Annotated in this window: 46 protein-coding genes and 2 riboswitches; of the genes, 28 read left to right on the top strand and 18 right to left on the bottom strand. The window is 71.0% G+C overall.

Annotation, left to right across the window (positions count from 1 at the left end):
• Nucleotide 1: 1 nt before the first annotated feature.
• Genes gcvP through glyA form a run of 5 tightly spaced genes read right to left on the bottom strand, consistent with a single transcriptional unit; the run spans nt 2 to nt 7,229 of the window.
• Complete coding sequence (gene gcvP / locus GVL03_RS11455; RefSeq protein WP_235038131.1) at nt 2-2,833, bottom strand: aminomethyl-transferring glycine dehydrogenase; 2,832 nt, start codon at nt 2,831-2,833, stop codon at nt 2-4.
• 53 nt (nt 2,834-2,886) lie between these two features.
• On the bottom strand, nt 2,887-3,270 hold the full coding sequence (gene gcvH, locus GVL03_RS11450; protein WP_159501128.1) for a glycine cleavage system protein GcvH: 384 nt from the start codon (nt 3,268-3,270) through the stop codon (nt 2,887-2,889).
• On the bottom strand, nt 3,267-4,502 hold the full coding sequence (gene gcvT, locus GVL03_RS11445) for a glycine cleavage system aminomethyltransferase GcvT (protein ID WP_159501127.1): 1,236 nt from the start codon (nt 4,500-4,502) through the stop codon (nt 3,267-3,269). The genes gcvH and gcvT overlap by 4 nt, the downstream gene beginning before the upstream one ends.
• Nucleotides 4,503-4,542: 40 nt before the next feature.
• Nucleotides 4,543-5,913: an L-serine ammonia-lyase gene (locus GVL03_RS11440; protein WP_159501126.1), complete on the bottom strand. Its 1,371-nt coding sequence runs from the start codon at nt 5,911-5,913 to the stop codon at nt 4,543-4,545.
• Nucleotides 5,910-7,229, bottom strand: coding sequence for a serine hydroxymethyltransferase (glyA, locus tag GVL03_RS11435; RefSeq protein ID WP_159501125.1), 1,320 nt, complete (start codon nt 7,227-7,229; stop codon nt 5,910-5,912). Before glyA ends, GVL03_RS11440 begins: the two co-directional genes overlap by 4 nt.
• Nucleotides 7,230-7,364: 135 nt before the next feature.
• Nucleotides 7,365-7,454: riboswitch (glycine riboswitch) on the bottom strand.
• A gap of 296 nt (nt 7,455-7,750) precedes the next feature.
• A riboswitch (glycine riboswitch) is annotated at nt 7,751-7,844 on the top strand.
• Between the two features lie 54 nt (nt 7,845-7,898).
• On the opposite strand from glyA, the gene GVL03_RS11430 reads away from it, so the two are divergent.
• The 4 genes from GVL03_RS11430 (at nt 7,899) to GVL03_RS11415 (ending at nt 11,649) form a co-directional block, all read left to right on the top strand.
• Nucleotides 7,899-8,660: a DUF5058 family protein gene (locus tag GVL03_RS11430; protein WP_159501124.1), complete on the top strand. Its 762-nt coding sequence runs from the start codon at nt 7,899-7,901 to the stop codon at nt 8,658-8,660.
• Between the two features lie 33 nt (nt 8,661-8,693).
• Nucleotides 8,694-9,440, top strand: coding sequence for a hypothetical protein (locus GVL03_RS11425; protein WP_159501123.1), 747 nt, complete (start codon nt 8,694-8,696; stop codon nt 9,438-9,440).
• A gap of 31 nt (nt 9,441-9,471) precedes the next feature.
• Nucleotides 9,472-10,935, top strand: a complete 1,464-nt coding sequence (locus GVL03_RS11420) for an amidohydrolase (RefSeq protein WP_159501122.1) — start codon at nt 9,472-9,474, stop codon at nt 10,933-10,935.
• Between the two features lie 78 nt (nt 10,936-11,013).
• Nucleotides 11,014-11,649, top strand: a complete 636-nt coding sequence (locus GVL03_RS11415; RefSeq protein WP_159501121.1) for a TetR/AcrR family transcriptional regulator — start codon at nt 11,014-11,016, stop codon at nt 11,647-11,649.
• Nucleotides 11,650-11,656: 7 nt separating this feature from the next.
• On the opposite strand, the gene GVL03_RS11410 is transcribed toward GVL03_RS11415, so the two are convergent.
• Nucleotides 11,657-12,838: a MarP family serine protease gene (locus GVL03_RS11410; protein ID WP_159501120.1), complete on the bottom strand. Its 1,182-nt coding sequence runs from the start codon at nt 12,836-12,838 to the stop codon at nt 11,657-11,659.
• 153 nt (nt 12,839-12,991) lie between these two features.
• Here GVL03_RS11410 and GVL03_RS11405 point away from each other — a divergent pair, with 153 nt between their 5' ends.
• From GVL03_RS11405 to GVL03_RS11380, 6 genes are read left to right on the top strand one after another with little or no spacing between them, the layout of a single operon-like run.
• Nucleotides 12,992-13,747 carry an NUDIX domain-containing protein gene (locus tag GVL03_RS11405; RefSeq protein ID WP_159501119.1) on the top strand — a complete coding sequence of 252 codons (756 nt, stop codon included), beginning with the start codon at nt 12,992-12,994 and terminating at the stop codon, nt 13,745-13,747.
• Entirely contained in the window at nt 13,744-15,072 is a 1,329-nt protein-coding gene (nadA, locus tag GVL03_RS11400; protein WP_159501118.1) for a quinolinate synthase NadA, read from the top strand. The genes GVL03_RS11405 and nadA overlap by 4 nt, the downstream gene beginning before the upstream one ends.
• The gene (gene nadB / locus GVL03_RS11395) at nt 15,069-16,694 is read left to right on the top strand and encodes an L-aspartate oxidase (RefSeq protein WP_159501117.1); all 1,626 of its coding nucleotides are present in this window, start codon (nt 15,069-15,071) and stop codon (nt 16,692-16,694) included. The genes nadA and nadB overlap by 4 nt, the downstream gene beginning before the upstream one ends.
• A complete protein-coding gene (gene nadC, locus GVL03_RS11390; protein ID WP_159501116.1) occupies nt 16,688-17,554 on the top strand; it encodes a carboxylating nicotinate-nucleotide diphosphorylase in 867 nt (288 codons plus the stop codon). The genes nadB and nadC overlap by 7 nt, the downstream gene beginning before the upstream one ends.
• A gap of 16 nt (nt 17,555-17,570) precedes the next feature.
• Nucleotides 17,571-18,710, top strand: coding sequence for a cysteine desulfurase family protein (locus tag GVL03_RS11385; protein ID WP_159501115.1), 1,140 nt, complete (start codon nt 17,571-17,573; stop codon nt 18,708-18,710).
• Nucleotides 18,707-19,687 carry a glycosyltransferase family 2 protein gene (locus GVL03_RS11380; protein WP_159501114.1) on the top strand — a complete coding sequence of 327 codons (981 nt, stop codon included), beginning with the start codon at nt 18,707-18,709 and terminating at the stop codon, nt 19,685-19,687. The genes GVL03_RS11385 and GVL03_RS11380 overlap by 4 nt, the downstream gene beginning before the upstream one ends.
• A 40-nt stretch (nt 19,688-19,727) precedes the next feature.
• Here GVL03_RS11380 and GVL03_RS11375 read toward each other — a convergent pair whose 3' ends face one another.
• A complete protein-coding gene (locus tag GVL03_RS11375; RefSeq protein WP_235038130.1) occupies nt 19,728-21,620 on the bottom strand; it encodes an ABC transporter ATP-binding protein in 1,893 nt (630 codons plus the stop codon).
• 57 nt (nt 21,621-21,677) lie between these two features.
• On the bottom strand, nt 21,678-23,678 hold the full coding sequence (locus GVL03_RS11370; protein WP_159501113.1) for a S16 family serine protease: 2,001 nt from the start codon (nt 23,676-23,678) through the stop codon (nt 21,678-21,680).
• Between the two features lie 297 nt (nt 23,679-23,975).
• On the opposite strand from GVL03_RS11370, the gene GVL03_RS11365 reads away from it, so the two are divergent.
• From GVL03_RS11365 to GVL03_RS11355, 3 genes are all read left to right on the top strand, one after another.
• Entirely contained in the window at nt 23,976-26,453 is a 2,478-nt protein-coding gene (locus GVL03_RS11365; RefSeq protein WP_159501112.1) for an AAA family ATPase, read from the top strand.
• A gap of 185 nt (nt 26,454-26,638) precedes the next feature.
• Nucleotides 26,639-28,141, top strand: coding sequence for an MDR family MFS transporter (locus GVL03_RS11360; RefSeq protein ID WP_159501111.1), 1,503 nt, complete (start codon nt 26,639-26,641; stop codon nt 28,139-28,141).
• Nucleotides 28,142-28,201: 60 nt separating this feature from the next.
• A complete protein-coding gene (locus GVL03_RS11355; protein WP_159501110.1) occupies nt 28,202-28,750 on the top strand; it encodes a type 1 glutamine amidotransferase domain-containing protein in 549 nt (182 codons plus the stop codon).
• A gap of 205 nt (nt 28,751-28,955) precedes the next feature.
• Here GVL03_RS11355 and GVL03_RS11350 read toward each other — a convergent pair whose 3' ends face one another.
• Nucleotides 28,956-29,381: an arsenate reductase ArsC gene (locus tag GVL03_RS11350; RefSeq protein ID WP_159501109.1), complete on the bottom strand. Its 426-nt coding sequence runs from the start codon at nt 29,379-29,381 to the stop codon at nt 28,956-28,958.
• A 76-nt stretch (nt 29,382-29,457) separates the two neighbouring features.
• Here GVL03_RS11350 and GVL03_RS11345 point away from each other — a divergent pair, with 76 nt between their 5' ends.
• Both GVL03_RS11345 and GVL03_RS11340 read left to right on the top strand, forming a co-directional pair.
• Nucleotides 29,458-29,961 carry a GNAT family N-acetyltransferase gene (locus GVL03_RS11345; protein ID WP_235038129.1) on the top strand — a complete coding sequence of 168 codons (504 nt, stop codon included), beginning with the start codon at nt 29,458-29,460 and terminating at the stop codon, nt 29,959-29,961.
• A gap of 238 nt (nt 29,962-30,199) precedes the next feature.
• The gene (locus GVL03_RS11340; protein ID WP_159501107.1) at nt 30,200-30,544 is read left to right on the top strand and encodes a LysR family transcriptional regulator; all 345 of its coding nucleotides are present in this window, start codon (nt 30,200-30,202) and stop codon (nt 30,542-30,544) included.
• Between the two features lie 392 nt (nt 30,545-30,936).
• Here the strand turns inward: GVL03_RS11340 and GVL03_RS11335 are convergent, their stop codons facing one another.
• The 4 genes from GVL03_RS11335 to GVL03_RS11320 all read right to left on the bottom strand — a co-directional run bounded on the left by GVL03_RS11335 (nt 30,937) and on the right by GVL03_RS11320 (nt 35,292).
• Nucleotides 30,937-31,974: a beta-propeller fold lactonase family protein gene (locus GVL03_RS11335; RefSeq protein ID WP_159501106.1), complete on the bottom strand. Its 1,038-nt coding sequence runs from the start codon at nt 31,972-31,974 to the stop codon at nt 30,937-30,939.
• Nucleotides 31,975-32,059: 85 nt separating this feature from the next.
• Entirely contained in the window at nt 32,060-32,698 is a 639-nt protein-coding gene (locus GVL03_RS11330; protein WP_159501105.1) for a GntR family transcriptional regulator, read from the bottom strand.
• Nucleotides 32,699-32,738: 40 nt separating this feature from the next.
• A complete protein-coding gene (locus GVL03_RS11325; RefSeq protein WP_200847151.1) occupies nt 32,739-34,109 on the bottom strand; it encodes an LLM class flavin-dependent oxidoreductase in 1,371 nt (456 codons plus the stop codon).
• A gap of 55 nt (nt 34,110-34,164) precedes the next feature.
• A complete protein-coding gene (locus tag GVL03_RS11320) occupies nt 34,165-35,292 on the bottom strand; it encodes an aminotransferase class V-fold PLP-dependent enzyme (RefSeq protein WP_200847150.1) in 1,128 nt (375 codons plus the stop codon).
• Between the two features lie 131 nt (nt 35,293-35,423).
• Here GVL03_RS11320 and GVL03_RS11315 point away from each other — a divergent pair, with 131 nt between their 5' ends.
• The 8 genes from GVL03_RS11315 to GVL03_RS11280 all read left to right on the top strand — a co-directional run bounded on the left by GVL03_RS11315 (nt 35,424) and on the right by GVL03_RS11280 (nt 43,561).
• Nucleotides 35,424-37,013, top strand: a complete 1,590-nt coding sequence (locus tag GVL03_RS11315) for an ABC transporter substrate-binding protein (RefSeq protein WP_159501104.1) — start codon at nt 35,424-35,426, stop codon at nt 37,011-37,013.
• A 63-nt stretch (nt 37,014-37,076) separates the two neighbouring features.
• Nucleotides 37,077-38,009 carry an ABC transporter permease gene (locus tag GVL03_RS11310; protein ID WP_159501103.1) on the top strand — a complete coding sequence of 311 codons (933 nt, stop codon included), beginning with the start codon at nt 37,077-37,079 and terminating at the stop codon, nt 38,007-38,009.
• Nucleotides 38,006-38,857, top strand: a complete 852-nt coding sequence (locus GVL03_RS11305) for an ABC transporter permease (RefSeq protein ID WP_159501102.1) — start codon at nt 38,006-38,008, stop codon at nt 38,855-38,857. Before GVL03_RS11310 ends, GVL03_RS11305 begins: the two co-directional genes overlap by 4 nt.
• Nucleotides 38,854-39,663 carry an ABC transporter ATP-binding protein gene (locus GVL03_RS11300; RefSeq protein WP_159501101.1) on the top strand — a complete coding sequence of 270 codons (810 nt, stop codon included), beginning with the start codon at nt 38,854-38,856 and terminating at the stop codon, nt 39,661-39,663. Before GVL03_RS11305 ends, GVL03_RS11300 begins: the two co-directional genes overlap by 4 nt.
• Entirely contained in the window at nt 39,656-40,432 is a 777-nt protein-coding gene (locus GVL03_RS11295; RefSeq protein ID WP_159501100.1) for an ABC transporter ATP-binding protein, read from the top strand. Before GVL03_RS11300 ends, GVL03_RS11295 begins: the two co-directional genes overlap by 8 nt.
• Nucleotides 40,429-41,781 carry an NtaA/DmoA family FMN-dependent monooxygenase gene (locus GVL03_RS11290; RefSeq protein ID WP_159501099.1) on the top strand — a complete coding sequence of 451 codons (1,353 nt, stop codon included), beginning with the start codon at nt 40,429-40,431 and terminating at the stop codon, nt 41,779-41,781. Before GVL03_RS11295 ends, GVL03_RS11290 begins: the two co-directional genes overlap by 4 nt.
• A complete protein-coding gene (locus tag GVL03_RS11285) occupies nt 41,778-42,842 on the top strand; it encodes a M20/M25/M40 family metallo-hydrolase (protein WP_159501098.1) in 1,065 nt (354 codons plus the stop codon). Before GVL03_RS11290 ends, GVL03_RS11285 begins: the two co-directional genes overlap by 4 nt.
• Complete coding sequence (locus tag GVL03_RS11280) at nt 42,839-43,561, top strand: aspartate/glutamate racemase family protein (protein WP_159501097.1); 723 nt, start codon at nt 42,839-42,841, stop codon at nt 43,559-43,561. Before GVL03_RS11285 ends, GVL03_RS11280 begins: the two co-directional genes overlap by 4 nt.
• Nucleotides 43,562-43,873: 312 nt before the next feature.
• Here the strand turns inward: GVL03_RS11280 and GVL03_RS11275 are convergent, their stop codons facing one another.
• A complete protein-coding gene (locus GVL03_RS11275) occupies nt 43,874-44,782 on the bottom strand; it encodes a GlxA family transcriptional regulator (RefSeq protein ID WP_159501096.1) in 909 nt (302 codons plus the stop codon).
• Nucleotides 44,779-45,357 carry an isochorismatase family protein gene (locus GVL03_RS11270; RefSeq protein WP_159501095.1) on the bottom strand — a complete coding sequence of 193 codons (579 nt, stop codon included), beginning with the start codon at nt 45,355-45,357 and terminating at the stop codon, nt 44,779-44,781. Before GVL03_RS11270 ends, GVL03_RS11275 begins: the two co-directional genes overlap by 4 nt.
• A gap of 150 nt (nt 45,358-45,507) precedes the next feature.
• Here GVL03_RS11270 and GVL03_RS11265 point away from each other — a divergent pair, with 150 nt between their 5' ends.
• Nucleotides 45,508-46,386 (top strand): alpha/beta fold hydrolase, encoded by an 879-nt coding sequence (locus GVL03_RS11265; protein WP_159501094.1) that lies wholly within the window; start codon nt 45,508-45,510, stop codon nt 46,384-46,386.
• Entirely contained in the window at nt 46,386-46,988 is a 603-nt protein-coding gene (locus GVL03_RS11260) for a TetR/AcrR family transcriptional regulator (protein WP_159501093.1), read from the top strand. Before GVL03_RS11265 ends, GVL03_RS11260 begins: the two co-directional genes overlap by 1 nt.
• A 151-nt stretch (nt 46,989-47,139) precedes the next feature.
• Here the strand turns inward: GVL03_RS11260 and GVL03_RS11255 are convergent, their stop codons facing one another.
• Complete coding sequence (locus tag GVL03_RS11255; protein WP_159501092.1) at nt 47,140-48,570, bottom strand: MFS transporter; 1,431 nt, start codon at nt 48,568-48,570, stop codon at nt 47,140-47,142.
• Between the two features lie 67 nt (nt 48,571-48,637).
• Between GVL03_RS11255 and GVL03_RS11250 the strand changes: the two genes are divergently transcribed.
• A complete protein-coding gene (locus GVL03_RS11250) occupies nt 48,638-49,105 on the top strand; it encodes a MarR family winged helix-turn-helix transcriptional regulator (RefSeq protein WP_159501091.1) in 468 nt (155 codons plus the stop codon).
• 67 nt (nt 49,106-49,172) lie between these two features.
• Here GVL03_RS11250 and ychF read toward each other — a convergent pair whose 3' ends face one another.
• Complete coding sequence (gene ychF / locus GVL03_RS11245) at nt 49,173-50,246, bottom strand: redox-regulated ATPase YchF (RefSeq protein WP_159501090.1); 1,074 nt, start codon at nt 50,244-50,246, stop codon at nt 49,173-49,175.
• Nucleotides 50,247-50,390: 144 nt separating this feature from the next.
• Here ychF and GVL03_RS11240 point away from each other — a divergent pair, with 144 nt between their 5' ends.
• Nucleotides 50,391-50,978, top strand: a complete 588-nt coding sequence (locus GVL03_RS11240; protein ID WP_159501089.1) for an exonuclease domain-containing protein — start codon at nt 50,391-50,393, stop codon at nt 50,976-50,978.
• Between the two features lie 33 nt (nt 50,979-51,011).
• Nucleotides 51,012-52,310 (top strand): DNA recombination protein RmuC, encoded by a 1,299-nt coding sequence (locus GVL03_RS11235; protein ID WP_159501088.1) that lies wholly within the window; start codon nt 51,012-51,014, stop codon nt 52,308-52,310.
• Between the two features lie 49 nt (nt 52,311-52,359).
• Here the strand turns inward: GVL03_RS11235 and GVL03_RS11230 are convergent, their stop codons facing one another.
• On the bottom strand, nt 52,360-52,578 hold the full coding sequence (locus GVL03_RS11230; RefSeq protein ID WP_159501087.1) for a UDP-N-acetylmuramyl pentapeptide phosphotransferase: 219 nt from the start codon (nt 52,576-52,578) through the stop codon (nt 52,360-52,362).
• Nucleotides 52,579-53,108 lie beyond the last annotated feature (530 nt).

Raw genomic sequence — 53,108 nt, 5'->3', positions numbered from 1 at the left:
GTCAGACGAAGGCCTCGGGCGGGGGGCAGGCGCACACGAGGTTGCGGTCGCCGTAGGCGTTGTCGATCCGGCGCACCGGGGGCCAGTACTTGTTCCGCACGAGCGCGGGCACCGGATACACGGCCTCCTCGCGGGTGTACGGATGCGGCCATTCTCCCTGCACGACCGCCTGCGCGGTGTGCGGCGCGTGCACGAGCGGGTTGTCGTCGGCGGGCCAGCGCCCCGCGGCCACGGCGAGCGCCTCGGCCTTTATCTGGATCATCGCCTCGATGAACCGCTCGATCTCGGCGAGGTCCTCCGACTCGGTGGGCTCGACCATGAGCGTGCCCGCCACCGGGAACGACATCGTCGGCGCGTGGAAGCCGTAGTCGATGAGGCGCTTGGCCACGTCGTCGACCGTGACCCCGGTCTGCTCGCGGAGGGGGCGCAGGTCCAGGATGCACTCGTGCGCGACGAGCCCGGCCTCGCCCGCGTAGAGCACCGGGAAGTGCTCGCGCAGCCGCACCGCGATGTAGTTCGCCGCGAGCACCGCCGCACCGGTGGCGGACCGCAGGCCGGAGGCGCCCATCATCCGCACGTACGCCCACGAGATCGGCAGGATCGACGCGGAGCCGTAGGGCGCGGCCGAGATCGGCCCGCCCTCGAACACCAACCCGCCTGCGTGGTCCGCGCGCTGGGCGAGCGGATGCGACGGCAGGAACGGGGCGAGGTGCGCCTTCGCCGCGACGGGCCCCACCCCCGGGCCCCCGCCGCCGTGCGGGATCGCGAACGTCTTGTGCAGGTTCAGGTGCGACACATCGCCGCCGAGATCGCCGAACCGGGCGAAGCCGAGCAGCGCGTTGAGGTTGGCTCCGTCGACGTACACCTGCCCGCCGGCGTCGTGCACGGCCTGCGTGATCTCGAGCACGTCGTGCTCGTACACGCCATGGGTCGACGGGTAGGTGATCATGAGCGCCGCGAGCGTCGCCGCGTGCGTCTGGATCTTGGCGCGGAGGTCGTCGAGGTCGACGTTCCCGGCCTCGTCGCAGGCGACGACGACCACCGACATGCCGGCGAGCACCGCCGAGGCGGCGTTCGTGCCGTGCGCGGACGACGGGATGAGGCACACGGTGCGCTCGAGGTCTCCGTTCGCATGGTGGTACCCGCGGATGGCGAGGAGCCCGGCGAGCTCGCCCTGCGAGCCGGCGTTCGGCTGCAGCGAGACCGCGTCGTAGCCCGTGACCTCGGCCAACCACGACTCGAGCTGCTCGATCATGGCGAGGTACCCGCGGACGTCGGCCTCGGGCGCGAAGGGGTGCACCCGCGAGAACTCCGGCCACGACACGGCCGCCATCTCGGTCGCCGCGTTGAGCTTCATGGTGCACGACCCGAGCGGGATCATCCCCCGGTCGAGCGCGTAGTCCCGGTCGGCGAGCGTCTTCAGATAGCGCATCATCGCCGTCTCCGAGCGGTGTGCGGAGAACACCGGATGCGTCAGGTACTCGTCCTCCCGCCGCAGCCCCGGCGTCACCCCGGCGAGCGGCCGCGCCTCCCCGAGCGACGCTCCATCGAAGGACGACGCGGATGCAGAGGCCTCTGGCACGCCGAAGGCCCAGGCGACGGCGGCGAGGTCCGCGGCGGTCGTCGTCTCGTCGACCGAGAGCCCGACGGTAGCCTCGTCGGCCCGGAACAGCTGGTGGCCGCGCGACCGGGCGCAGGCGATCACGCGCTCCGCGGTGCCGGGCACGACGACGCGCAGCGTGTCGAAGAAGGCGTCGTGCCGCACGGTGATCCCGTGCTCGCGCAGCCGCGCCGCGAGCGCCTCGGTCTTGCGGGCGACGTCCTCGGCGATCGCGCGGAGCCCCTCGGCCCCGTGGTAGACGGCATACATCGACGCCATGACCGCGAGCAGCACCTGGGCGGTGCAGATGTTCGAGGTCGCCTTCTCCCGGCGGATGTGCTGCTCGCGGGTCTGCAGCGCCAGCCGGTAGGCGGGGTGCCCGGCGGCGTCCTGCGAGACGCCGACGAGCCGCCCGGGAAGCTGCCGCTCGAGACCGGCGCGCACCGCCATGTATCCCGCGTGCGGGCCGCCGAAGCCGATCGGCACGCCGAACCGCTGGGTCGTTCCCACCGCGATGTCGGCTCCGAGCGAGCCCGGCGAGCGCAGCAGGGTGAGCGCGAGCAGGTCCGCGGCGACGACCGTCAGCCCTCCCCGCGCCTGCACCTCGCCGATCACGGCGGAGGGGTCCCAGACCCGGCCGGATGCCGCGGGGTACTGCACGAAGACGCCGAACACGTCGGTGTCCGCCGGAACGCCGGCGTCGGCGAGCGCGACCTCGCGCAGGTCGATCCCGACCGCGGCGGCGCGATGGCGCAGCAGCGCCTTGGTCTGCGGCAGGGCGTCGCTGTCGACCAGGAACACCGCGGAGCGGGACTTCGAGGCGCGGCGGGCGAGCAGCATCCCCTCGACCACCGCCGTGGACTCGTCGAGCATCGACGCGTTCGCCGTGGCGAGGCCGGTGAGGTCGGTGACCATCGTCTGGAAGTTGATGAGCGCCTCGAGCCGGCCCTGTGAGATCTCCGGCTGGTACGGCGTGTAGGCCGTGTACCAGGAGGGGTTCTCGAACACGTTGCGGGCGATCACCGACGGCGTGTGGGTGCCGTAGTAGCCGAGGCCGATCATCGGGGTCGCGGCGCCGTTCTGCGCCGCGAGGTCCCGCAGCTCCTGCAGGGCCTCGGCCTCGGTGGCCGCATCCGGGATGTCGCTCGTCGTCCGCGGCACGACGTGGATGGATGCGGGCACAGCCGCCTCGACGAGCGCGTCGACCGAGGCGTACCCGAGGGCATCGAGCATCGTGGCCCGGGCGGCCGCGTCGGTGCCGACGTGCCGTTCGGCGAAGGCCGCCGTCACGCCTCTCCCCCGGTCAGCTCGAGATACGCGGCGCGGTCGAGGAGTCCGTCGAGGACGACGTCGCCGAGCTCCACCCGGACGAGCCAGCCGGCCCCGAACGGGTCGGCGTTCACGAGCGAGGGGTCGGCGTCCACCCCACCGTTGGCCTCGATCACGCGGCCGGAGACCGGCGCGTAGAGCTCGCCCACCGACTTCGTGGACTCGATCTCGCCGCACACCTGGCCGGCGGTGAGGTCGGCGTCGACCGCGGGCAGGTCGACGAAGACGACGTCGCCGAGCTTGTCGGCGGCGTAGTCGGTGATGCCGAAGGTCGCGATGCCGTCTGCGACGAGCACCCACTCGTGCTCGGCGGTGTAGGAGAGGGCGTTCAGATCGGTCATTTCTTCCTCCGGTAGAAAGGCAGGTCGGTCACGGTGGCGGGGATGAGGGCGCCGCGGACGTCGATGAGCAGTTCCGTGCCGACGGCGCTCGCGGCGGGTGCCACGAAGGCCATGGCGATGGGATGGCCGAGCGTCGGGCTCAGCGCGCCGCTGGTGATCTCGCCGACGGCTGTGCCGTCCACGTCGAGCACCGGGTAGCCGGCGCGGCCCGCACGCTTGCCGGCGCTGACGAGGCCCACGAGCACGGGGGCCTCCGCGGACGCGCGCACGAGAAGGCCCTCCTTGCCGACGAAGTCGTCCTTGTCGGATGCCACCGCGCGGCCGAGACCCGCCTGCGCGGGCGCGACGTCCCGCGAGAGCTCGTGGCCGTAGAGGGGCATCCCCGCCTCGAGACGCAGGGTGTCGCGGGCGGCGAGCCCTGCGGGCACGAGGCCCTCCGGCTCCCCGGCCGCCAGCAGAGCGTCCCAGAGCGCTCCCGCGGCCGCGGCCGCGACGAGCAGCTCGAAGCCGTCCTCCCCGGTGTAGCCGGTACGGGCGACGAGGACGGGGAGGCCCTCGAACCGGGCGGTCCGTGCGCTGTAGTATCCGAGCTCGTCGAGGGACCACCGCTGCGGGTCGTCGTCGCGCCTCACGGACGGGGCGACCGTCTCGAACCCGGGCGTGGCGGCGAGGATCCGCTCGGCGAGCGGCCCCTGCAGGGCGATCAGCGCGCTCCCGTCGGAGGCGTCCTCGACACGCACGTGGGGGCCGGCGACGAATGCGAACGAGCCGTCTGCTGGGGGCTCCCGATGCGGGACGAAGCTCGCGACGCGATCCGTGAGCGCCGCGGCCACCGCGTCGTGGTTGCCGGCGTTGGCGATCACGAGGAGCCGGGAGTCGCCGAGCCGGTAGACGATCACGTCGTCGACGATGCCGCCCGTCTCGTCGAGCAGCAGCGAGTACTTCGCCCGGCCGTCGCGCATCGTGGAGAGACGGCCGGCGAGCGCGTGGTCGAGGAACGCCGCCGCATCCGACCCCTCGACGACGAACTCGGCCATGTGCGAGATGTCGAACAGGCCCGCCGCCTCGCGCACGGCGCGATGCTCGGCGAGGTCGGACGAGTACCGCACGGGCATCATCCATCCACCGAAGTCGGTGAACGAGGCGCCGAGCGCCTCGTGGTGCTCGCGCAGCACGGTGTAGCGGGGCGGGGCGCCACTGGGCGGCGGGTCCGTCTGCTGGGCGTCGATCATGTCCTCGTCCTCTCGTTCGGGTCTGCGTGCGGCATGCGCATCAGCATTCGACGACGTTGACCGCGAGGCCGCCGAGCGCGGTCTCCTTGTATTTGCTGCTCATGTCCCGGCCGGTCTCGCGCATCGTCGCGATCACCTGGTCGAGCGAGACGTGGTGGCTCCCGTCGCCCCAGAGCGCCATGCGGGCGGCGTTGACCGCCTGCGTCGCCGCGAGGGCGTTCCGTTCGATGCACGGGATCTGCACCAGCCCGCCGATCGGATCGCACGTGAGCCCGAGGTTGTGCTCCATCGCGATCTCCGCGGCGTTCTCGACTTGCCGCGGCGAACCGCCGAGCACCTCGGCGAGCCCCGCGGCCGCCATCGAGGAGGCCGAGCCCACCTCGCCCTGGCATCCGACCTCGGCGCCCGAGATCGACGCGCGCGCTTTGAACAACGCGCCCACGGCGGCGGCGGTCAACAGGAAGCGCACGGTGACGTCATCGCGAGTCGCGCCGATGACGGGAACGGCGTGGTGCGTCGCGTAGTGCAGCACAGCCGGGATGATTCCCGCTGCTCCGTTGGTCGGCGCGGTCACGACTCGTCCTCCCGTGGCGTTCTCCTCGTTCACCGCGAGCGCGACGAGGTTGACCCACTCCTGCCAGAGCCCGGGGTCGGTGCCGTCCGGATCCTGCTCGACCAGACGCGCGTGCCACGCCGGAGCGCGGCGGCGTACCTCGAGCCCACCGGGCAGGACACCCTCGCGCGCAATGCTCGTCCGCACACATGCGTCCATCACGTCGCGCAGATGCAGGATCGCCGCTCGGACATCGGGCCACGGGCGGCGGGCCTGCTCGTTGCGCGACATGACCTCGGAGATGCCCACGCCCGCCCGCTCGCAGTGGGCGAGCAGCTCGTCCGCGGTCTCGAACGGGAACGGCACCGCGGCCTCGTGGTCGGGCGTCGTCTCGGGCGCCTCGCCCTCCCGCGTGATGAAGCCGCCGCCCGTGGAGTAGTACACGGCCTCGTCCACGAGCGAGCCGTCGTCGCTCCACGCTTTGAGACGCATGCCGTTGCTGTGCCGAGGCAGCTCGGTGAACGGGGAGAGACGGATGTCCGACTCGGCGAACGCGATCCGACGTGCTCCGCCCAGGCTCAACGCGTCCCCACGCGCGATGGCCCCGCGACGGTGGTCGACCTGCTCGGGCAGTGCCGTCTCGGGCCGCAGCCCCTCCAGACCGAGCAGTACGGCGGTGAGGGTGCCGTGACCGTGGCCCGTGGCCGCCAGCGAACCATAGAGGTCGACCTCGATCCGCGCGACCGCGATCGGGTCGATCCGGCTCACGAAGTCCGCCGCGGCGCGCATCGGGCCAACCGTGTGCGAGCTCGACGGCCCGATGCCGACGGTGAACAGGTCGAACACACCGACGCTCATGCTGCCTCCTGCGGCGCGAGCGCCGTCAGCGCCGGGTAGAGCGGATGCGCGCTCGCGAGGCGGGCGACGCGATCGCGCAGACGATCCAGGCCGCCGTCACCGTCGGCGATGAGAGCCGCGGCGATGACGTCGGCGACCTCGCGGAAGCCCTCGTCGCCGAACCCGCGGGTGGCCAGCGCCGGTGTGCCGATCCTGAGGCCGCTGGTCACCATCGGCGGACGCGGGTCATCGGGCACGGCATTGCGGTTGACCGTGATGCCGATGCTCTCGAGCCGGTCCTCGGCCTGCCTCCCGTCGAGCGCACAGTCCCGGAGGTCCACGAGAACGAGGTGCACGTCGGTGCCGCCGCTGACGATCGAGATCCCCGCAGATGCGCAGTCCGGGGCCATGAGCCGCTCCGCGATGGTCCGGGCACCGGCGACGGTGCGGCGCTGCCGTTCACGGAACTCATCGCCGGCGGCGGCCCCGAGAGCCACCGCCTTTGCGGCGATGACGTGCTCGAGCGGTCCGCCCTGTTGCCCAGGGAAGACGGCCGAGTCGATCTTCTTGGCGAGGGCCGGGTCATCGGTGAGGATGAGGCCGCCGCGGGGGCCGCCGAGAGTCTTGTGGGTCGTCGTGGTCACGACGTGCGCCGACGGAACCGGTGAGGGGTGCAGGCCCGCGGCGACCAGGCCGGCAAAGTGAGACATGTCGACCAGCAGGAACGCACCGACATCGTCGGCGATGGCACGGAAGGCCGCCGCGTCGATGATGCGGGAGTGCGCGGACCAGCCCGCCACGATCAGGCGTGGACGGTGCTCCTGCGCCAGGGCACGCACCTCGTCGAGGTCTATGCGCCCGTCATCCGCACACAGATGATAGGGCACCGCACGGTAGAGCCGGCCGCTGAAGTTGAGCCGCATCCCGTGGGTGAGATGCCCTCCGTGCGCGAGGTCGAGGCCGAGGATCGTGTCGCCTGGCTGGAGCAGGGCATGCATGACGGCAGCGTTCGCCTGCGCGCCCGAGTGCGGCTGCACATTGGCGAACGCTGCGCCGAACAGCGACCGGGCGCGCTCGATCGCCAGCGTCTCGACCTCGTCGACGAACTGGCAGCCACCGTAGTACCGGCGGCCCGGGTATCCCTCGGCGTATTTGTTCGTCAGCACGGAGCCCTGGGCCTGCATGACCGCGATCGACGCATGGTTCTCCGAGGCGATCATCTCGAGGCTGCCGCGCTGACGGCTGAGCTCTCGGTCGATGGCGGCCGCGACGGCGGGGTCGACGACGGCGAGGGACTCGGTGAGCTGATCGGCCGGGATTCGGGTTGACTCGGACAAGGGCGGAACTCCTCTTCAGCAGCGGCTGCGAATAATGCGAGTTCCTCCCCCTCTGTCATGAGCCTGAGAGTTTTCACACGGTCGCCCGTGCTTGCCCCGTCGGCGGGCGCTCGAGGCGCCACTTTCCAGAGTGACCTGATCGTCTCGGTACATGGGCCTGAGAGATTCCGGGGAGGAGTTGCTCCGACGGCAGCCGCACGAGCGGCGTTCTCCCGAGACAGATACGCGGTCTGGTGTTCAGTTTCGCGGCGAGCCTATTCAGGTTCGCCGGAGGGTGTCAAGCGAGCGCGCGGAGTCGAGTCGCGCCTCCCGAGAGACGTAACGCAGCCGAAACGATCCCGGCATGCGACAGAAATCGGACACTGTCCATAATCGTTTCCAGCACAATCGAACACTCTCGCACCACACATCGGCCGCTTCCGGAGGGTCCGATGCCCTCGACAGTCGCAGGGGAGAGCTCCGCCCGAGCGGACGCCGAAGGGGCAAGCACCCGCAATCTCTCAGGCACAAAGGACCCGCGACTGGGGAACTCTGGAGAGCGGTCTGAGTACAGGCCCGCCGAAGGGGAAGCGCCTCGACGGCGAAACTCTCAGGCTCAAGGACAGAGCGGGTCCGCAGTCCCGTGGCATGCCCCTGCGCGCCACGTCCACCCTCTTCTAGGAGTCGAGAATGCGCACCGTCACCCTGTCCGTCGATCCCGGCTCGACGAACATCCTCCCGGCCGCCAATCAGCCGTACCTCTGGATCGCGGCGGTCGGCGTCTTCGCCGTCATCGCCGTCCAGAGCATCATCTACTTGCGCGCCGTCGGCAGGGTCGCACCCGCGGTCGACATGCCGAAGAAGGAGGTCAGCGCGGCGCTCCGCGCGGGAGCGGTCGCCTCGATCGCCCCCTCCCTCGCCGTCGCGCTGATCGCGATCACGCTGATCAGCGTGCTCGGCACGCCCGGCGCCCTCGTGCGCATCGGACTGATCGGATCCGCACCCTACGAGCTCGCGGCGGCGGACATGGTCGCACGCACCCTCGGCGCCACATTGGGCGGCGACGGATACACGCAGGCCGTGTTCGCGACCGCGTTCCTCGCGATGGGCATCGCCGGCTGCGGGTGGATGGTCGTGACCCTCGTGCTCACCCCGCTCATGAAGCGCGGCACCCGCGCGCTGGAGGGCAGCCAGAAGGCGAAGACGGCTGGCGCGATGGCTCTCATCCCCGCCGCTGCGCTGCTCGGCGCCTTCACGACCTTCGGCATGCAGCAGATCGTCCGCGGCCTCGCCGCGGCCCTCGTGCTCGCCAGCAGCGCGCTCGTGATGCTGCTGTGCCTGTGGATCGCCAAGAAGGCCGGTCAGAACTGGTTGCGCGAGTGGGGCCTGGGCATCTCTCTCGTCGTCGGTCTCGTGGTCGGCGGCATCGTCTCCGGCGCAGGCATCGCCTGAACCCCGACCCACGTCGAGAAAGGACCCACGCAGATGTCAGAGGACAACACGACCGTCACCACGGAATCGATCCAGGCCTGGGAGACGTTCGACAGGACGACGTCCCGCTGGGGACGCATCACCATGCTCGCCAGCATGGTGTTCGTGATCGGCGGGCCGGCCATCCTCGCCGTGCAGCTGGACGTCGAGCCGTCGGCCGTCCTGGGCGGAGTGCTCGCGATCGCACTCGCTTTCGGGGTCGTCTGGGTGATCGAGCCAGTGTCGTACTTCCCCATCCTGGGGCCGGCCAGCATGTACCAGGCGTTCATGATCGGCAACATCTCCAACAAGCTTCTTCCCGCGGCGATCGTCGCCCAGTCCGCTATCGGCGCGAAATCCGGAACGAAGCGGGGCCAGCTCGCCGCTGTGCTCGCCATCTGCGGTGCCGCGTTCACGCACCTCGTCTCGCTGCTCCTGTTCGTAGGAGTCCTGGGCACCATGATCGTCTCGCTCATCCCGGCGGAGGTCACCGCCATCGTCCAGACCTTCGTCCTGCCGGCCATCATGGGCGCCGTGATCGTGCAGATGCTCGCCGGCAACCCCCAGCCGCGCATCATCGCCATCGCCGCGGCGATCGGGATCGTCGTCGTGTTCGTGCTCACGCCGCTCTTCCCCGCGGTGTCGTCCTTCGCCATCGCGATAGCGGTGGCCGGGACGGTGATTCTGGCCCTCTTCCTGCCGCCGGGCAGGAAGAAGACCGCCGCCGCCGACCACGACGAGGCGCTACGTGATGTCTCCTGATGCGCACATCGAGAGAGAAAAGGACAGGACGATGAACACTGCACCGACCGCACCGGCAGACTCGGTCGCACGGATCGCACCTCTGGTGGCCGAGCTCGGTCCGCGATTCACCCGGCTCAGCGACGACATCTGGGACCACCCCGAGCTGAGGTGGGAGGAACACCGCTCGGTGGAGAAGCAGATCGAGATCGCCGAGGAGCTCGGCGCGCGCATCAGCCGGTCCATCGGCGGCATCCCCACGGCGTTCAGCGCGGAGTGGGGCGAAGGCGGGCCGGTGATCGCCATCCTCGGCGAATACGACGCGCTCGCATCGCTCAGCCAGGCCTCCGGCTCCACGACGCGCGAGCCCGACCCCGGCAATGCGGGCGACGCGGGCCACGGCTGCGGTCACAATCTGCTCGGCGCCGGCTCGCTGCTGGCAGCAGCCGCCGTCGCGCGGCGGCTGGACGCCGGCGGCCTGACCGGCACGGTGCGCTATTACGGCTGCCCGGCCGAGGAGGCCGCGGCGGGCAAGACCTTCATGGTCGCCGCGGGCGCGTTCGACGACGTCGACGCGGCCGTCACCTGGCACCCGGCCGACGCCATGTCGACCAGTCAGATCCACAGCCTCGCGTACACGCAGGCGTACTTCCGGTTCCGAGGAACCGCGTCGCACGCCGGAGCCGCGCCGCAGCACGGGCGCAGTGCGCTCGACGCCGCTGAGCTTATGAACATCGGTGTCAACTTCCTACGTGAGCACATGGACGACCACGAGCGCATCCACTATGCGTTCACGGATGCCGGCGGGACATCGGCGAACGTCGTGCAGTCGACAGCAGAGCTCTACTACGTCGTCCGCTCCCCCACGGTCGCCCGGATGCGCGCGCTCTACGAGCGGGTCAAGAGGATCGCCGAAGGCGCCGCGTTGATGACCGACACGGTGTTCGAGGTCGAGTTCGACGGCGCCTGCGCCGAGCTGCTGCCGAACCGCGCGCTCGAGAAGAGGCTGCACGCCAACGTCATCGAGCTCGGCGGCGTTCCCTATGACGACGACGATCAGGAGTACGGCCGCGCCCTGAGGGCTGGGCTGCCCGTCGGAGCGGCCGAGGCCCGCTTCGCACAGCTCGACCTCGCTCCCGGCGCCGACCCGCTCTTCACCGGTGTTGCGCCGCTGACCGATCCGGCGCAGCGCCACCGGATGACGGGATCGACGGATGTCGGCGATGTGAGCTGGGTGGTGCCGACCGTGCAGATCATGGGCGGGACGCACATCCTGGGAACCCCGCCGCACTCATGGCAGTTCGTGGCGCAGGGCAAGAGCCCGGCTGCGCACAAGGGCATGGTCCACGCCGCCGCGGCGATGGCAGCGACCGCCCTCGACCTCGTGACCGACCCCGCCCTCCTCGATGCGGCGAAGGCGGAGTTCGCCGACACGACAGCGGTGACGCCGTACGACTGCCCGATCCCGGACGGGACAGTGCCCCCGCCCTTGCGAGAGGGCTACCACCCGGCGTGACCCGGCTGTGACGCCGCTCCGGGCCGCGTTCGCGCACCACGCGGCCCGGAGGTGAACGGCGCTTTGTAGAGTGGTCGGGTGAGTGCACTCGGACGCGCGGGCGGGGAGCTCAAACAAGATGAGCTGCGGTCGCGGATGGTGGACAACGGCGACCCTCGCGTGATGCGCACCCGACGCAGGCTGGTGGACGCCTACCGTGCTCTGCTCGATGAGAACGACGGCAGGCGCATCACGGTCACCAGCGTGGCCGCGCGCGCGGGCGTCACGCGCTCTTCTTTCTACGCGCACTTCACGGGCACCGGCGATCTCGCGGTCACCGCGCTGGGCGAGTTCATCGAGACGGTCATCGCGTTCGCCCGCGATGCGGTGCGCGAAGGCGGCTCCAAACGTGAGGTCAACGAGCACGCGACCCTCGAGATGGTGCGCTTCATCGATCGCCGGCGCGACGAGTACGGTGAACTCCTCGCCCACGATGCGGACTTCCTGCGCGCCTTCGAGGAGGCCTTCGCCCGGTCGGCGCTGCGGTCGCTGCTCGCCCGCGCCCCGGTCCTCGGCGATCCGGAGGTGACCGCCCGGTATGCGGCCGCCGGCACCGTCAGCGTGATCTCCTGGTGGCTGCGCGAGAACATCGAGCTCACGCCCGAAGCGCTGGCGCACGAGCTCATCCTCGCCTTCCCCATCGATTTCTCCGGGCCGCTGGACGGCGTCGGCTGACGAGGTCTCAGCCGACGCACGCCCCGGTCGAGACGGCGTCCGACAGGCTCGGCGCGGCGTCCACGACCGGTCTCAGCGGCGTCGTGGTCATCGCGTAGCCGAGGTCGGATCCGTCGTCGGCGCGCGCGAACACGACCCCCACGACCTGGCCGGCCGAGTCGAGGACCGGGCCGCCGGAGTTCCCCGGCCGCACCGCGGCGTCGAGCGCATAGGTCTCGCGCGGGTGGGAGCTCGCGCCGTAGATGTCGGGGACCGAGACGACGCCCACCGACCGGACCGTGGCGGAGCCCATGGTGAACGGCCCGCCGTACGGGTAGCCCTGCACGACCCCGGCCGCGCCCAGGGCGAGGTTCTCGGCGATCCCGAGCGCCGAGCCCCCCAGATCGTCGACGGCGATCACGGCGAGATCGGCGGCCGCGTCGAAGTAGACGACCCGGCCTTCGCGCGCGGTGCGTCCCGGCAGCTCCACGACCGGAGCCTGGACGCCGGCGACCACGTGCGCGTTCGTCACGACGCGGTCCGGCGCCACGACGAACCCGGTGCCGGTCAGGCTCCTGCCGCAGGAGTAGGCGGTCCCCGCGATGCGCGCGACGGACTGGGCGGCCGCGCTCAGCGCCGGGTCGTCGAGGTCGACCGGGGCCGCCTGGGGCCCCGCCGGCAGCGTGTCGAAGAGTGCGCCCAGCCGTGGCAGCCCGTCATCGATCACGACGGAGCGCACCTGCGCGAGCGCCTCGTCGACCGGGCGCGGGGTCAGCCCGTCGATCGTGCGCAGCACCGTCGACGACCCGACGGCCGACGACACGGCGGGGATGCCGGTCGCCGCGACCGACTGCCCGACCAGCGACAGCGCCAGGGCCACGACCACGAGGTTGACCGCCCCGCCGAGCGTGCGGTCGAGCCACTTCAGCCGGATGCGGTCGGCCCCGCGCCGGAGGGCCCGTCCGACCGCGCCGCCGACGATCGCACCGCCGAACAGGAGCACGGCGACCGTGCCCAGAATGACCCATCCGCGCCACTGGGCGGCCGGCACGAGTCCGCCGACGACGGGCACGAGCCACCACGCAGCGACACCGCCGAGCGCGAGCCCGGCGAGAGCGCCGAGGCTGGCGAGGAGCCCGCGGCGGATGCCCTGGACCAGGGCGAACACGAGCGCCAGCACGAGCACCACGTCGAGCGCGATCGAGACCATCTCATCCTCCTGGTGCTCAGGCTAGAGGTCGTACCTGGGGGATCGGCGGGGAGCGCGGTTGCACTTCGAGTCAGGATGACACTATGATCGAGCCGAAGTTAAAGTCACAGTGACACGAACTACGATGCCACCCGACGGACGACACGAACGGCCATGACACCCGCCACCGCACCCTCGCCCCGCGACGCCGATGCGCTCGACGCCACGCGGGTCGCGGTGTCCACCGTCATCTTCACCATGCGTCGCGACGAGGGCGACTGCCCGCAGCTGGTGCTCCCCCTCGTCCGGCGCACCCGCGACCCGCACGCGGGTCTCTGGGCGCTGCCCGGCGGCTGGCTCGACATCGTCGAGAACCTCGAGGACGCGGCATCCCGCACCCTCGCCGAGACGACCGGCCTCACCCCCAGCTACCTCGAGCAGCTCTACGCCTTCGGCGACGTCGGCCGGTCGACCACCCGCGTGGTGTCGATCGTCTACTGGGCCCTGCTGCGCGCTGACGAGGTCGATGCGCAGGTCGCCGCCCACGCGGCATCCGGCGACGCCCCGGAGAACGTCGTGTGGTTCCCCGCCGCCGATCTGCCGACCCTCGCCTTCGACCACAACCACATCGTCGACTACGCCCTCTGGCGCCTGCGCAACAAGGTCGGCTACAGCCGCATCGCGCACGGCCTGATGGCGGACGCCTTCACGCTCGCCGACCTCCGCGAGGTGTACGAGGCCATTCTCGGCAAGCGGCTCGACCCGGCGAACTTCCGCCGCCAGGTGGAGAACTCCGGCACCCTCGTCCGCACCGAGTCCTTCCGCACGGGCAGCCACCGCCCGGCGCGGCTGTATCGCCCCCACCACGACGTCGAGCTGGCCGATCGCGGCCCGCTCGCTCCCGCCGCGCACGAATCGAGCACGATATGAGCCAGGCCACGCTGAGCATCCAGCCCCGCCCCCTCGACCCGTCGGTCGACCACGAGATCCAGGCGATCGTCGCCGGGGCCGCGAGCGGCTTCACCTGCAACACCGACCTCGCCGCGGGGCCGTGGGACTTCGACGTGCGTCCCGGCTACGGCCCGGGCGCATCGATGGGCGACGTGATCCCGACCGGCTCGCCCCGTCAGGGACAGCTCCCCCAGGCCTACCGGGACGCATCCGACGAGGACCTCGATCGCCGCATCCGTGCCGCGAAGGCGACGCTCGGCGACCGCGTCGTCGTGCTCGGGCACTTCTACCAGCGCGAGGAGGTCGTGCGCCACGCCGACTACGTGGGCGACTCGTTCCAGCTCGCGAACGCCGCGAAGGCCCGCCCCGAGGCCGAGGCGATGATCTTCTGCGGCGTGCACTTCATGGCCGAGACCGCCGATCTCCTCTCCGGCCCCGAGCAGGCGGTCGTCCTGCCGAACCTCGCCGCCGGCTGCTCGATGGCCGACATGGCGAACATCGACCAGGTGGAGGAGTGCTGGGAGCAGCTCGAAGACGTGTTCGGCGACATGGACACCCCGGACGCGGACGGCCTCCTGCCGGTCGTGCCGGTGACCTACATGAACTCCTCCGCCGACATCAAGGGGTTCGTCGGTCGGCACGGCGGCATCGTGTGCACCTCGTCGAACGCCCGCACGGTGCTCGAGTGGGCGTTCGCGCGTGGTCGGCGCGTGCTGTTCTTCCCCGATCAGCACCTCGGCCGCAACACCGCGAAGGCGATGGGCGTGCCGCTCGAGCAGATGCCGATGTGGAACCCCACGAAGCCGTACGGCGGCTCGGACGAGGCCACGCTCCAGGACTCCCGGGTGATCCTCTGGCACGGCTTCTGCTCCGTGCATCGACGGTTCACGGTCGACCAGATCGAGAAGGCGCGCGTCGAGCACCCGGGCGTCCGGGTCATCGTGCACCCGGAGTGCCCCATGCCGGTCGTCGACGCCGCCGACGAGGCGGGGTCGACGGACTTCATCCGCAAGGCCATCGCCGCGGCGACCGAGCCGACCACCTTCGCGATCGGCACCGAGATCAACCTCGTGCAGCGCTTGGCCGCGGAATACCCGCAGCACGAGATCTTCTGCCTCGACCCGGTGGTGTGCCCCTGCTCGACGATGTACCGCATCCACCCCGGCTACCTCGCCTGGGTGCTCGAGGCGCTCGTCGCCGGCGAGGTGCTCAACCGCATCACGGTGCCCGCCTCCGTCGCCGATCCCGCCCGCCTCGCCCTCGAGCGGATGCTGGCCGCCAAGCCCGTGGGCTCCCCGGCATGAGCGCACACGCGGTCGTGGCGGGCAGCGGCATCGCGGGTCTCACTGCGGCGCTGCGCGCGGCCGCGGGCGGCATCGCGGTCACCCTCGTCACGAAGGACGCGCTCGACCACGCCGCGACCCGGTTCGCCCAGGGCGGCATCGCCGGGGTCATGACCACCGACGACACGACCGAGGAGCACCTCCGCGACACCCTGACCGCGGGTGCCGGACTGTCCGACCCGCGCGCGGTGCGCATCCTGGTGGAGGAGGGGCCCGCCCGCATCCGCGATCTGATCGACGCGGGCGTGCCCTTCGACCGCGACGACGCCGGCGCGCTCCGCGTCGGCCTCGAGGGCGCGCACTCGCACGCCCGCGTGCTGCACGCGGGCGGAGACGCCACGGGGGCCGCGATCGAGCGCACTCTGCTCGACCGGCTCGCCGCGAGCGAGGTCACCGTGCTCGAGCACGCCTTCCTCGTCGACCTCGTCGTGCGCGGCGGCCGCGTCACCGGCGTCGACCTGCTCCTCGACGGGACCCGCCACACCGTGACCGCCGACGCCGTCGTGCTCGCGACCGGGGGCGCCGGCCGGCTGTACGCGCACACGACCAACCCCGCGGTGGCCACCGGCGACGGCATCGCGGCGGCCCTCCGCGCCGGCGCCGAGGTCGGCGATCTCGAGTTCGTCCAGTTCCACCCGACCGTGCTGGCCACGGGCGCGCCCTTCCTCGTCTCCGAGGCGGTCCGCGGCGAGGGAGCCGTGCTCGTCGACGCCTCCGGACGCCGGTTCGCCTTCGACGCGCATCCGGATGGCGAGCTCGCCCCCCGCGACGTCGTCGCGCGGGCGATCGCCCGGCAGCCCGGGCCCGTGTTCCTCGATGCGACCCGACTCGGCGGTCCGCGCACGGCGGAGTTCCTCGCTGAGCGCTTCCCGACGATCGACGCGGCAGTCCGCGCGCGCGGTCTCGACTGGGCGCGCGAACCGATCCCGGTGACCCCGGCCGCGCACTACGTGATGGGCGGCATCGCGACCGACGTCGCCGGCCGCACGACGCTCCCGGGTCTCTACGCCGTCGGCGAGACGGCCCGCACCGGCGCGCACGGCGCCAACCGGCTCGCGTCCAACTCGCTGCTGGAGGGCGCCGTGTTCGGCGCACGCGTGGCCGACGCGATCGGCCCTGACGCCAAGGCATCCGGCTGGCCCGGCCCGCACGCCGCCGCCGCGCCGAGCCCGGTCCCTCCGTCCTGGATCGACGCGGCGGACGACGTGCCGCGCGGATCCCGAGCGGGCGGGCGCGGCGTCCCGTTCTCCCGGGCGGCACTCCAGCGGCTCATGTGGGAGCATGCGGGACTCGTGCGGGACGCGGACGGCCTGGCGCACGCCGCATCGGTCCTCGCCGGCTGGGCGATCGAGACCCTGCCCGCCGGCGCGGGTTCGGAAGCCCTGCCCGGCGACGCCGTCCAGGCGCTCGAGGACGCGAACCTCCTGCTCGTCGCGACCACGCTCGTCGCCGCGGCACGGGTGCGCACCGCATCCGTCGGAGCGCACTTCCGGCGCGACGACACCCCATCCGCGACCGGGTCGCCGGATGTCGCGCCGGCATCCCTTCCCCTCCCCGATCTCGAGGACGCCACCGCATGCTGACACGCGCCACCTGCGACCGCGTCGTCTCGGCCGCCCTCGAGGAGGACGCCCCCTGGGGCGACCTGACGAGCGCCTCGCTCATCCCCGCCGAGGCCGTCGCGACCGCCGAGCTCGTCGCCCGCGAGCCGGGGATCTTCTCCGGCGGCGAGGTGTTCGCCGCCGCATTCCGGCTGACCGACCCGGGAGTCCGCGTCGAGCTGCGGGCCGCCGACGGCGACCGCTTCGCGGCGGGGGCCGTGCTCGCGACGGTCCGGGGCCCCGCGCGCTCGGTGCTCACGGCCGAGCGGGTGGGGCTGAACTTCGTGCAGCGGATGTCGGGGATCGCGACGCTCACCGCCGCGTACGTCGCCGAGGTCGCCCACACCGGCGCCCGCATCGCGGACACCCGCAAGACGACACCGGGCCTGCGCGCCTTCGAACGCCACGCGGTGGTCTCCGGCGGCGGCCACAACCACCGCTTCTCGCTGTCGGACGCGGTCATGGCCAAGGACAACCACCTCGCGGTGCTGACCGCGTCGGGGGTGTCGGTGACGCAGGCGCTGGAGAGCGCCATCGCGCGACTGCCGCACACGACGCACGTCGAGGTCGAGGTGGACCGCCTCGACCAGATCGAGGCGGTGCTCGCCGCCGGCGTCGACACCATCATGCTCGACAACTTCTCCCTCGAGGACCTCCGTCGCGGGATCGAGCAGGTCGCCGGTCGCGCGGTCATCGACGCGTCGGGCGGAGTGAGCCTCGAGACCGTGCGCGCCATCGCCGAGACGGGCGTCGACGTCATCTCGGTCGGCGCCCTGACCCACGCCGCGCGCGGACTCGACCTGGGGCTCGACGTGCACGTCGGGCTTCCGGACGCGATCTGACCAGGCCTGAGGGGCAATGCGCTACTTCGACAACGCCGCCACCACGGCGGTGCGACCCGAGGTGCTCGAGGCGATGCTCCCTTTCTGGACGCACGCGTTCGGCAACCCCTCGAGCCATCACGAGGTCGGCGAGCAGGCGGCCCGCGCGCTGGCGGACGCCCGTGCCCGGATCGCCGCGGTGCTCGGCATGCGTGCGGGAGACGTGATCTTCACCTCGGGCGGCACCGAGGGCAACAACCTCGCAGTCAAGGGCATCGCCGTCGCCGCCCGTCTCGGCCGCGGCGCGGGGCACGTCGTGACGACGCCCATCGAGCACGAGTCGATCCTCGAGTCCGTCACGGCGCTCGAACGCGTGCACGGCTTCTCCTCGACCCTCGTGCCGGTCGACGGCGACGCCCGCGTGGATCCGGATGCGGTGGCCGCCGCGCTCCGCGACGACACCGCGCTCGTCAGCGTCGGCTACGCCAACAACGAGGTCGGCACCGTGCAGGACGTCGCCGCGATCGCCGCGGCCGCGCGCGCCCGCCGCATCCCGGTGCACCTGGACGCCGTGCAGGCGGCCGGCTGGCTGCCGCTGTCGGGGCTCGGCGTCGATGCGATCACGATCGCCGGCCACAAGCTCGGCGCCCCGAAGGGCACGGGGGCGGCGGCGGTGCGCGGCCGCATCCCGCTCGAGCCGCTGCTGCACGGCGGCGGGCAGGAGCGCGGGCGCCGCAGCGGCACCGAGAACGTCGCCGGCGCCGTCGGTCTCGCGACGGCGCTCGAGCTCGCCGAGGCGGAGCGCGCCGAGTCGTCGGCACGGGTGGAGGCGCTCCGCGACGCGTTCGTCGCGCACGTCCTCGCGCACGTCCCGACCGCGCGCCTGACCGGTCACCCCCGCGAACGCCTCCCCGGAACGGCGAGCTTCACGTTCGCGGGCACGAGCGGCGAGGCGGTGCTCCTCGGGCTCGAGCGCCGCGGAGTCGTCTCGTCGAGCGGCTCGGCGTGCGCCGCCGGGAGCGACGAGCCCTCGCATGTGCTGATCGCGATGGGCATCGACCCCGCCGTCGCGCAGACCTCGGTGCGCTTCACCTTCCCGCACGACCTGGCCGCACCGCTCGACGACGTGGCCGCGGCGGTCGCCGCATCCGTCGCCGCCGTACAATCGGGCCCGTGAGCAGCCGCGCCCTCGTCACGGTCATCGTGCCGGGTTTCGACGTCGCCCCGTGGGCGGGCGACGCCCTCGCCTCGCTTCGCCGGCAGACGCTCGCCGAGTGGACGGCCGTCCTCGTCGACGACGCGTCGGCCGACGGGACCGGCGCCCTGTTCGAGGCGGCCGCCGCGGACGACGACCGCTTCCGCGTGCTGCGCCACGCGCGCCGGGGCGGGCTGGGAGCGGCCCGCAACGCGGCGCTGGCGACCGTCGAGACGCCATTCGTCGCGTTCCTCGACGCCGACGACGTGCTGCAGCCCGGCGCCCTCGCCCGCATGGTCGGCGTGCTCGACGAGACCGGCAGCGACTTCGTCGCGGGAGCGTACGTGCGGCTGCGTCCCGACGGCGCGGGCGGATACGCGCCCGGCGCCGTGCAGCCGTGGGTGGCGGCGGCCACCTCCCCGGAGCGCCGCGGCGTCACGATCGAGGAGCACCCGGAGGCGGCGGCGAACATCGTGGCCTGGTCGAAGGTCAGCCGCACCGCGTTCTGGGAGCACTCCGGACTGCGCTTCCCGGAGGGCAGGCTCTACGAGGACCAGGTGGTCGCGCAGCTGATGTTCGCGCGGGCCCGGCGGTTCGATGTCGTGCCGGATGTCGTCGCGCACTGGCGCGAGCGCTCCGACGGCTCGTCGATCACCCAGCACGAGGAACGCCTCGACGTGCTCCGCGACTGCCTCGATGCGATGGCGGAGGGCCTGCGCGTGCTCGAGGGCACCGACCACCCGCTCGCCGCGCGGGCGCGGGTCGGCCAGCTGCTGCGCATGGACGTGCCCCGACTCGCGCGGATCGCCGCGTCACACCCCGAGGACGCCTACCGGCGCGCAGTCGGCGCCTTCGCCCGCGACCTCTGGGACCGCGCGGACGTCGCCCGTCTCCCGCTCAGCGCGGACGCCCTCCCCGCCGACGCTCTCCCGCTCCTGGCCGCCGCCCGCCTCTGGTAGCCGGTCGGATCTGGCAGCCGGTCAGCTCTGGTACCCGGGGTCAGAGGGGCGTCTCGTCTGCCGCGACCCGCGCCGACGCGAGCTGCTCGGCGGCGAGATCGGCGTACAGACCACCGGCGGCGATCAGCTGCTGGTGCGTGCCGGACTCGACGATCCGCCCGGCATCGAGCACATGGATGGCGTCCGCCCCGATCACCGTCGACAGCCGGTGCGCTACCGTGATCGTCGTCCGTCCGCGCGCCGCGGCGTCGAGCGCCGCCTGCACCACGCGTTCGGACACCGTGTCGAGCGCCGAGGTCGCCTCGTCCAGCAGCAGCACCGGCGGATCCTTGAGCAGTACCCGCGCGATCGCGATCCGCTGCTTCTCGCCGCCCGAGAGGCGGTAGCCGCGCTCCCCCACGATCGTGTCGTACCCGTGCTCGAACCCCTCGATCACGTGGTGGATGTCGGCCGCCCGGCAGGCCGCGATCACCTCCGCGTCGCTCGCGTCGGGTTTCGCATACCGCAGGTTCTCGCGCACCGTGGCGTGGAAGAGGTAGGTCTCCTGCGACACGATCCCGATCCGGTCGACGATCGACGCCACGGTGAGCCCGCGCACGTCGGTGCCCGCGAACAACACCTGTCCCGCATCGGCCTCGTACATCCGCGGCACGAGGTACAGCACGCTCGTCTTCCCCGCGCCGCTCGGACCCACCAGTGCCACGTGCTGCCCGGGCTCGACGCGGAACGACACGGAGTCCAGCGTCGGGCGGGCGTCGGGCGCCGCGCCCGGATAGCGGAACGAGACGCCGCGCAGCTCCACCCGGCCGACGGGACCCGGTGCGTCCGCCACATCGATGGCGTCCGCGCGGTCGCGGATCGCGGGCTCGAGATCGAGGTACTCGAAGATGCGCGCGAACACCGCCGACGAGGTCTGGAGGTCCAGCGCCACCCGCATGAGCCCCATGAGCGGTTGCAGCAACCGCGCCTGCACCGTCGTGAACGCGACGATCGTGCCTGCCGTGATCTGCTCGACGCCGCCGGAGAGGAAGAGCCCCGCCACCAGGTAGATGACCGCCGGCACACTCGCGACGATGACGCCGACGAGCGCGAAGAACCGCTGCCCGCTCATCGCCTGCCGCACCTGCAGCCGCACCTGCGTGCGGTTCTCGCCGCGGTAGCGCAGCGACTCGTCGCCCTGCCGGTTGAACGACTTCGAGAGCAGGATGCCGGAGACGCTCAGGCTCTCCTGCGTGATCGCCGACAGCTCCGACAGCGACTCCTGCGTCTGGCCCGCGATCCGCGCGCGCACCTGGCCGACCCGGCGCTGCACGAGCGCGAGTGCCGGCATCATGAACACCGCGATGAGGGTGAGCCGCCAGTCGATGAGGATCATCGCGACCAGCGACGCGGCGACGGTCACGGTGTTGCCGAGGATGCTGGTCATGGTGTTCGTGAGCACGTCCGACACCGCGCCCACGTCGTTCTGCAGACGGGACTGGATCACGCCCGTCTTGGTACGGGTGAAGAACCCGAGCTCCATCGCCTGCAGATGCTCGAACAGCCGCACCCGCAGATCCCCCGTGACGCTGTTGCCGACCGTCGAGGTGAGCCAGGTCTGCATGACCTGGAGAGCTGCCGACAGGAAGAAGAGCGCCACCATGACGCTGACGAGCCGCACGAGCAGCGGCACGTCGACGGGGCCGCCGCGCGTCGGGAACAGCGCGTCGTCGAAGACGTGCTGCACGAGAAGCGGGGGGATCACCGCGACCGCGGCGCCCACGACGACGAGCGCTGCGGTGAGGATCAGCCGCGTGCGGTAGGGGCGGAACAGCGCCGCCACGCGCCGCCCGAGGTGGTCGATGTGCGGAGCCTGCGCGTTCTCGGCGCGCTGGGCGGATGCATCCGTCCCTCGGAAGGAGGGCGGACGGTGGGGGCCCGCCGACATGCTCATCGCATCAGCTTAGGAGCCCGTTCCGACGTCGGTTCCGGCGAGTGAACGGGTTCCCGATCAGTCGGCCTCGATCAGGCCACCGAGGTACCGCAGCACTCTCGCGGTGAGGAACGCCTGGTTGTACACGCCGATCGCCGAGAACTGCTCGTTCACGTCCCCGCGGCGAAGGATCGCGGCGGTCTCATAGCTCGCCACCCCCAGGACCGGCTCCGTCTCCGCCGCACGCAGCAACTCGATCTCGGCGCCGAGCTGGTCGCGTCCGAGATCCAGCGCGCGCCCCAGGACGGCGTCGAAGCGCACACCGGTGATGTTCAGCAGGTTGTCGAGTTCGGCGTTGTTGTAGTACTTGTCGACGAGCATCTGGTTGCGGACATAGTTGCTGAGACCGTAGCCCAGAGTCGCATACTGCGCGTTGGCCTTGTCCGACCCGATGTAGTCCGAGATCGCGGCCTGCACGTTCGCCTCGACCAAGGCTGCGGCGACGCTCGAGTCCACGGACGCCAGCAGGTTCAGGGCGGCCTCCCGGCTGAACCCGCGGGCGTCGGCGAGATCTGCCACGACGACCTCCTCGAACGTGGCGAAGTTCGCCTCCGCGCCACGGCGGAAGAAGCTGCCGACCTGGGCGAGGTCGACGTCCTCCGACAGCTCCGCGCCGGGGTTGTCCCGTCCGACCTCGAGCGTGACACCGGCCGCCGCGATCTGCGCCTCGGCCAGCTCCGCCCAGTAGACGGGCGTCACCAGGCGCGCGAACAGCTCGTCCGCGGACCCGATCGTTCCGTTCGCCCAGTCAACGCTGAGGCTCTGGAGGTCTTGACTGGCGAAGACGAGAAGCGCATAGGCGTCGAAAACGTTCGCGTAGGCGCGCACCAGCCCCTCTGCGTCGGAGATCGTGTGCGGCTCGAAGGTGGACATCTGGTCCAGGAACGCGAAGAAGGTGCGCTCCGCGGACGAGATGTCCAGCGCCTGTTCGAAGAAGACCGGGATACCCCCGACGCCCTGGGAGAAGATGGGCTGCAGGAGCTCGCCCGTCGCGACGATCCCCTCGAGCGCGGCCGCGGCCTGGTTGACGAGGTTGTACGCACCGGCTTGAAGGCCCTGCTGCTGCAGACCGACTGCTTCCTCGTGATATCCCCGGATGAGGTCGAGGACGCCCGACTGCACGAACACCGCCTGCACCTCGGCGGGCAGCCGCTGCAACCTCGCCTCGGCGTCGTCGTAGCGGTTGAAGGTGATGTCGACCTGTGGCTTGAGCTTGTCGTACGAGCGATTGTCGAGCCTCGGGTCGCGCGCACCGGACTCGAAATCGATGCTCTCGCCGGTCAGATGGGTGTAGGCCTCGTAGATGTCGCCCACCTCGACCACCTCGACGCCGAGGCGCTCCCCCTCTCTCACGACGTCCACGGTCGCGCCGTCGGCGTCCGCGGAGTTCCGCTGCCCGAGAGGAATGAGGATCTTCTCGAAGCCGGCATCGGCGGCTCCGGCGATCTTCTCCGGGATGCCCCCCACCGGTCCGACCGTGCCGGTGGCGTTGATCGTGCCCGTCATCGTGACGTTCTCCAGGAACTCGTCGCCGCGATCCAGCGCGATGAGCCCGGCGGTCGTGAGAGCGCCCGCGCTCGGACCGTCGATCCATCCGCTCGTCTCGAACCGGAACTCTCCCTCGAGCGGCGCGCTCGTCAGGATCGTCGAGACGATCGCGGCGTTCCACGCGCCTGCCTGGGACTGGGTCCCGATGCCGCCGACCTCGTTCGCGGAGAACTCGACACGGAAGTCGCCGGCCTCCTCCGGAGCCCTCCGGCTGATGACCGTCTCACCCGTCGTCCCCTCGCCGGCGGCGGTGAACGCCAGCCAGGTGATCGTGATCTCGTCGGTCTCGGGCCCGTCGGCCGCGCACCCTCCTGCTGTCGCGACCACCGCGGCGGCGAGCATCGCGGCGACCGGTCGCCGCACCCGCGCGTGCCGGATCCTGCTCGTCGTGTCCTGGCTCGAGTCGACGACCGGGGCGGCGGAGGTGATGATCGCGAACACGCGCGACAAGCGTCGTTGCTTGGTGATCATGCGGGATCCTGTCGAGTGTCGGAGCGGTCGGGCCCCACCTTATGACCCCACGACCTCGCCGATATATCCGTAGAACTACGGGAATCGTCGGGTGCGTCCCGGAGCCGCCAGGTCCTCCGTCGACGCCGGGCGAAGGGCGACCCGAACGCTAGTGTGCTGAGTACTCATGCATCACAGGGAGTCGAGAATGATCGGAGAGCGTTCGAGCGTCAGTGCAATGTGCTGGGCGCACCCCTCGTTCTCCCGCACCCGACGAGCCCCCCTCGAGAGCCCGGAACGAGAGGGCGGTCGGAAAGGGTGATCGGCAGGCAGGAGGATCTGACTCGTCTGCGAGCCGCGATCGCCACCGATCGGGGCGGCGCGGCCGTGGTCTTCCTGGACGGTGCCATCGGGGTGGGCAAGACCGCGCTGCTCGCGGAGCTGCTCGCCTCGCACGACCTGCCGCGCGTCCTCTTCGCACGCGGCGGCGAAAGACTCGCGCACATCCCCCTCGACGGCATCCGCGGCATCGTGGAGACGCTGCTCGACGCCGACCTGCCGCTCCTGCTCGCGGAAGGCGCCTCGATGCGCACGCTCCGGCAGCGCATCCGGCATGCGCTCGGCGAGGCGCCCGCCCTTCTCGTGATCGACGATGCGCATTGGTTGGACCAGGACTCCCTCGACATGCTCGCGGCGCTCCTGTCCGATCCGCTTCCCGGGGGAACCTCGTTCGTCTTCGCCCACAGGTCCTCGCTCGCGCCGAAACTCCTTCCGTACGCGGCGACGCGCGGAGGTCTCCGCGTCTCCCGCCTCACGCTCGCTCCTCTGGACGAGGATGCGTCGCGTCGGCTGCTGGCGCAGTACGGCTCGAGCGATCCCGAGATCCTGCGCCTGGCCGGGGGGAACCCGCTGTTCCTCCGGCTTCTCGCCGAGGGTCGCGGGACCTCACCGGACTGGAGCACCGCAGACGACGAGGCACTCGCCGATCTCGGCCCCAGCAGCATCGACGACACCCTGAGGACCGAGATAGCCCTCCTCCCCGTCGGTGCGCGGACGCTCCTGCACGCGCTGTCCCTCGCACCTGCGCCGCCGCCCTCGGCCCTCGCCGCGCTCACGGGGATGGCCGACGCGTCGCTGCTCGAGGCGTCCGATGAGCTCGCGGCACGAGGTCTCACCGATCCCCGGCAGCTCGAGATCCTTCATCCCCTGATCCGCGCCGCGGCGTATCGCGACATGGACGCCGCCACACGGCGGCGGATGCACCGCGCCGCCGCCGCGCAGATGAGCGGGTCACTCGACGGCGCCGTTCATCTGCGCCACCTCGGTGCGTATCTCACCGAAGCGGAGCTCGACGCTCTGATGCATGCTGCATCGACGGTCATGCCAACGGCCCCCCACAGCGCACTCAAGCTGCTCGAGAGGACCCGCCGCATCCCGCACCGAGACCGGGATCTGCTCCTCGCGCGCGCACTGCTGATCGACGGGCGGCCGGGCCAGGGCGAGGAACTGCTCCGCACGCTCCTCGCCGACGGCGACGTGTCGAAGGAGGCATCGGCGCTGCTCATCCAGTCGCTGCGGATCCAGGGCCGGCCCGATGAGGCCGTCGAGCTCGTCCGCGAGGTCACCGACGGGGAGGGACACCCGGAGATCGCCGTCGAGGCCGCAACCCTGATGGTGATGCACGAAGGGGCGCAGGACCCCTCCCTCATCGTCAGAGCCGCGGGAGTCCCCGCCCCGCCCGGCGTCGCCGCCGCGCTCTCGGCGCTCACGGCGCTGGCGCATCTGCGGCATGGCGACGTCGTCCGTGCGCGCGAGCCGTACGAGACCGCTCGTGACGGCTTCCTCTCGCTCGCAGCTTCCGACATGCTCCCCGTCATCGAGGCGGTCACCGCGGCCGGATGGAGCGCGCACATGGTCGGCGACTTCAGGGGAGGCGTCACGTTCGTCGAGCGGGCGATCCGTCTCGCGGAGCGCAACGGCCGCTTTCACGCGCTTCCCCACCTCTACTGCATCCTGGCGTTCCTCTACATCCCGCTCGATCGCGGCGCAGAGGCGGAGGAGCTCGCGGAGCAGGCGATCGACGCAGCCGAGCGATACGACTGGCCCGAGGTCGTCCCGCTCGCAACCACCGCCGCTCTCGTCGCCGCGCCCGATCGCGAGGCCACCGAGAAGTGGTACCGCCGTCTCGCAGCCCTCAGACCCCCCACGACGTGGTGGTGGCGACGCGTGGTGGAGCTGTTCCGCGCCCGGGTCGAGATCCGCTTCGGCATCCCGATCGACAGATCCGTCCTGGTCGCAGAGGACGGCGATGTGTTCGTCATCCAGAATCACATCGGCCTGGGCGAGCTCGCCCTGCGCCACGGCGACATCGCCGCCGCGCAACGTCACTCGGATCACGCCATCGCGCTCGGCGAGCGGTTCGGCGTCCCCTACCTCACCGGACAGGGCGCACTTTTCCGAGCCGAGGTCCTGCGCGCGACGGGCCGAACGGCCGACGCAGAGGCCGCGGCCCTCGCGGCCGTCGCACATTTCACGGACGCTGGTGCGCCACTGTATGTCAGGAACGCGCGCGCATGGCTCAGGAAGTTCGTCGAAGCGGCGGATCCGCCCGCCCAAGCGCACCTCACATCGCGCGAGCGCGAGGTCGCAGATCTGGTGGCGAACGGCTTGACCAACCGGGAGATCGCGGAGCGCCTGTATCTGAGCCCCCGGACGGTCGAGGACCACGTCGCCCGGATCCTGCGCAAGCGAGGCCTGCGCTCACGCGCCGGCCTCGCCCGCAAGCTGGACGGCTGACGCCGGGCTGCTTCGAGATCACCGCGCCGACATCGACGACGACCACCGGCGCGCCCCGAGCGACCGGCGACGTGCACGAGTCGGCCGGCGGATCGGGAATGCCGTGTCGGATAAGGCGGTTAGGGTGGACATCGGCCGGTTCCGGCAGCCATCCCCACCATCCCCGCCTCTCGAAGGAGACGACGATGCACGTCGACGCCGCCCACACCGGATCCCTTCCTGTGAGCACCGCCGGCAACCCGGTTCCGCGCAACGACAACCGCGTCATCTGGCTGCTGCTCGCCGCCGCGTTCGTCGCCATCCTCAACGAGACGACGATGGGCGTCGCGATCCCGCATCTGATCACCGATCTCGGCATCGACGCCGTGCTCGCCCAGTGGCTCACCACCGCCTTCATGCTCACGATGGCCGTCGTGATCCCGATCACGGGTTTCCTGCTGCAGCGGCTGGGCACGCGCACCGTCTTCATCACGGCCATGTCGCTGTTCAGCGCCGGCACGCTCATCGCGTTCCTCGCCCCCGGGTTCGAGGTGCTGCTGGTGGCGCGTGTCGTGCAGGCGTCGGGCACCGCGATCATGATGCCCTTGCTCATGACGACCGTGATGACGATCGTCCCCGCTCACGCCCGCGGCCGGATGATGGGTCGCATCAGCATCGTCATGGCCCTCGCCCCGGCAATCGGCCCGACGCTGTCCGGCTTCATCCTCGACACGTTCAGCTGGCGCTGGATCTTCGGCGTCGTGCTGCCGATCTCGATCATCGCCCTCGCGGTGGGCGCCCGCTGGATCCACAACATCGGCGAGCGCAGCCACGCGCGGGTAGACGTCGCGTCGATCATCCTGTCGGCGTTCGGCTTCGGCGGCCTCGTCTACGGTCTCAGCCAGATCGGCGGCGGGTCCGCGCACGGAGGGAGCACGGAGGCGGCGGCGGAGGCCTCCGCCGTCTCGTCGCTGACGCTGTGGATCTCGCTGTCCGTCGGCGTCGTGTCGCTCGCCCTCTTCGTATGGCGCCAGCTGCTGCTGCAGCGGCGCGACGATGCCCTCCTCGACCTCCGCGTCTTCCGATCGGTGAACTTCACGATCTCGGTCGCGCACTTCGCGGTCATCTCGCTCGCGTTCTTCGGCACGATCACCGTGCTGCCGCTCTTCGCGCAGAACGCGATGGCCCTGAGCCCCCTCGAGACCGGCCTGATCGTGCTGCCCGGCTCGCTCGCGATGGGTCTCGCCGGCCCGCTTATCGGCCGCATCTACGACCGCTGGGGCCCGCGGGTGCTGCTGGTTCCCGGCTCGATCCTGGTCGTCGCGCTGCTGTGGCTGTTCACGACCCTGAGCGAGAGCACCCCGGTCTGGGAGCTCCTGATCACGCAGACGCTGCTGTCCATCGGGCTGGCCATGTCGTTCACCCCGCTGTTCACCGCCTCGCTCGGCTCGCTGGAGCCCCGGTTCTACTCGCACGGCAGCGCCATCGTGAGCACCGTGCAGCAGGTGGCGGGCGCAGCCGGGATCGCCGTGATGATCACGATCATGAACGCCGGCTACGTCGCCGGCGCGGCCACCGAGGGGGCGGCATGGGCGGCCGGCGCGCGCGGAGCGTTCCTGTTCGCGGCGATCGTCGCCATCCCCACGATCGTGACGGCGTTCTTCATCCGCAAGCCCGCCGACAGCGTCGGCGTGCCGATGGCCCACTGACCCCGCCGGTCGCTGTCAACCCCGGCCGATCCCTCGTGCCCGTCGCCTAGCGTGGCGGGCATGACGGATCTCACGGGAAAGAAGGTCGCGTTCCTCGCGACGGACGGATACGAAGACAGCGAGCTCACCTCGCCGTGGAGCGCCGTGCGGGTCGCCGGCGCGACGGCGGTGCTGGTCTCGCCGAAGGCGGGAGCGGTCGAGGGCAAGAACGGGCACCTGCAGAACGTCGACCTCGACGTCTCCGACGCGGTCGCCGCGGACTTCGACGCGCTCGTGCTGCCGGGCGGTGTCGTCAATGCCGACCACCTGCGGATGGACGAGCCCTCGGTGGCGTTCGCGAAGGACTTCTTCGCCCAGCACAAGCCGGTGGGCGCCATCTGCCACGCGGCGTGGACGCTCGTCGAGGCGGATGTGCTCGAGGGTCGCACGCTGACGAGCTATCCGAGCCTCAAGACCGACCTGCGCAACGCCGGCGCGACGTGGGTCGACGAGGAGGTCGTGGTCGACGCGGGTCTCGTCTCGAGCCGCACGCCCGACGATCTGCCCGCGTTCAACGCGAAGGTGATCGAGGAGATCGGCGAGGGGAAGCACTCGGGTCAGACGACCTGAGTGCGCGCGCTCAGGAGGTGCTGCAGGCACCGCCGCCGCAGCATCCGGCGGGTGCGTCGACGACCGGGAGCAGGGCCTCCCCCTCGACCGGGGCGGGCTGGAGCTGGATGGGCTGAGACGTGGACATTGCTCCACCCTATGCCTGCGGGGGCCCGAGGGGTATGCCCTCGGGCCCCCGGCCGTCCGGAAGCGGAGACTTTTCGCATCAGAGCAGTTCACCGAGGAGCGCCCGCACGCGATCGCGGATGTCGTCGCGGATGGTGCGGACGGACTCGATCCCGCGACCCGCCGGGTCGTCGAGCGCCCAGTCCTCGTATCGCCTGCCCGGGAAGACGGGGCACGTGTCGCCGCATCCCATCGTGATGACGACGTCGGAGGCCCGGACATCGTGGGCGGAGAGAATTCGCGGGGTGAGCCCGGCGATGTCGATCCCCTCCTCCGCCATCGCGGCGACGGCCACGGGATTGAGGTGCTCTGCGGGCGCCGATCCCGCCGAGAGCACCTCGACCCGCTCCCCCGCTAGTGCGCGCAGGAATCCGGCGGCCATCTGCGATCTCCCCGCGTTGTGGACGCACACGAAGAGCACGGTGGGGACGCTCCTCGCGTCGGTGGGATCGGTCCTCGGCGCCATGACGTCCTTCCGTCGGTGCGGTCGGATGCTAGCCGATCGCGGTGAACTCCGTCGCGCCGTCGATAGGCTGGCGGGCGTGATCGCACGTGCTCTGACCGACGGCGCGCTCCTGCGCGCCGCCCGCCCCGGCGACGAGACCGGCATCCTCGCCTGCATCACCGCGCTGGCGGTGTACGAGAAGGAGCCGGATGCGGTCGAGAACACGGCCGAGGCGATCGGCGAGACCCTTTTCGGCCCCGAGCCGCGGGCGTTCGCCCACGTCGTCGAGCGCGACGGCGCGATCGCGGGGATCGCGGTCTGGTTCCTCACCTACTCGACGTGGACCGGCCGCCACGGCATCTGGCTCGAGGACCTGTTCGTCGACGAGACGCAGCGCGGGCGCGGATACGGCAAGGCGTTGATCGGGTCGTTGGCGGCCGTCTGCGTCGAGCGCGGCTACTCGCGTCTGGAGTGGACCGTGCTCGACTGGAACGCACCGTCGATCGCCTTCTACCGATCGCTCGGTGCCGCCCCCATGGACGACTGGACCACGCAGCGGCTGGCCGGCGACGACCTGGCCGCCCTCGCCGCCGCCCGCTGACCGCCGCCGGATGCGGATCCGGCGGCGGTCTCCTGTGATGGCTGCCGAAGCTTCGGGCGCCGGCGCAGGACGAAGGCGCCACCGCAGGATGCACGCACCAGCGCCGGATGCACCCCCCCAGCGCGGGATGCGGGCGGAGACGGATCGGCGCACTGCGACAATGGAGCGGAACTCCCCGCCGTGCCCGGCACCCTCGCCGCGGCGGGGCGATCCGCGCCGACGCACGAAAGGCCTCCCTGTGAACATCACGCTGCTCGTCCGGTTCGTCGCCGTCGCCGAAGAGCTGCACTTCCCGCGTGCCGCGGAGGCCCTCGGCATCCCGCTCGCGTCCCTCTACTCGTCGATCGAGAAGCTCGAGAGCGAGGTCGGGCACGCACTGCTCACGCGCGACGCCCCGACGAGGCTCACCCCCGCAGGAGTCCTCCTCCTCGCCGACGCGAAGGAGGAGATCGCCGAGACCCCCGCCCCGTCCGCGAAGTCCGTCGCGCCGGCCGGCGGCAAGGCCAAGGCCTCGAAGGGCAAGGGCCGCGCCCCCATCGTCAAGGGCCAGCCGAAGCCGTACAAGAAGCGCCAGGGCCGCTAGGGCGCCGCATCCGATCGCCCTTCCCGGGGCCGCGCCGACGGGCCGCGCCGGTGGCCGACGAGGTCGCGCTCTCCCGGCTCCGGCCGCGAACCCGGCGCGGACGGTGACCGCGACGACGGGCGGGGCGCCCACTTGTCGATAGTCGGTCCGCTCGATGCTCGTGCCGTTGCCGGCATCGCCGACGGCGGAGCGCACCGGCGACGCCGTGATCCCGTTGCGTCGCGCGAAGTACGCGGCGGTGTCGTCGAAGGAGCGCATGGTGCCGCCCACGCGGAAGGCGAGACGTGCCCATGCCGCGAACAGCACATCGTCCACGTCTTCCTTACGAGCGTGAGCGGAGCTCTCCCGTCGGGCGTCGTTCCACTGACCGCGGTAGCCATCTCTCCGCGGCGTCAGACGAAGCGCACCCAGTTCGCTCCCCGACCGGTCTCAGCCTGCTGGATCGGTTCCAGGCGGTCGCCGTCGACCGCGTAGAGCGACACCGTCTCCGAGCGCTCGCCGGCGGCGACGAGGTAGGCGCCGTCGGGGCTGAGGGCGAAGCCGCGGGGCTGTGGCTCGGTGACCGTGAAGCGCTCGGGCGCCGACACCGCGCCGTCGGGCCCGATCGCCACGGCGCCGAGCGTGCTGCCGGTGCGCTCCGAGCACCACAGGTGCCGGCCACCGTCGGCGAGGTGGAGGTCCGCGCCCCAGACGAGGTTCTCGGCGCGAGGATCCGCGCCGAGGCGACTGTGGGTCGCGCCGACGGCCGGATCGAAGGCGTCGGCGGCGTCGCGAAGCTCGAGCGTTCCCGTCTCGGTGTCGCGCGCGTAGTGCAGCGCCCGTCCCGAGAACTCGGTGAGCACGTAGGCCCGGTCTCCGGCGGCGTTCAGCACCAGATGCCGCGGCCCGCTTCCGGCCGGCGCGGCCGCCGTCGCCGGCTCGAGAGGCTCCAGGCGTGCCTCTCCCGACAACGCGTACTGCGCCACCAGGTCGGCGCCCAACGAGACGAAGTAGGCGAACCGGCCGTCTGCGCTCGGGAGGACGGCGTGCAGGTTCGGATGGTCGAGGTGCGAGACGGGCTCGCTCAGCACGCCGTCCGCGATCCGCCAGGTCTCGCCGTATCCGCCGCCGTACGACGCGCCGAGAAGCACCGTGCCGTCGTGAGACAGCGCGACGTAGGTCATGGCACCGCCCGGCAGGTCGCGCCGGGACAGCGGCGTCAGTGCGCCGCTGTCCCGGTCCAACCGCAGGGTGACGATCCCGGGGAGTCCGGCGTCGCCGCTCGCCTTCACCCCGGCGTACACCAGGTCGCGTGCCGGATCGACGACGAACGTCGAGGAGCCGGTGAGCCCGCCCGTGACGGCGAGGCGATGCAGCTTCCCGTCGGCGAGGCGGAACGTGCTTATGCTGCTTTCTCCCGCATTGGCGACGAGAACGAGAACGTGGGTCATGGATCGATCGTATGCGTGACTCGGCATGCACCGCGTCCCGGGTTGTGGAGACGAACGCACCATCCGCGCGCGTCCAGTGCGCGCATCACTGCGTGAGCAGCCGGAGCTGGAAGTCGCGACCGCGCGCCATGTGCATGGCCATCTCGCGCCGCGCGAGCTCGGGATCCCGAGCCAGGATGGCGTCGAGCACGGCCTCGTGCTCCTCCTGCGACTGCATCGACCCCGAGATGGAGCTCGCCCACGGCCGCCGATGGAGGCTCACGAGCGTCTCCGCCCGGGTGATGAACTCCACGAGGGCCTCGTTGTGCGATGCCCGGTGCAGCGTGCGGTGCCACTGCTGGTGGAGCTCCGAGCGCTCGGCCTCGTCCGACGCGGCCGCGGCCGACTTCAGGAACGCGACCATCTGAGCGCGCTCCAGCGGGGTCGCTCGATCGGCTGCGGCCTCCGCCGCCGCCGCTTCGAGGGCACCGCGCACATCGAAGTAGTCGAGCACCTCCTGCATGGTGCGCTCCCGCACGCGGTATCCGCGTCGTTCACGTGCCAGGATGCCGTCCTTCTCGAGCATCGCGAGCGCCTCGCGGATGGGCGTGCGCGACGTGCCCAGCTCGTCGGTGAGCGCACTTTCGTAGAGACGACGCTCCGGTCCGATCTCGCCGGCGATGATCCGCTCACGGAGCGTGCGGTAGTGCGCCGCGGCGGCCGTCTCGTTCATTGCGGTCTGCATCTGCTCGGGGTCTCCTTCGGCCGAGGCGGAGCGGGATCGGTCACAGCGAGATGCTCCAGTGCGGGTGATCGGGTGCCAGTCGAGTCGAGTCTGCCCCGAACAGCGCCTCTCGGAAAGTTCCGGGCGCCCGTCCGGTGCGCAGCATCCCCCGCGCGCGCAGCTCCGGGACGACGTGACGGATGATGTCGTCGAACGTGCCGGGCCGCACGGCGTAGGCCAGGTTGAATCCGTCCAGATCGGCGACCTCCGCCCACCTCTCCAGCTCGTCGGCGACGGTCGCGCCCGACCCCACGATCGTGGGGCCCATCCCTCCGACGCCCATGTAGTGCGCGACCTCCCGGAGCGTCCATACCCGGTCGGGATCCGCGCTGGCGAAGAACCGTGCGCTGAACTGGGCTCCGTTGGAATCGATGTCGGCGAGCGGGATGTCGGGGTCGAGGGCAGACACGTCGAAGCCGGCCGGGCCGGCGAACTGCACCATCGCACCGCCGTAGTCGATGTAGCGCAACAGGTCCTCATACTTCGCCCGGGCGATCTCGTCGGTCTCGCCCGTGACGATCGTCGCGACCGCGAGCACCTTCAGCGAGTCGCGGGATCGCCCGAGACGTGCCGCCGCTTCGCGGGTCTGCGCCACGATCGGCGCGATGACCTCAGGGCGGGTGCCGTGCACGAACACGCCCTCCGCGTGCTGCGCCGCGAACCGCTGCCCCCGCGCGGACGAGCCTGCCTGGAAGAGCAACGGGGTGCGCTGCGGCGAAGGCTCGGCGATGAAGGGGTCGGGGACCTGGAAGTACCGGCCGTCGTGGGCGAGCGGCCGCACCCGGGCGGGGTCGACGTACACGCCGCGCTCCCGGTCGACGCGGACCGCGTCGTCGTCCCAGGACAGCTCCCACAGCTTGTGCGCGACCTCCAGGTACTCGTCGGCGCGGTCGTAGCGGTCGTCGTGCTGCAGCTGCTCGCCCGCACCGAGGTTGCGGGCGGCGCTGTCGAGGAACGAGGTCACGATGTTCCAGCCGACCCGTCCCTCGGTGAGGTGATCCAGGCTCGTCAGCGTGCGGGCGAGGAGGAAGGGATGAGTGTAGGACGTCGAGAGGGTGACCGCGAAACCGAGCGACTCGGTGACGGCCGCCATCGCCGAGATGAGCGTGATCGGGTCGTTGATCGGCACCTGGCTGGCCGTGCGGAGCGCCTCGTCGGGCCCGCCCCGGTAGACGTCGAGGATTCCGAGGATGTCGGCGAGGAAGACCCCGTCGAACCCGGCGTCCTCGAGGTCGCGGGCCAGACGGGTCCAGTACCGGAGCGTCTTGTACTCCGACGAGCGATCCTGCGGATGCCGCCACAGTCCCGAGGAGATGTTCCCCGGGGAGAAGTTCTCGAACGCGTTCAGATGCAGGACACGGGAACCCACCACGGGCCTCCTTCTGTGACGGGGACAGGATTCGAGTGGACGGGAGCGACCACGACGGTCATCGGTATGCCTCTGCGACGGCCTGGGCGCCCGCCCCGATGTCGGCGACGCCTCCCGCGTCGGCGACGGCGGAACCGAGGGCGACGACCCCGGCGAGAACGGGCGCGAAACCGGCCCGTGGGCCGATGTGGGACAAGCGCACCAGACGACCGTCGACATCCGGCGCCGCGACGCCGATCGCCGCGCCGAAACGGAGCTGCGCGAGGTCGACGACGACTCCGCGCGAGATCCCGTCCGGAACAAGCGCCCCCGTCACCAGGCCCGACGCGAGCGTCTCGTCGTCGACCCATGGCGACAGCCCGAGCGCGACGATGCCGGCGCGCGTGGCGCGGGCGGCGCGACGGTGACGTGCGACGATCGCGTCGATCCCCTCCCCTTCCACGCGGTCGAGGGCCGCCTCGAGCGCCCAGAGGTCGTGCGCGTGCGGCGTGCCCGGCACGATCGTGCGGTCGGTGTCCAGCCAGTCGCGGCGGAGGTCGAGGAGCGACAGCGACGAGAACCGCGGCGCACGGCCTCCGCGAGCGAGTGACGCCCACCCTCGCGGGTTGACCGCGACTGCCGACAGCGCGGCGGGGCCGCCGAGGGCCTTCTGCGGACCGATGACCAGGATGTCGGCGGCGTCCGCGGAAAGATCGAGCGGCTCGGCGCCGACCGATGCGACCGCGTCGACGATGCTGACCGTTCCCGTCGCCCGTGCCTCACGGAGGATCTCGCGGATCGGATTGACGATCCCGCTCGCCGCCTCGCCGTGCACGAAGGCGATCGCGTCGAATCCCGCGGACAGGGACTCCGCCACCGCGGAGACCTCGATCGGCCTGCCCGGGACGGCCTCCAGCTCGACGACGGATGCACCGCCCGCGCGGAGCCAGTCGCCGAAGTAGCGCCCGTAGACGCTGGTGACGACGTTCAGCACGCGGGCTCCCGAGCCGCCCACCTCGCGCGCGACGGCCTCGAGCGCGACGACGGCTTCCCCCGGGACCAGGGCGACGTCGTGGTCGTCCGCGCGCAGCAGCGCTCCGATCCGATCCGCCAGGCGGTCGTACCGCTCGGCCGGGAAGACGGGCGGGTCCAGCGGAACCGGCCATGCGGGCGAGGAGGTGTTCATGAGGGTCCGTCCGTGTGTCATCTTTGCCCTCTGTTACGGGCTCAATTAATGTACACACTTGTACGCATTACTCTCGCTGCACGACGAAAGATGACGTCGAACACCCGATGCGGCGCCCGCGGGCGCCCCCTTGCACGAACAGAGGCACACACATGCGACCCAACCGTCCCCTCGTCCCGCCGGGCCTTCGGCGTGCCGTCCCCCTCACGGCGGCGGCCGTCGGGATCGTTCTGCTCGCGGGCTGCACGTCCGGCACGACGCCCGCCGCCTCCGGGTCCTCCGAGCCGGTCTCCGGCGGATCGATCACGTTCGCCCGGCTGAGCCAGGACGTGACCTCGCTCGACCCGCACGACGCCGTGCTCACGACGATCAACGCCTACACGCTCGACAAGATCTTCGACACGCTCTACGCGCTCGACACCGACGGCATTCCCCAGCCCTCACTGGCCACGTCCTACGAGGTCAGCGACGACGGGCTCACCTGGACGTTCCTGCTGCGCGACGGGGTGACGTTCTCGGACGGCAGCGACTTCACCGCCGACGATGTCGTCTACTCGATCGAACGACACCTCGAGCTGGGCGGTGCGCTGCCCCTCTCCGCCCCCGTCACCGACGTCGTCGCAACGGACGATCTGACGGTCGAGATCCACCTGTCGGAGCCATACACCCCTCTCCTGTCGGAGCTGTCCGTCTTCTCCAGCAGCATCCTTCCGAGCGAGCTCGCCGACCAGGATGCGGCGACGTTCTTCGCGGATCCCGTCGGAACCGGTCCCTTCGTCGTCGGCGAATGGGACAAGGCGTCCGGCGACTTCGCCCTCGCCCGCAACGACGACTACCGGGAGGAGGGACTGCCCTACCTCGACGAAGTGCGTCTGGTCGCCCTCGACGACGACAACCAACTCGTCCAGCAGCTCCAGGGAGGTCAGGCGCAGATCATCGACGACGTCCCGATCGCAGGCGTCGAGGAGCTGCAGGGCAACGGCGACGTGACGGTACAGACCGTGCCGAGCTGGAACTCCGACGTGCTCTACTTCAACACCGCCTCGGATGTCTTCAGCGACGACGCCGTCCGCCGGGCCGTCGGCCAGGCGATCGATCGCGATGCCCTCGTGGCCGCCACGACGTTCGGCACCGCGACCTCGGCGCGCACCTACATCTCCACGAGCATCCAGTACTCGGACCAGTCCGTCGACGCGCTCGCGTACGACCCCGATGCCGCGGCCGACGAGCTCGCGGCGTCCGACCATGCCGACGGTGCCACGGTGACCCTGACGGTCGACGGCGGCTCGCAGGCGCGCACGCAGCAGGCGCAGATCATCCAGTCCGCGCTCGAGGAGATCGGCATCACCGTCGAGATCAAGAACGTGGACAACGCCACGTTCTGGACCGAGTTCCCCGCCGGCGAGTACGACTTCGCGCTCACCACCACGATCGCCGACACGGGCGACCCCGACAATGTGTCGACCTGGCAGGTGTACGGCGACAAGGACGGTGGGGCGTTCAACACGCGCTACGACAACGCCGAGGTGAACGATCTCGTACTGAAGGGGCGTACCACTCCGGACGGCGACGACCGCACCGCGATCTACGCTCAGCTGCAGGAGATCATCGCTCAGGACGTGCCGCAGTTCTCCCTCGCCTACGTCGCCGAGATCAAGGCCACCAGCGCCTCGGTGCACGGCCTCGAGCTCATCCCCAACGGCACGGTGCGTCTGGAGCGCACCTGGATCGACTCCGAGTGACAGCGTCGGTGAGGGCGGGCCGAGCTCGCCCTCACCGCGAGCCCGGCTCAGAAGGCATGTGACATGAGACGCACGCGAACGATCGGCGGCCTGCTGCTGCGCGCCGTCCTCGTGGCGCTCGGCGTCGTCCTGGCCGCCTTCCTCCTCCTCCAGGTCGTCCCGGGGGATGTCGCGACGGCGCTGCTGGGCAGTCATGCGACGCCCGAGAGCGTGGCGCGGCTGCGTGCCCAGCTCGGGCTCGACCTGCCCTGGCACGAGCGGCTCGGCTCGTTCTTCCTCGATCTGCTCAGCGGGGGTGGCACGTCCCTCGTCTACGGCGAGTCGGTGCGATCGCTGATCGCGGCGCGCGCCGGCGTCACCCTCGCCATCGTGGGCCTCGCGATGCTCTTCGCGATCGTCTTCAGCGCGGGCCTGGCGATCACCGCTGCGCTCAACCACAACCGGCTCGCCGATCAGGTGATCCGAGTGCTCACCACGAGTGCGCTGGCCGTTCCCGCCTTCCTGCTGGCGATGGTGCTCATCCTCGTCTTCAGCGTGAACCTCCGCTGGTTCCCCGTCGGCGGATCGGCGGACGGCCTGCGATCGCTCGTGCTGCCGGCGGTCACGGCGGCGCTCGGCGTCGTCCCGGTCCTCACCCGGAGTCTGCGGGTCCAGCTGCTGTCGACCGCCGATGCCGACTTCCTCTTCGCGGCCCGGTCGGCGGGCATGAGCCGCACCCGGGTCGTGCTGACCTACCTGCTCCCGAACGCGTCGATCCCGGCGCTGACGCTCGTCGGCGTGAACTTCGCCTATCTCGTGGGCGGGACGTTCATCGTCGAGAAGGTCTTCGCCATCTCGGGGGTGGGCTCGCTCATGTTCGACTCGATCAGCCAGCGCGACATCCCCGTGGTGCAGGAGCTCGTCGTCTACACGGCCCTCGTGGTCGTGCTGATCAACCTCGTGACGGAGGCGGCCGTGCGGGCCGTCGACCCCCGCCGACGACGGAGGACCGTGTGAGCGAGACATTGGCGGCGACGGTCCCGACGCGCGTGCGCGGCGACATCCGGCATCGGGCGACGCTCGTCGCCGGCGCGGCGATCGTCGCCCTCGTCGCGCTCGCCGCCGTGTTCGCTCCGTGGATCGCGACCCACGATCCGCTGGCGCAGGATCTCACGGCGGGACTGCAGCCGCCCTCGGCCGAGCACTGGCTCGGCACCGACCAGCTCGGTCGCGACATCTGGTCGCGCATCGTGTACGCCGCACGCACCGACCTGCGCGTCGGCGTGCTCGCGGTCATCGCGCCGGCGCTCATCGGCACCTTCATCGGGCTCGTGGCCGGTTACTTCGGATCCTGGACGAACCGGATCGCGACCTTTCTCATCGACACGAACCTCGCCTTCCCGTTCTACGTGATCGTGCTGGCGATGGTCGCGTTCCTGGGATCGGGCGAGGGCGCGATCTACGTCACCTTCGCCCTCGTCGCGTGGGTGAACTACGCCCGCGTCGTCGGCGTCGTGACCACGGGCCTCGCCGCCGAGCCCTGGGTGCAGGCCGCCCGCGGCGGCGGGCTCTCGTCTGCGGCCGTCCTCACCCGTCACGTCCTGCCCGCGGTCCTCCCGCAGGTGATCGTGCTGATCGTGAACGACATCGTGTTCGTCATCCTCGCGATCGTGACCCTCAGCTATCTGGGCCTCGGGATACAGCCGCCGACCCCGAACTGGGGAGGGATGATCGCAGAGGGCCAGGCGTTCCTCACGACGCGACCGTGGATCTCGCTCGCGCCGGGCGCCGCGCTCGTGTTCACCGGGATCGGATTCGCGCTGCTCGCGGACGGCGCCGCCGATCGGATGCGGGGACGGCGATGACCTCGTCCGACGATCGCATCGCGGGCCTGGGGGTGTCCGGACTCTCGATCGATCGCCGTTCCGACGGCGGCCGGCTCGTGGACGGCGTCGACCTCGCGGTCGGGCCGGGCGAATGCCTGGGGCTCGTCGGCGAGTCCGGCTCGGGCAAGAGCCTCACCCTGCGGGCGATCGCCGGCATCCTGCCCGACACCGTGGCACGCACGGGCGGCGCGGTGACGGTCGACGATGCGGTGCTCGATCCGCGCCGCGCCTCCCCTGCCCGCATCGGGACCGTCTTCCAGGATCCGGCCGCGGCGATGAACCCGCTCATGCGCATCGGATCCCAGGTCGCGGCGGTGCGGCGCCATGTGCGCGGTCGGTCCCGGCACGACGCGCGCGAGGACGCCCTCCGTCTGCTCGAGCGTGCCGCGCTCCCCCACGCGGCGCGACTGTACGACCGCTACCCGCACGAGCTCAGCGGAGGTCAGCGCCAGCGGGTCATGATCGCGTTCGCGCTCGCCTCGGACCCGCGCTTCCTGCTCTGCGACGAGCCGACGACGGCGCTCGATGTGACGGTGCAGGCCGAGATCCTCACTCTCCTCGACGACATCCGCGTCTCGGAACGGATCGGCATCCTGTTCGTCAGCCACGATCTTCCGGTCGTCGCCCGTATCAGCTCTCGGCTCGCCGTCATGAAGGCGGGTCGGATCGTCGAGCAGGGGCCGACCGCGGACGTCATCGCCCGACCGGCGGACCCCTACACGCGCGGGCTCGTGGCAGCGGCGAGGGCCGTCGCCATGGGCTTCTCGACGGAGGATCATGGGTGACGCGCTTCTCCGCCTGGACGACCTGTCGGTCGGCTACGGCGGCACACGGGTCGTCACCGGGGTGGATCTGACCGTCGACCCGGGCGAGGCCGTCGGCATCGTCGGCGAATCCGGGTCGGGGAAGACGACCATCGCGCGCGCCATCGCCGGCTTCATCACGCCGATCGACGGATCCGTCCGGTGGGAGGGCGCTCCGCTCGGGCGGCGCCGCTCACGCTCCCAGCGGCGCGCCGTGCAGACCGTGTTCCAGGACCCGTTCCTCTCCCTGAACCCCCATCGATCGGTCGGCAGCGTCCTGCGCGAGCTCATCCGCAGCCTCGGCAGGATCCCGCGCGGCGAGCTGGATCGCGCTGTCGACGAACTGCTGCGACAGGTCGCGCTGCCGGCATCGGTGGCGTCGGCCCGGCCCGCGCAGCTGTCCGGTGGTCAGCGTCAGCGGGTCGCCATCGCGCGCGCCCTGGCCGTGCGCCCCCGGCTGATCATCGCCGACGAGCCGACCTCGGCGCTCGACGTCTCGGTGCAGGCGGGTGTGCTCAGCCTCTTCCGGGGACTGACCGACGACCTGGGCACCGCATTGATCGTGATCACCCACGACCTCGGTGTCGTCGAGCACCTCTGCGACCGCGTCGTCGTGCTCGAACACGGCCGCATCGTCGAGCAGGGACCGACATCGCGCGTGCTCGGCACACCGACGCACCCCTACACACGCCGCCTCGTGGACGCCGTGCCGAGGCTGCCCGACATCCGATCCGAGGGAGACTCTCGATGATCCTCAACGCCTTCAGCGTGCTGACCGCGTCCCAGAACGGCAACGGTCTGTGGCGGCATCCCGAGGACGAGCGCCATCGGTTCAACGACCTGGACTGGTGGGTCGCCTACGCACGTCGCATCGAGGACGCCGGATTCACGGCTCTGATGTTCGCCGACTCGTTCGGCACGGGCGACGTCTCCGACGCGCTCGACCGCGCACAGCTCGAAGAGGGCGCCTACTTCCCCGCGACCGACCCGTTCGTGTATGTGCCGGCACTCGCCGGCGCCACCTCCCGGCTGTCGTTCATCGCCACGGCGAGCACGACCTTCGAGAACCCGTACGCACTCGCGCGACGCATCGGGTCGCTCGACCATCTCGCCCGGGGACGATTCGGATGGAACATCGTGACGTCGTTCGTGCCGGCGATGGGGCGGGCGTACGGCACGCCGCTTCCGCCGCACACCGAGCGCTACGCGCGCGCCGATGAGTTTCTGCGGGCCTGTTACGTCCTGTGGGAGGGGAGCTGGGAGGACGGCGCCGCAACGCCCGGCAGCGACCGTCTCGTCGATCCCGATCGCGTTCACGACGTCTCCCACGAGGGCGACTTCTTCCGTCTCAGCGGACGGTTCACCGTGTCTCCGTCGCCGCAGCGGACACCGGTGCTCGTGCAGGCCGGTCATTCGTCGCAGGGCACGGACTTCGCCGCACGGCACGCGGAGGTGGTGCTCGTCACCGGCACGAAGGAGGAGGCCCGCACCTACATCGCCGAGGTGCGCCGGCTCGCCGCCGAGCACGGTCGCGATCCGTCCGCCCTCCGGTTCCTCATCCCGGCGGTCGTGGTCACCGGAGCGGACGACGCGGACGCCGCTCGCCGCGTCGCGGAGTACCGCCGGCTGTGGAGCCGGCGCGCGTCGGCCGCCGTCATGGCTCTGTTCACCGGGTACGACCTCACCGCCGAGGCGGACGACGGCACGTTCTCGTACGCGCAGACCGACCGGCACCAGTCGGCTGCGCGCACGCTGGCGTCCGCCGGCGATGACGGCCGGTCGCGCAAGGAGGCATACGAACGGGCGACCGCCTTCCCCGGCAGCCATATCTTCATCAGCGGAGGACCGGAGACGGTTGCCGACGAGCTCGAGGCGTGGACCGCGATCGGGGTGGACGGCGTGAACCTCATGGACCTCGTCAGCCCGGCCGACATGCACCGCTTCATCGAGCACGTCGTTCCCGAGCTGGATCGCCGCGGGCTCGTGGAGAGGCCACAGGGAGCACGCACGCTGCGCGAGCACCTGTTCGGTCGCCCGCGGCTGTCTCCGGACCATCCCGGAGCGGGCCTGCGCCCGGCCCGTCACGGGGCCGACGCATGAGCGGTCGCCGCGCGGACGCCCGCTTCGCCGCCGTGGCGGCAGCGGTCGCCGCGCGTCGAGCCGACATCGACCGGGTCACCGCTGCCGTCCACGCTCGCCCGGAGCTCGCGCACGAGGAGACCGAGGCCGTCGCCGCCCTCGCCGCCGCCCTGCAGCACGGACTCACGGTCCGGATCGGGATCGACGGGATGTCGACCGCGTTCCGGGCCACGCTCGAGGGCGCGCATCCGGGATGCACGGTGGGGCTCGTCGCCGTGTACGACGCCGTAGCCGTCGCGACCGAGGACGGCGACGTCGCCGCCGTCCACTCGTGCGGTCACGGTCCCATCGCCGGCGCGGTGGTCGGCGCGGCGCTCGCCCTCGCCGATCTCGGCGATCTGCACGGAAGCGTCGTGGTCGTCGGCGCACCCGCCGACGAGCTCGTCTCCCCGTCTGCGATCCGGCGTGGCGGCGGCAAGACGCTCGGGCTGCAGGGCGAGCTGTGGCGAGGGATCGACCACGTCGTCTATGTGCACCCGGAGTCGCACACCGGGGTATGGCGGGCGTCGCGATGGCTCCGGCTGATCGAGGTCGTCTCCGACGCCGATCCCCGGGGATGGGAGCTTCCCGCCGGTCAGGTCGCCGTCGGCGACGTCGAGTCCCTCGCGGATGGCTGGCGGGCGGTGCTGCGCGTGTTCGGCGGCTCCGCGGACGAGCTCGACGAGCGCGAGGAGCTCGCCCACGCTCTGTCCGGCGCGCACGGGTGGACCGTCCTCGGCACGGCGGAGGGGCTGCGCGCCGACGGCCGGGTCGCCGCCGCCGCCGAGGACGCGCTGGCGGGTCTCGGCATCACCGCCGATCCCGTCATCCCGCCCATGCCGTTCTCCACCGACTTCGGCAACGTGAGCAGGCGCATCCCCAGCGCTATGGTCGGTCTCGCCCGCGACGGCGACGGATGGGACGTGCACGGGCCGGACGGGGCGGAGCAGTTCGCCTCGCCCGAGGGGGCGGCCCTCGCCCGTCGTGCCGCGGCGGTGCTCGCCGTGACGGCCGACATCCTCACCCGGCGGGAGACGTCATGACCCGGATCCTGATCATCGCCCCGGTGGGGTCCGCCATGCACCTCCCGATCGAGGAGCGGGTGGCGCGAGCGGCCGTGTCGGCGGACACGGAGGTCGTGGTGCGCCACCTCGACGGCGTGCCGAACACGATCTACGTGCCCCCGGAGGACGTGTTCCTCCCGCCGCTGGTCGAAGCGGTGCGGCAGGGTGAGCGCGACGGCTTCGACGCCATCGGGATCTCGTGCTGCTCCGATCCCGGGATCGAGCAGTGCCGGGCCGCGGTGTCGGTGCCCGTGTGCGCACCGTTCGACGCGGTGACCGCGCGCGGTCACGAGCTAGGCCCGATCGGAGTGCTCTACATGGTCGTCGACCCCGGGCCCGGCGAGTCTGACCTCAGAGGCGAGGACTGGATCCCCGACCTGCTCGAGCGGTACGGCCGAGCGGATGCGGTGCCCATCGCGCTTCCGGTTCCCGCTGATCGGCCGACCGTCGCCGCCGACGACCCCGACGCCACCCCGGAGCAGATCGGGACCGCGCTGGTCGAGTCGATGGCCCGGGCGATCTCGACCACCGGCGTCACGCAGGCGCGCCGGGCGCAGGAGCTCGGAGCGCGGGCGCTCTTTCCCACCTGCACCTACTGGTCGGACACCCTGGCCGGTGTCCGGCAGGCCGTCGACATCCCCGTCCTCGATCCGATCGCCGAGCTGGCGCGCTGCCTCGAGCGCCACGCACGGGCCTGACCCGGAATCATCCCGAAGGGTTGTCACATCGTGCGGCAACGTCGCCTTGTTTCCGCACTTCGCGACACCTGACCCGAAAGTCCTCACGCTTCGTCTCGCTGCGCTCGCTCAGCGACCGGACTCTCGCACCCCACAGAGGGTCCCGCAGGGGCCCTGAGAAGCTGATCCGAAGTCTCGTCGTCTCGGCCCCTGAGCGAGGAGCATAGCTCCGAGACCAAAGGGCGGCGACCGGGCTTTCGCACCCCGTGAAGTGCCCCGCCAGGGGCGCTGAGAGCTGATGAGGGAGTCCCCGTCCTCGGCCCCGAGCCGCGCCTAGTAGGGCGTATGGCGGAGTCGGCGCAGCATCCTGGCGTCGTCGAACCCGACGGCGCGTGCGGCGGCCTCGACGGTGGCGCCGTGCGCGATGAGGTGCTCCGCGCGTTCTCGGCGCAGCGCCTGCTGGTAGCGCAGCGGGGTCAGTCCCGTCGCGTCGGTGAAGGCCCGGGTGACCGTTCGCGGACTCGCGCGCACGATGTCGGCCAGCCGCGCCAGGGGCAGGGGACGGTCGAAGCCCTCGTCGATGACGTCCTGCACGCGATGGACGAGCTCGTCCAGGTGCGAGCGGTGACGAAGCAGGGCGCTGAGCTGCGGTGCGTCGCCGTTGCGCCGGGCGAAGACGACCATGTCACGGGCGACCCGCGCCGCGGCGCCCGGTCCGTGGCGCACGGCGACGAGGTGGAGGGCCATGTCGATGCCGCTCGCGATGCCCGCCGAGGTGATGACCCGGTCGTCCTCGGTGAACAGCACGTCCGGCACGACCCGTGCGCGCGGGTATCGGCGGGCGAGCTCCTCCTGCACGTCATGATGGGTCGTGCAGCGCCGCCCGTCCAGCAGCCCCGCGCGTCCGAGCGTGAGCGCCCCCGAGCAGACGCTCGCCACGGCGCCGCCGGCGGCGTGGTGCTCACGGAGTCTCGCCAACGTGGGCTCGGCCAGCGCACCGCTGCCCGGATGCAGCGGCGCGCGCCATCCGGGGACCAGGATGACGTCGTCGCGGCTCAGCTCCGGCCACTCGAGCGACGCCTCGAGAGGCAGCCCCTGCGCCGACCGGATCGATCGCTGCTCGGCGACGTAGCTCAGATCGTACGGGGCCTGCGCGGTCGAGACTGACGAGAACACCTGTGCCGGGCCGGCGAGGTCCAGCAGGATCACGCCCGGCACGAGCAGGAAGACGACCCGGGTCACGTCGCCGCCGAGGTCCTCGCCCGCTGTCGCGTGGTGACGATCGTGGCGAACCCCCGTCCGCCGAGGACACTCTCGGTGCGGCGCATGAGGTCCTCGCCGGAGACGGCCGCATACGTCTCGCCCGGCTCGATCGCAGAGGTGGTGGTGGCGTCGGTGACGAACTCGACCTGGAAGCCGAGGTCGCTCGCGACCCGGGCGGTCGTCTCGCAGCACTGCTCCGTCCGGATCCCGCAGATCACGACACGGCGGATCCCCCGCACCATCAACCGCCGATGCAGGTCGGTCGTGGTGAACGCGTTGACCGACGTCTTGGCGATGAGAGCCTCGCCCTCGAGCGGCTCGAGCTCGGACACCACCCGGACGAATCCGAGCGCAGGATCGAACACCCCGCCCGTCCCGGCCTCGGCGTGCGTCACCCACACGATCAGGTCACCGTCCGCACGCGACTGCCCGACGAGACGGGCGATGTTGTCGAGCACTCGGGGGTTCGCCGTCGCCGCCCAGTCGTCCGATCGCTGGCGGAAGGACTCCTGCGCATCTATGACAAGCAGGGCGGTGTCGGTTCGGTGTGTCATGCACCCATCCTGATCGCGATCTCTCCCACGGGAAAGGCACGAAACCGTCGACAAGCGGAACGATCCGGTCAGATTCGTCTCTCGCACCCGGCTCCGGCGGCCTTCCGTTGTGACCATAATAGAACTTACGGTCACAACGGGAGGCACGAGATGGACCCACGACGCACGACGGTCGAACTGCCCGGCGGGACGGTCTCCCTGCTGCAGTGGACCCCCGTCCGCCCGCCCGGAACGACCGTCCTGCTGCTGCACGGCGGGGGCGCCGACAACGCCGAGCTCTCCTGGAGCGAGGTCGGGTCGGCGCTCGCGCGCGCGGGGCACCGGGTGATCGCGCCCGACCATCCGGGCTTCGGGCAGAGTCCCCCGGCGCACGGGGCGCTGACGCAAGGGGCTCTCGTGCGGTACGTCGGCGAGCTCGTGGACTCCCTCGATCTCGTGGACTACGCGGTCGGCGGGCTCTCGCTCGGCGGGGGCCTGACGCTCGGGCATCTCCTGGACCGGCCCCGTGCGGCGCGCGGCGCGATGCTGCTGGGATCCTTCGGCATCATGCCACGGCTGACGGACGGCCCCTTCAGCGCGGTGAGCCAGTTCTGCACGTACCTGCTGGTGCACACCGGGCTCCTCGCCGCGATGACACACTCCTACTCGCGCAGCCCCCTCGCGATGGAACGAGGCCTGCGGACGTTCGTCCGGAACCCCGCCGCCCGCACACCGGAGCTCGTCCGAGCGGTGATCGAGGCCGCATCCGGCGACGGGCTGAAGGTGTTCGGTCAATGGCAGCGGGACCAGGTGCGGGCGAACGGGCTGCGCACCGACTACACGGGCCTGCTCCCCACGATCGAGACGCCGACGCTTCTCGTCCACGGCGAGCACGACAGCGGCGTGCCCCTCGCCCGCGCGCGCTCCGCGGCGGAGCTGCTCCCCCACGCCGAGCTGCTGACGGTCCTGGGCGCCGGGCACTGGGTGCAGCGCGATCGACCCGATCTCGCGATACCGGCCATGCTCGGTTTCCTCGAGGGCCTGCGCTGATGCCCCGGCCGCTCATCCCGCACCGGCGCGAGGCCGTTCTGGACGCCGCCGAGGACCTCGTCCTGGACCGCGGCTTCGACGCGATGAGCGTCGCCGCCGTGGCAGCGAAGGCCGGCATCGGCAAGGGCGCGGTCTACCTCGAGTTCGACAGCAAACGCGACATCCTCGACGCTCTCCTTCGCCGAGGCACCGAACGCATGCGGGCCCGCGTCGACGCCGAGATCGGCGAGCATCCTCCCCCCAGCGAGGCCTACCGCGCCGCCGCGCGTGCTCTGCTGGACGACCGGCTGATGAGTGCCGCGTTCCTCGACGACCACGGCGTTCTCGGCCGCCACGTCGACACCGTCGCCGACGGCCGCTACCGGGCACGTCACGACGGCGTCGTCGAGTGGCTGCGCGACCTTCAGGAGCGCGGGATGCTCGCCGCCGACGTGGAGCCGGAGCACCTCGCCATCGCGCTCTCCAGCGCGACGATAGGTCTCCTGTCCGCCGGCAGGCTCATCGGGCCGTTGGACGCCGCGCAGATCGAGGGGGCCATCGACGTCCTCGCCCGCATGGTCGCGACCTTCGAGCCGTCTCAGCCAGCGCAGCTAGATGAGTGAGCCGCCCGTCGAGTGTCTCCGCACAATGAAAGCATCGCCCTCATGGGAACCGAAAGGCTCTTGGAGACCCTGAGCGACCCCGTCGCCCGGGACCGTTGTCCGGCACGCGCCCGGGGCGTAGTGACGCCGCCGAATCTGCCTCAACCAGCAGTCAAACGCTAGAGCGCGCATCGGCGCTCAGCATCGGTTCCGTCTTCGTTCTTGCTGCAGGAATGAAGAGGGCGATGAGGGCGGCGATGAGGGCAACGCCACCGCCGATGACGAACACGGTGCGGAAACCCGCGTCGCTCGGTACCACGGCATCGTCGAAGGGGATGGTCATTTGCGCGAGGACCACGCCAATGATCGCCGCACCGATTGTCGTGCCAAGTGAGCGCATCAAGGTATTGAAGCCATTCGCTGCTGCCGTTTCGCTGTGGGGCACGGCACTCATGATGATCGAGGGCATCGCCCCATAGGCGAACGCGATGCCGCTGTTGATCACGATTCCGGTGGCGAGTATGCCCCAGGTGCTCCCCATACCGAAGAGTCCGACCACGTAGCCGAGAGCGAGGATCGACACTCCCAGCACGAGAGTGAATTTCGGGCCGCGGGCATCGATGAGATGGCCCGCGACGGGCGAGAGCACCAGCATCATGAGTCCAGCCGGGGCCATCCACAGGCCCGCTGCAAGGATCGACTGTCCGAGACCGTAGCCGGTCGCGGACGAAAGCTGCAGCACTTGCGGCATCACGAGCATGCTGGCGTACATCCCGAATCCGATGAAGATCGATGCGATGTTCGTGAGGAGTACGCGGGGTTGGACTGTGGTGCGCAGGTCGACGAGGGGGTCTCTCGTGCGCGTCTCCCAGAATCCCCATACCAGGAACGCGACGAGGGCGAGGGCCAGCAGCCCGATCGTGAGGGGTGAAGTCCAACCCCACTCGGAGCCCTTGGAGATCGCAAGGATGAACGACACCAGACCAACGGCGAGACCCACCGCGCCTGGTGCATCGAAACGTTGACCGGCGGCCGCGGCGGGTACCTCCGGCACGACCAGCCAGATCGCGGCCGTGGTGATCACCGTGAGGGCCGCTCCGGCCCAGAACAGCACATGCCAGTCCGCGAACTCGACCACTGCCGCCGATATCGGCATCCCGATAGCGCCACCGACGCCGAGCGTCGCGCTCACCGCCGCAATCGCCGATGACAGTCGCTCCGGCGGCATCACGTCCCGCAGGAGCGCGATGCTAAGAGGGACCATGCCCGAGCCGATGCCCTGCAGCGCGCGACCGACGATCATCACTTCGACAGTGGGCGCAAGCGCGCAGACGACGCCGCCGAGTATCAGCGGGATCGCGACGATCAGGATCATCCGTTTCTTGCCGAACATGTCGCCCAGACGCCCGGAGATCGGCATGGCGACAGCCGCAGCGAGAAGCGTCGCCGTGACGATCCACGCGGTGTTCGCTGCGGATGTGTCGAAGATCACGGGGAACTGCGCGATGAGAGGGGTCACCATCGTCTGCGTCAGCGACGAAGCGATGCCCGCGGAGGCAAGGACGCCGACGAGTAGACCGGGGCGAGGCACGGATGTCGTCATACCGGTTCTCCTGTCCAAGATATGCAAGATACATATGCATCATACATAGGCCAGATAGGATGGGGGCATGGAAAGACGCATCGCTGACATCGAATATGAGCAGATGCTGCAAAGTCGTTACTCCATCGCACGACATCATCACGAAGGAGGCATCGAGCGCAGCGTCTACACACTGTTGAGCCGCCTGAGCGTGCAGGGTCCGATGACGATCGCCGAACTCAGCGAGGCATTGCGCCTGGACGCGTCAACGCTGCAACGGCAAACCGGTGCCGCGCTCCGTGCGGGGCTCCTCGAACGCATCCCGGACCCTAGTGGCGGCATCGCTCGCCGCTTCGCCGTCACGAACGAGGGAACCGCACGGATGCGCGCTTCGCGTGACCGGTCCATCCGCGCACTCGACCTCATCCTGGAGAACTGGTCCGACGACGACGTCAACCGATTCGCCGACTACTTGCACCGCTTCAACATCGACATCGAAAACTACACCGCCAAGGGACCACCCCGCTCTCGCGCAACAGAGGAGGTCAGCGATTGAACGGGAACCCGTTCCTAGTTGGAGAAGGACCGTGTGCCAGCGCGCGACACGACTCCCCGGGCGGGGCCTACACGTTGAAGCGGAACTCCACCACGTCGCCGTCCTGCATGATGTAGTCCTTGCCCTCGAGGCGGGCCTTGCCCTTCGCGCGCGCCTCGGCCACCGATCCGGTCGCGACGAGGTGCTCGAACGAGATGACCTCGGCCTTGATGAAGCCCTTCTCGAAATCGGTGTGGATGACGCCCGCGGCCTGCGGCGCCTTCCAACCCTTGCCGATCGTCCACGCGCGTGCCTCCTTCGGACCCGCCGTCAGGTAGGTCTGGAGGCCGAGCGTGTCGAAGCCGATGCGGGCGAGCTGGTCGAGACCGGACTCCTCCTGCCCGGTCGACGCGAGGAGCTCCGCGGCGTCCTCGGGATCGAGGTCGATCAGCTCGGACTCGATCTTCGCATCCAGGAACACGGCCTTCGCCGGGGCGACCAGCGCCTCGAGCTCGCCCTTGCGCGCCGCATCCGTCAGCACGGCCTCGTCGACGTTGAAGACGAAGATGAAGGGCTTCGCGGTGAGCAGGCCGAGCTCCCGCACGGGCGCGAGATCGATCCCGGATGCGGACAGCAGCACGCCGCGCTCCAGCGCGTCCTTCGCGGCGAGGGCGGCCTCGAGCACCGACGGGTCGAGCTTCTTGCCGCGCACCTCCTTCTCGTACCGCACGATCGCCTTCTCGAGCGTCTGGAGGTCGGCGAGCTGCAGCTCGGCGTTGATCGTCTCCATGTCGTTCTTCGGGTCGACGGCGCCCTCGACGTGCACGACGTCGGCGTCGGCGAAGCCGCGGACGACCTGGGCGATCGCGTCGGCCTCGCGGATGTTGGCGAGGAACTGGTTGCCGAGGCCCTCGCCCTCGCTGGCACCGCGAACGATCCCTGCGATGTCGACGAACGAGACCGCGGCGGGCAGGATGCGCTCGCTCGAGAAGATCTCCGCCAACGTCTCGAGCCGCGGATCCGGAAGATTCACGACCCCGACGTTCGGCTCGATCGTCGCGAACGGGTAGTTCGCCGCGAGCACCTGATTCTTCGTCAGGGCGTTGAACAGGGTGGACTTGCCGACGTTGGGCAGTCCGACGATTCCGATGGTGAGAGCCACGGGGAACCAGTCTAGGCGCCCCTGCCTCCACACCGATCCGCGCGGGCCCGAACCGATCCGCGACTCCGCCCCCGCAGAGCCCGGATCCGCGCGCTCTCGGCGTGCCTGACCCGTGCGGCGCGCACCTGCCGAGACAGTGGACCCGTGGCCCTGGACTTCACCGCGATCGACTTCGAGACGGCGAACGCCTCCAGCGCCTCCGCCTGCAGCGTCGGACTGGCCCGCGTACGCGGCGGCCGGATCGTCGCGACCGCAGGATGGCTCATCCGCCCGCCCGCCGGCCACGACCGGTTCTTCGCACTCAACATCGGCATCCACGGCATCCGCCCCGAACACGTCGTCGGTGCGAAGGACTGGAGCACGCAGCTGGACGACCTCGTCGCTTTCGCGGGCGCCGACGTGCTCGTCGCCCACAACGCCGGGTTCGACATGGCGGTCCTCCGCCGCGCGTGCGAGGCGACGGGCGACGTCTGCCCGCCCTACCGCTACGCATGCAGCGTGCAGGTTGCGCGCCGCACCTACGATCTGCCCTCGTACCGGCTTCCCGCCGCGGCGTCCGCCGCCGGGTTCACCGACCTCGTCCATCACGACGCGACGTCGGATGCGGTGGCCTCCGCGCACATCATGATCGACGCCGCACGCCGCTGGCGCGCCGCGGACATCGCGGAGCTCGCCGCGCACGCCGGCATCCGCATCGGCGCGATCGAACCGGCCGAGGCCGCCGCCGCCTGAGCCGATGTCGGGGGCCCACGAGAGACTCGCCCCATGGAACTCGTGATCGTCGCCGTCGCCCTGATCTGCCTCGCAGCGGGCGCGGCGATCGGATGGTTCGCCGCCCGCACCCGCGGAGAGACCGCCCGCGCCGCCCTCTCCGCCCGCGCCGCCGCCGCCGAGTCCGCCGCGGCGGGATCGCGTGCCGAGCTCGAGCGGCAGGGGGCGCTCTACCGCGAGTTCGTCGAGCGAGACCGCGCGCAGCAGCAGATGCGCGACGACCGGGAGCGCCGCGAGCAGTCGGTGCTGCAGGCCCTCTCCCCGGTGCGCGAGTCCCTGACGCAGATGCAGCAGAAGGTCGACGACCTCGAGCGCGAGCGCCATGCCCAGTACGGTGCGCTGAACGAGCAGCTCCGGCGCGCGCAGGAGTCCGACGAGGCCCTGCGCGCCACGACCGAGTCGCTGTCGAGCGCGCTGCGGTCCACCAGCACGCGCGGCGTCTGGGGCGAGACCCAGCTGCGACGCGTCGTCGAGGCGGCCGGACTCACCCGGCACGTCGACTTCGACCTGCAGTCGTCGGTGTCCTCCGATTCCGGCTCCGGGCGTCCCGACATGGTGGTGCGCCTGCCCGGAGGCAAGGCCATCGCCGTCGACGCCAAGGCTCCGCTCGACGCGTTCCTCGAGGCGAGCGCGATCCCCGACTCCGCCCAGGGCGACGACGGCATCCGGAGACGTGCCCTCCGCGAGCGCCATGTGAAGGCGCTCCGCGCCCACATCGATGCGTTGGCGAAGAAGCGCTACTGGGCGGGCCTCGACTCGAGTCCCGAGTTCGTGATCTGCTTCGTGCCGAGCGAGTCGCTGCTCTCCACCGCTCTCGACGACGACCCCGCCCTGCTCGACCACGCCTTCCGCCAGCGCGTCGCCCTCGCCTCGCCGGTGAACCTGTGGGTGGTGCTGAAGACCGTGGCCTACACCTGGACGCAACAGGCCGTCTCCGACGACGCCCGTGAGCTCTTCGCCCTCGGTTCCCAGCTGTACGAGCGGCTCAGCGGCCTCGCCGGGCACATCGACGAGCTCAGACGCGGCATCCAGCGCACCGTCGACGGCTACAACCGGCTCGTCGGATCGCTCGAATCGCGCGTGCTCGTCAGCGCGCGCCGGTTCCCTGGCATCGACGAGACCAAGCTGGATGCGGCGGCGGCGCCCGCGCTGATCGAGTCGGGTCCGCGGTCGCTCAGCGCGCCGGAGTTCACCGCGGCGCTGGCGGCGGTACGCGCGGCCACGGGCGAAGAATCCCCCGCATCCGGAAGCCCGGGCACGACGTCACCCGTCGCGGAAGAAACACCCCGCTGATCGCGCGATCGCCACGACGAGCCGGCGGAGGGGCGAAGCCTGCAGGAGCTCAGGCGCCGCCGGGGACGAAGCTGAAGAGCACCAGCACGATGCCCGAGACGACGACGAAAGCACCGATCATCCACCACGCACTCGGCTGGTGACCTTCTTCGCGCCGCACCCGGAAGAGGACGTCGGGCCTCCGGGCCGGATCGTTGGAGACCACCGCGTTCGCCACGACCGCCTGAGCGCCTGTGGGCGGATTGGAGCTGTTGGCCGGTGCAGCCATCGTTCATCCCTTCGTCCTCGTGAGAGAGTTCGACATCGACGGTGATACGACGTGCCCATTCTGCCAGACGCATCCGGCGGCATCCTGTCCGCCACGCGTGGCTTTTCGCGCGCGAGCCCTCCCTCAGGAGTCGATGTCGGGGAGGCTTCGCATCAGCTTCCCCCGCCCCCGCGGAGCACTCCGTGGGGGGTGCGGGAAAGCCCGGTCGCTGAGCGAGCGCAACGAGACGGAGCGCGAGGACTTTCGGGTCAGCTGCATCCGTCGCGTGTCTCACTTGAGCATCCGGATCACGCCGAAACCCTGCACAAGCGAGACACCGATCCCCGGAACCACCCACACCCTCGACCCCGTGTCTCACTTGTGCAGCCGGAAACCCCGACCGACCTGCACAAGCGAGACACGAATCCGGGGCGACCGCGGTCACGAGGATTTCGCATCAGCTGCCGGGGTCACTGACGACCAACGAAGGATGGGAAACCTGCTCGGGCATCGGGCACAGATGCCGCAGCGCCCCGTGTCCCCGCCCCTTC

The organism is Microbacterium sp. 18062 (assembly GCF_902706225.1).
Taxonomy (GTDB): Bacteria; Actinomycetota; Actinomycetes; order Actinomycetales; family Microbacteriaceae; genus Microbacterium.
This window is presented reverse-complemented; position numbering and strand designations above follow the sequence as displayed.

What these genes read in the sequence shown, in the direction of transcription:
- GVL03_RS11355 (WP_159501110.1), top strand. Translation starts at nt 28,202, where the DNA reads ATGACGGATCTCACGGGAAAGAAGGTCGCGTTCCTCGCGACGGACGGA.
- GVL03_RS11335 (WP_159501106.1), bottom strand. Translation starts at nt 31,974, where the DNA reads ATGACCCACGTTCTCGTTCTCGTCGCCAATGCGGGAGAAAGCAGCATA.
- GVL03_RS11420 (WP_159501122.1), top strand. Translation starts at nt 9,472, where the DNA reads ATGAACACTGCACCGACCGCACCGGCAGACTCGGTCGCACGGATCGCA.
- GVL03_RS11260 (WP_159501093.1), top strand. Translation starts at nt 46,386, where the DNA reads ATGCCCCGGCCGCTCATCCCGCACCGGCGCGAGGCCGTTCTGGACGCC.
- GVL03_RS11265 (WP_159501094.1), top strand. Translation starts at nt 45,508, where the DNA reads ATGGACCCACGACGCACGACGGTCGAACTGCCCGGCGGGACGGTCTCC.
- GVL03_RS11310 (WP_159501103.1), top strand. Translation starts at nt 37,077, where the DNA reads ATGAGACGCACGCGAACGATCGGCGGCCTGCTGCTGCGCGCCGTCCTC.
- nadC (WP_159501116.1), top strand. Translation starts at nt 16,688, where the DNA reads ATGCTGACACGCGCCACCTGCGACCGCGTCGTCTCGGCCGCCCTCGAG.
- GVL03_RS11330 (WP_159501105.1), bottom strand. Translation starts at nt 32,698, where the DNA reads ATGCAGACCGCAATGAACGAGACGGCCGCCGCGGCGCACTACCGCACG.
- GVL03_RS11385 (WP_159501115.1), top strand. Translation starts at nt 17,571, where the DNA reads ATGCGCTACTTCGACAACGCCGCCACCACGGCGGTGCGACCCGAGGTG.
- GVL03_RS11300 (WP_159501101.1), top strand. Translation starts at nt 38,854, where the DNA reads ATGACCTCGTCCGACGATCGCATCGCGGGCCTGGGGGTGTCCGGACTC.
- gcvH (WP_159501128.1), bottom strand. Translation starts at nt 3,270, where the DNA reads ATGACCGATCTGAACGCCCTCTCCTACACCGCCGAGCACGAGTGGGTG.
- GVL03_RS11280 (WP_159501097.1), top strand. Translation starts at nt 42,839, where the DNA reads ATGACCCGGATCCTGATCATCGCCCCGGTGGGGTCCGCCATGCACCTC.
- gcvP (WP_235038131.1), bottom strand. Translation starts at nt 2,833, where the DNA reads ATGCTCGATGCCCTCGGGTACGCCTCGGTCGACGCGCTCGTCGAGGCG.
- gcvT (WP_159501127.1), bottom strand. Translation starts at nt 4,502, where the DNA reads ATGATCGACGCCCAGCAGACGGACCCGCCGCCCAGTGGCGCCCCGCCC.
- GVL03_RS11370 (WP_159501113.1), bottom strand. Translation starts at nt 23,678, where the DNA reads ATGATCACCAAGCAACGACGCTTGTCGCGCGTGTTCGCGATCATCACC.
- GVL03_RS11430 (WP_159501124.1), top strand. Translation starts at nt 7,899, where the DNA reads ATGCGCACCGTCACCCTGTCCGTCGATCCCGGCTCGACGAACATCCTC.
- GVL03_RS11250 (WP_159501091.1), top strand. Translation starts at nt 48,638, where the DNA reads ATGGAAAGACGCATCGCTGACATCGAATATGAGCAGATGCTGCAAAGT.
- GVL03_RS11315 (WP_159501104.1), top strand. Translation starts at nt 35,424, where the DNA reads ATGCGACCCAACCGTCCCCTCGTCCCGCCGGGCCTTCGGCGTGCCGTC.
- GVL03_RS11230 (WP_159501087.1), bottom strand. Translation starts at nt 52,578, where the DNA reads ATGGCTGCACCGGCCAACAGCTCCAATCCGCCCACAGGCGCTCAGGCG.
- GVL03_RS11285 (WP_159501098.1), top strand. Translation starts at nt 41,778, where the DNA reads ATGAGCGGTCGCCGCGCGGACGCCCGCTTCGCCGCCGTGGCGGCAGCG.
- GVL03_RS11295 (WP_159501100.1), top strand. Translation starts at nt 39,656, where the DNA reads ATGGGTGACGCGCTTCTCCGCCTGGACGACCTGTCGGTCGGCTACGGC.
- GVL03_RS11405 (WP_159501119.1), top strand. Translation starts at nt 12,992, where the DNA reads ATGACACCCGCCACCGCACCCTCGCCCCGCGACGCCGATGCGCTCGAC.
- GVL03_RS11235 (WP_159501088.1), top strand. Translation starts at nt 51,012, where the DNA reads ATGGAACTCGTGATCGTCGCCGTCGCCCTGATCTGCCTCGCAGCGGGC.
- GVL03_RS11350 (WP_159501109.1), bottom strand. Translation starts at nt 29,381, where the DNA reads ATGGCGCCGAGGACCGATCCCACCGACGCGAGGAGCGTCCCCACCGTG.
- GVL03_RS11360 (WP_159501111.1), top strand. Translation starts at nt 26,639, where the DNA reads ATGCACGTCGACGCCGCCCACACCGGATCCCTTCCTGTGAGCACCGCC.
- GVL03_RS11375 (WP_235038130.1), bottom strand. Translation starts at nt 21,620, where the DNA reads ATGAGCATGTCGGCGGGCCCCCACCGTCCGCCCTCCTTCCGAGGGACG.
- GVL03_RS11425 (WP_159501123.1), top strand. Translation starts at nt 8,694, where the DNA reads ATGTCAGAGGACAACACGACCGTCACCACGGAATCGATCCAGGCCTGG.
- GVL03_RS11290 (WP_159501099.1), top strand. Translation starts at nt 40,429, where the DNA reads ATGATCCTCAACGCCTTCAGCGTGCTGACCGCGTCCCAGAACGGCAAC.
- GVL03_RS11410 (WP_159501120.1), bottom strand. Translation starts at nt 12,838, where the DNA reads ATGGTCTCGATCGCGCTCGACGTGGTGCTCGTGCTGGCGCTCGTGTTC.
- GVL03_RS11320 (WP_200847150.1), bottom strand. Translation starts at nt 35,292, where the DNA reads ATGACACACGGACGGACCCTCATGAACACCTCCTCGCCCGCATGGCCG.
- nadB (WP_159501117.1), top strand. Translation starts at nt 15,069, where the DNA reads ATGAGCGCACACGCGGTCGTGGCGGGCAGCGGCATCGCGGGTCTCACT.
- nadA (WP_159501118.1), top strand. Translation starts at nt 13,744, where the DNA reads ATGAGCCAGGCCACGCTGAGCATCCAGCCCCGCCCCCTCGACCCGTCG.
- GVL03_RS11255 (WP_159501092.1), bottom strand. Translation starts at nt 48,570, where the DNA reads ATGACGACATCCGTGCCTCGCCCCGGTCTACTCGTCGGCGTCCTTGCC.
- GVL03_RS11270 (WP_159501095.1), bottom strand. Translation starts at nt 45,357, where the DNA reads ATGACACACCGAACCGACACCGCCCTGCTTGTCATAGATGCGCAGGAG.
- GVL03_RS11440 (WP_159501126.1), bottom strand. Translation starts at nt 5,913, where the DNA reads ATGAGCGTCGGTGTGTTCGACCTGTTCACCGTCGGCATCGGGCCGTCG.